Source organism: Streptomyces sp. NPDC051976, from assembly GCF_040680795.1.
Lineage (GTDB): Bacteria > Actinomycetota > Actinomycetes > Streptomycetales > Streptomycetaceae > Actinacidiphila.
The window spans coordinates 56256-104636 of sequence record NZ_JBFAXL010000033.1; the positions used below are offsets into that span (position 1 = coordinate 56256).

49 protein-coding genes (1 of these 49 cut by a window edge) are annotated in these 48381 nt (G+C 72.2%); 32 read left to right on the forward strand and 17 right to left on the reverse strand.

From position 1 onward, the window contains the following. Both AB0M29_RS28075 and AB0M29_RS28080 read right to left on the reverse strand, forming a co-directional pair. Nucleotides 1–251: the 5' portion of a YbjQ family protein gene (locus AB0M29_RS28075; RefSeq protein WP_365387450.1), read on the reverse strand. Its footprint begins 124 nt before the window's first position; only the first 251 of its 375 coding nucleotides appear in the window; its start codon is at nucleotides 249–251; its stop codon lies beyond the left edge, outside the window. A gap of 41 nt (nucleotides 252–292) precedes the next feature. Next, complete coding sequence (locus AB0M29_RS28080; protein WP_365387452.1) at nucleotides 293–1687, reverse strand: ABC transporter ATP-binding protein; 1395 nt, start codon at nucleotides 1685–1687, stop codon at nucleotides 293–295. Nucleotides 1688–1843: 156 nt separating this feature from the next. Between AB0M29_RS28080 and AB0M29_RS28085 the strand changes: the two genes are divergently transcribed. Both AB0M29_RS28085 and AB0M29_RS28090 read left to right on the forward strand, forming a co-directional pair. Beyond that, nucleotides 1844–2581: a VTT domain-containing protein gene (locus AB0M29_RS28085; protein WP_365387455.1), complete on the forward strand. Its 738-nt coding sequence runs from the start codon at nucleotides 1844–1846 to the stop codon at nucleotides 2579–2581. A 139-nt stretch (nucleotides 2582–2720) separates the two neighbouring features. After that, nucleotides 2721–4238, forward strand: a complete 1518-nt coding sequence (locus tag AB0M29_RS28090) for a threonine/serine exporter family protein (protein WP_365387457.1) — start codon at nucleotides 2721–2723, stop codon at nucleotides 4236–4238. 111 nt (nucleotides 4239–4349) lie between these two features. Here AB0M29_RS28090 and AB0M29_RS28095 read toward each other — a convergent pair whose 3' ends face one another. Continuing rightward, nucleotides 4350–4844 carry an inorganic diphosphatase gene (locus tag AB0M29_RS28095; RefSeq protein ID WP_365387458.1) on the reverse strand — a complete coding sequence of 165 codons (495 nt, stop codon included), beginning with the start codon at nucleotides 4842–4844 and terminating at the stop codon, nucleotides 4350–4352. Between the two features lie 87 nt (nucleotides 4845–4931). Between AB0M29_RS28095 and dacB the strand changes: the two genes are divergently transcribed. From dacB to folE, 6 genes are all read left to right on the forward strand, one after another. Next, the gene (gene dacB, locus AB0M29_RS28100; protein WP_365387461.1) at nucleotides 4932–6320 is read left to right on the forward strand and encodes a D-alanyl-D-alanine carboxypeptidase/D-alanyl-D-alanine-endopeptidase; all 1389 of its coding nucleotides are present in this window, start codon (nucleotides 4932–4934) and stop codon (nucleotides 6318–6320) included. Nucleotides 6321–6390: 70 nt separating this feature from the next. Beyond that, complete coding sequence (locus AB0M29_RS28105; RefSeq protein ID WP_365387463.1) at nucleotides 6391–7560, forward strand: zinc-dependent metalloprotease; 1170 nt, start codon at nucleotides 6391–6393, stop codon at nucleotides 7558–7560. 149 nt (nucleotides 7561–7709) lie between these two features. Continuing rightward, a complete protein-coding gene (gene tilS / locus AB0M29_RS28110) occupies nucleotides 7710–8705 on the forward strand; it encodes a tRNA lysidine(34) synthetase TilS (RefSeq protein WP_365387466.1) in 996 nt (331 codons plus the stop codon). 57 nt (nucleotides 8706–8762) lie between these two features. After that, complete coding sequence (gene hpt / locus AB0M29_RS28115; protein ID WP_365387552.1) at nucleotides 8763–9302, forward strand: hypoxanthine phosphoribosyltransferase; 540 nt, start codon at nucleotides 8763–8765, stop codon at nucleotides 9300–9302. A 203-nt stretch (nucleotides 9303–9505) separates the two neighbouring features. After that, nucleotides 9506–11554 carry an ATP-dependent zinc metalloprotease FtsH gene (ftsH, locus tag AB0M29_RS28120; protein ID WP_365387468.1) on the forward strand — a complete coding sequence of 683 codons (2049 nt, stop codon included), beginning with the start codon at nucleotides 9506–9508 and terminating at the stop codon, nucleotides 11552–11554. A 132-nt stretch (nucleotides 11555–11686) separates the two neighbouring features. Next, the gene (folE, locus tag AB0M29_RS28125) at nucleotides 11687–12292 is read left to right on the forward strand and encodes a GTP cyclohydrolase I FolE (RefSeq protein WP_365387471.1); all 606 of its coding nucleotides are present in this window, start codon (nucleotides 11687–11689) and stop codon (nucleotides 12290–12292) included. A gap of 3 nt (nucleotides 12293–12295) precedes the next feature. Here the strand turns inward: folE and AB0M29_RS28130 are convergent, their stop codons facing one another. Next, nucleotides 12296–13408, reverse strand: a complete 1113-nt coding sequence (locus AB0M29_RS28130; protein WP_365387473.1) for an alpha/beta hydrolase-fold protein — start codon at nucleotides 13406–13408, stop codon at nucleotides 12296–12298. Between the two features lie 200 nt (nucleotides 13409–13608). Between AB0M29_RS28130 and AB0M29_RS28135 the strand changes: the two genes are divergently transcribed. The 9 genes from AB0M29_RS28135 (at nucleotide 13609) to AB0M29_RS28175 (ending at nucleotide 21042) form a co-directional block, all read left to right on the forward strand. Next, nucleotides 13609–15450, forward strand: coding sequence for a phosphatidylglycerol lysyltransferase domain-containing protein (locus tag AB0M29_RS28135; RefSeq protein WP_365387475.1), 1842 nt, complete (start codon nucleotides 13609–13611; stop codon nucleotides 15448–15450). A gap of 23 nt (nucleotides 15451–15473) precedes the next feature. Then, nucleotides 15474–16334 (forward strand): dihydropteroate synthase, encoded by an 861-nt coding sequence (gene folP / locus AB0M29_RS28140; RefSeq protein WP_365387478.1) that lies wholly within the window; start codon nucleotides 15474–15476, stop codon nucleotides 16332–16334. After that, nucleotides 16331–16816, forward strand: a complete 486-nt coding sequence (locus tag AB0M29_RS28145; RefSeq protein WP_365387479.1) for a nuclear transport factor 2 family protein — start codon at nucleotides 16331–16333, stop codon at nucleotides 16814–16816. Before folP ends, AB0M29_RS28145 begins: the two co-directional genes overlap by 4 nt. A 122-nt stretch (nucleotides 16817–16938) precedes the next feature. Further along, nucleotides 16939–17298, forward strand: a complete 360-nt coding sequence (gene folB / locus AB0M29_RS28150; RefSeq protein WP_365387481.1) for a dihydroneopterin aldolase — start codon at nucleotides 16939–16941, stop codon at nucleotides 17296–17298. Next, entirely contained in the window at nucleotides 17295–17906 is a 612-nt protein-coding gene (folK, locus tag AB0M29_RS28155) for a 2-amino-4-hydroxy-6-hydroxymethyldihydropteridine diphosphokinase (RefSeq protein ID WP_365387484.1), read from the forward strand. The genes folB and folK overlap by 4 nt, the downstream gene beginning before the upstream one ends. Nucleotides 17907–18020: 114 nt before the next feature. Further along, entirely contained in the window at nucleotides 18021–18521 is a 501-nt protein-coding gene (locus tag AB0M29_RS28160; RefSeq protein ID WP_365387487.1) for a DUF3180 domain-containing protein, read from the forward strand. Nucleotides 18522–18737: 216 nt separating this feature from the next. Further along, the gene (locus tag AB0M29_RS28165) at nucleotides 18738–19295 is read left to right on the forward strand and encodes a cysteine dioxygenase (protein WP_365387488.1); all 558 of its coding nucleotides are present in this window, start codon (nucleotides 18738–18740) and stop codon (nucleotides 19293–19295) included. Next, nucleotides 19289–19753, forward strand: coding sequence for a rhodanese-like domain-containing protein (locus AB0M29_RS28170; RefSeq protein WP_365387490.1), 465 nt, complete (start codon nucleotides 19289–19291; stop codon nucleotides 19751–19753). The genes AB0M29_RS28165 and AB0M29_RS28170 overlap by 7 nt, the downstream gene beginning before the upstream one ends. Before the next feature lie 239 nt (nucleotides 19754–19992). Continuing rightward, complete coding sequence (locus tag AB0M29_RS28175) at nucleotides 19993–21042, forward strand: hypothetical protein (RefSeq protein ID WP_365387492.1); 1050 nt, start codon at nucleotides 19993–19995, stop codon at nucleotides 21040–21042. Between the two features lie 57 nt (nucleotides 21043–21099). Here AB0M29_RS28175 and AB0M29_RS28180 read toward each other — a convergent pair whose 3' ends face one another. Continuing rightward, nucleotides 21100–22023 (reverse strand): sigma-70 family RNA polymerase sigma factor, encoded by a 924-nt coding sequence (locus tag AB0M29_RS28180; RefSeq protein WP_365387494.1) that lies wholly within the window; start codon nucleotides 22021–22023, stop codon nucleotides 21100–21102. Nucleotides 22024–22101: 78 nt separating this feature from the next. After that, complete coding sequence (locus tag AB0M29_RS28185) at nucleotides 22102–23244, reverse strand: NADH-quinone oxidoreductase subunit D (RefSeq protein ID WP_365387496.1); 1143 nt, start codon at nucleotides 23242–23244, stop codon at nucleotides 22102–22104. A 68-nt stretch (nucleotides 23245–23312) separates the two neighbouring features. Between AB0M29_RS28185 and AB0M29_RS28190 the strand changes: the two genes are divergently transcribed. From AB0M29_RS28190 to AB0M29_RS28200, 3 genes are all read left to right on the forward strand, one after another. Further along, nucleotides 23313–24023 carry a hypothetical protein gene (locus AB0M29_RS28190; protein WP_365387498.1) on the forward strand — a complete coding sequence of 237 codons (711 nt, stop codon included), beginning with the start codon at nucleotides 23313–23315 and terminating at the stop codon, nucleotides 24021–24023. Between the two features lie 47 nt (nucleotides 24024–24070). Further along, complete coding sequence (locus AB0M29_RS28195; protein ID WP_365387501.1) at nucleotides 24071–24607, forward strand: hypothetical protein; 537 nt, start codon at nucleotides 24071–24073, stop codon at nucleotides 24605–24607. A 95-nt stretch (nucleotides 24608–24702) separates the two neighbouring features. Further along, nucleotides 24703–25710 (forward strand): NAD-dependent epimerase/dehydratase family protein, encoded by a 1008-nt coding sequence (locus tag AB0M29_RS28200; protein WP_365387503.1) that lies wholly within the window; start codon nucleotides 24703–24705, stop codon nucleotides 25708–25710. Between the two features lie 178 nt (nucleotides 25711–25888). Here the strand turns inward: AB0M29_RS28200 and AB0M29_RS28205 are convergent, their stop codons facing one another. Beyond that, on the reverse strand, nucleotides 25889–26833 hold the full coding sequence (locus tag AB0M29_RS28205; protein ID WP_365387553.1) for an SAM-dependent methyltransferase: 945 nt from the start codon (nucleotides 26831–26833) through the stop codon (nucleotides 25889–25891). Between the two features lie 214 nt (nucleotides 26834–27047). Here AB0M29_RS28205 and AB0M29_RS28210 point away from each other — a divergent pair, with 214 nt between their 5' ends. Further along, nucleotides 27048–28061 carry a carbohydrate-binding protein gene (locus tag AB0M29_RS28210; protein ID WP_365387505.1) on the forward strand — a complete coding sequence of 338 codons (1014 nt, stop codon included), beginning with the start codon at nucleotides 27048–27050 and terminating at the stop codon, nucleotides 28059–28061. 16 nt (nucleotides 28062–28077) lie between these two features. Here the strand turns inward: AB0M29_RS28210 and AB0M29_RS28215 are convergent, their stop codons facing one another. From AB0M29_RS28215 to AB0M29_RS28225, 3 genes are all read right to left on the reverse strand, one after another. Beyond that, on the reverse strand, nucleotides 28078–29037 hold the full coding sequence (locus AB0M29_RS28215; protein ID WP_365387507.1) for a 1-phosphofructokinase family hexose kinase: 960 nt from the start codon (nucleotides 29035–29037) through the stop codon (nucleotides 28078–28080). Nucleotides 29038–29158: 121 nt separating this feature from the next. Beyond that, entirely contained in the window at nucleotides 29159–30328 is a 1170-nt protein-coding gene (gene nagA, locus AB0M29_RS28220; RefSeq protein WP_365387508.1) for an N-acetylglucosamine-6-phosphate deacetylase, read from the reverse strand. Beyond that, nucleotides 30328–31260 (reverse strand): ROK family protein, encoded by a 933-nt coding sequence (locus AB0M29_RS28225; protein WP_365387509.1) that lies wholly within the window; start codon nucleotides 31258–31260, stop codon nucleotides 30328–30330. The genes nagA and AB0M29_RS28225 overlap by 1 nt, the downstream gene beginning before the upstream one ends. A 328-nt stretch (nucleotides 31261–31588) precedes the next feature. Here AB0M29_RS28225 and AB0M29_RS28230 point away from each other — a divergent pair, with 328 nt between their 5' ends. The 5 genes from AB0M29_RS28230 to AB0M29_RS28250 are packed head-to-tail and all read left to right on the forward strand — an operon-like array spanning nucleotide 31589 to nucleotide 36586. Beyond that, complete coding sequence (locus AB0M29_RS28230; RefSeq protein WP_365387511.1) at nucleotides 31589–32806, forward strand: extracellular solute-binding protein; 1218 nt, start codon at nucleotides 31589–31591, stop codon at nucleotides 32804–32806. Nucleotides 32807–32838: 32 nt separating this feature from the next. Next, the gene (locus AB0M29_RS28235) at nucleotides 32839–33069 is read left to right on the forward strand and encodes a DUF3263 domain-containing protein (RefSeq protein WP_365387512.1); all 231 of its coding nucleotides are present in this window, start codon (nucleotides 32839–32841) and stop codon (nucleotides 33067–33069) included. A 60-nt stretch (nucleotides 33070–33129) separates the two neighbouring features. Next, entirely contained in the window at nucleotides 33130–33984 is an 855-nt protein-coding gene (gene otsB / locus AB0M29_RS28240) for a trehalose-phosphatase (protein WP_365387513.1), read from the forward strand. A 3-nt stretch (nucleotides 33985–33987) separates the two neighbouring features. Continuing rightward, on the forward strand, nucleotides 33988–35385 hold the full coding sequence (locus AB0M29_RS28245) for a lanthionine synthetase LanC family protein (RefSeq protein WP_365387515.1): 1398 nt from the start codon (nucleotides 33988–33990) through the stop codon (nucleotides 35383–35385). Next, nucleotides 35342–36586: an SMI1/KNR4 family protein gene (locus tag AB0M29_RS28250; RefSeq protein WP_365387517.1), complete on the forward strand. Its 1245-nt coding sequence runs from the start codon at nucleotides 35342–35344 to the stop codon at nucleotides 36584–36586. Before AB0M29_RS28245 ends, AB0M29_RS28250 begins: the two co-directional genes overlap by 44 nt. A 22-nt stretch (nucleotides 36587–36608) precedes the next feature. Here AB0M29_RS28250 and AB0M29_RS28255 read toward each other — a convergent pair whose 3' ends face one another. From AB0M29_RS28255 to AB0M29_RS28265, 3 genes are all read right to left on the reverse strand, one after another. Then, nucleotides 36609–36977: a hypothetical protein gene (locus AB0M29_RS28255; protein WP_365387518.1), complete on the reverse strand. Its 369-nt coding sequence runs from the start codon at nucleotides 36975–36977 to the stop codon at nucleotides 36609–36611. 145 nt (nucleotides 36978–37122) lie between these two features. Continuing rightward, entirely contained in the window at nucleotides 37123–38730 is a 1608-nt protein-coding gene (locus AB0M29_RS28260; RefSeq protein WP_365387520.1) for a ricin-type beta-trefoil lectin domain protein, read from the reverse strand. Between the two features lie 441 nt (nucleotides 38731–39171). Continuing rightward, complete coding sequence (locus tag AB0M29_RS28265) at nucleotides 39172–40065, reverse strand: NADP-dependent oxidoreductase (protein WP_365387521.1); 894 nt, start codon at nucleotides 40063–40065, stop codon at nucleotides 39172–39174. Between the two features lie 70 nt (nucleotides 40066–40135). Between AB0M29_RS28265 and AB0M29_RS28270 the strand changes: the two genes are divergently transcribed. After that, nucleotides 40136–40732 (forward strand): helix-turn-helix domain-containing protein, encoded by a 597-nt coding sequence (locus tag AB0M29_RS28270; protein ID WP_365387523.1) that lies wholly within the window; start codon nucleotides 40136–40138, stop codon nucleotides 40730–40732. 30 nt (nucleotides 40733–40762) lie between these two features. Here AB0M29_RS28270 and AB0M29_RS28275 read toward each other — a convergent pair whose 3' ends face one another. Next, nucleotides 40763–41068, reverse strand: coding sequence for a hypothetical protein (locus AB0M29_RS28275; RefSeq protein WP_365387525.1), 306 nt, complete (start codon nucleotides 41066–41068; stop codon nucleotides 40763–40765). Between the two features lie 340 nt (nucleotides 41069–41408). Here AB0M29_RS28275 and AB0M29_RS28280 point away from each other — a divergent pair, with 340 nt between their 5' ends. After that, the gene (locus AB0M29_RS28280; protein WP_365387527.1) at nucleotides 41409–42686 is read left to right on the forward strand and encodes an MFS transporter; all 1278 of its coding nucleotides are present in this window, start codon (nucleotides 41409–41411) and stop codon (nucleotides 42684–42686) included. Nucleotides 42687–42766: 80 nt separating this feature from the next. On the opposite strand, the gene AB0M29_RS28285 is transcribed toward AB0M29_RS28280, so the two are convergent. Further along, nucleotides 42767–44653, reverse strand: coding sequence for a galactose oxidase early set domain-containing protein (locus AB0M29_RS28285; RefSeq protein WP_365387528.1), 1887 nt, complete (start codon nucleotides 44651–44653; stop codon nucleotides 42767–42769). 257 nt (nucleotides 44654–44910) lie between these two features. On the opposite strand from AB0M29_RS28285, the gene AB0M29_RS28290 reads away from it, so the two are divergent. Continuing rightward, a complete protein-coding gene (locus tag AB0M29_RS28290; protein ID WP_365387530.1) occupies nucleotides 44911–45294 on the forward strand; it encodes a hypothetical protein in 384 nt (127 codons plus the stop codon). Nucleotides 45295–45367: 73 nt separating this feature from the next. Here AB0M29_RS28290 and AB0M29_RS28295 read toward each other — a convergent pair whose 3' ends face one another. Together AB0M29_RS28295 and AB0M29_RS28300 are read right to left on the reverse strand one after the other, a co-directional pair. After that, nucleotides 45368–45625, reverse strand: coding sequence for a DUF397 domain-containing protein (locus AB0M29_RS28295; RefSeq protein WP_365387532.1), 258 nt, complete (start codon nucleotides 45623–45625; stop codon nucleotides 45368–45370). Next, nucleotides 45622–46434, reverse strand: coding sequence for a helix-turn-helix transcriptional regulator (locus tag AB0M29_RS28300; protein WP_365387535.1), 813 nt, complete (start codon nucleotides 46432–46434; stop codon nucleotides 45622–45624). The genes AB0M29_RS28295 and AB0M29_RS28300 overlap by 4 nt, the downstream gene beginning before the upstream one ends. Before the next feature lie 114 nt (nucleotides 46435–46548). Between AB0M29_RS28300 and AB0M29_RS28305 the strand changes: the two genes are divergently transcribed. The 3 genes from AB0M29_RS28305 to AB0M29_RS28315 are packed head-to-tail and all read left to right on the forward strand — an operon-like array spanning nucleotide 46549 to nucleotide 48240. Then, a complete protein-coding gene (locus AB0M29_RS28305; protein WP_365387537.1) occupies nucleotides 46549–46938 on the forward strand; it encodes an ATP-binding protein in 390 nt (129 codons plus the stop codon). Next, nucleotides 46935–47450 carry a hypothetical protein gene (locus tag AB0M29_RS28310; protein WP_365387540.1) on the forward strand — a complete coding sequence of 172 codons (516 nt, stop codon included), beginning with the start codon at nucleotides 46935–46937 and terminating at the stop codon, nucleotides 47448–47450. The genes AB0M29_RS28305 and AB0M29_RS28310 overlap by 4 nt, the downstream gene beginning before the upstream one ends. After that, nucleotides 47443–48240 carry an alpha/beta hydrolase gene (locus AB0M29_RS28315; protein WP_365387542.1) on the forward strand — a complete coding sequence of 266 codons (798 nt, stop codon included), beginning with the start codon at nucleotides 47443–47445 and terminating at the stop codon, nucleotides 48238–48240. The genes AB0M29_RS28310 and AB0M29_RS28315 overlap by 8 nt, the downstream gene beginning before the upstream one ends. Nucleotides 48241–48381: the final 141 nt, after the last annotated feature.

The following is a 48381-nucleotide window of genomic DNA, read 5'->3' on the forward strand; positions in this document are numbered from 1 at the left end:
GCCTGCTCGACCAGGCGCTCCATCGCCTGGTTACGGGTCTGCACGAGTGTCTTCGTCAGACCCTTCAGCTCGCCGCCGACCATCGACTTCAGCCCGGCGCCGATCTGGCTGCCCAGATGCCGGGAGCGGACGGTGAGGCCGAAGACCTCACCGATGACCCGCTCCACCCGGAAACCCGGGGCGTCGTTCGTGGTCACGACGAGGAAGTCCGCGCCCTGCGCCTGCCCGCCGCCGTACTCTTCGATACCCATAACCGCAGCCTGCGCCAGCCCTCCCGCCCGCGCACCCGTGACTACTCCAGTCGCGGCTGCTGGGCGGGGGCCGGGCAGATGCGGCGGCCCTCGTGGTCGAAGACGTAGAGATGGGCGAGGTCGACCAGCAGCGGGACGCGGTCGCCGCGCCGGACCCGGATGTCGGGTCCGGTGCGGACCACCAGGTCGCCGGTCTGGGTCTCCGGCGCCCCCGCCGGGCGCTCCATCACCGACACCGGCGCCTGGCCCGGGGCGTGCGTGGGCCGCGGCGGCACCTCGGGCCCGGAGTCGCGCTCCATCACCGACGCCTGGATGCGGCGGGCCGCCTTCTGCGCGAGCTTGCCGATCCCGCCGGAGCCGTTCGCCGCCCGGCGGGCCGCCGAACGCGTCGCCGACGGCTTGGGCCGCGGCGCCTCCAGCTCCGGCACCACGGCGGGCCGCGAGCCGGTGTTGAGGTGCACCAGCGACTCGTGCCCCTGGTACTCCACGTGCTCGACGATCCCGCTGAGCACCACCTCGCCGGCGTGCGCCTGGCTCGGCTGGGCGATCCGCACGGCCTCGGACCGCAGGCCGACGATGATCCGCCTGCCCTGCTGGATCCGGAGCATCTGGTGGTCCAGGCTCAGCGGCTCCGGCAGGCCCAGCCGCTGCCGCCCGAAGTCGATCCACATCCCGCCGCCGAGCGGCGCCAGCACGGTCGCCTGCAGCAGATTGATCCTCGGGGTGCCGACGAAGGCCGCCACGAAGACGTTCTCGGGCAGGTGGTACGCCTCACGCGGGCTGCTGAGCTGCTGCAGCACACCGCTGCGCATGATCGCCACGCGGTCGCCGAGCGACATCGCCTCGGCCTGGTCGTGCGTGACGTACACCGTGGTCACGCCCATGCCGTGGGTCAGCCGGGCGATCTCCGCGCGCAGGTGCGCCCGCAGCTTGGCGTCGAGGTTCGACAGCGGCTCGTCCATCAGGAAGACCGACGGGTGCCGGGAGATCGCCCGGCCCATCGCCACCCGCTGCCGCTCGCCGCCGGAGAGCTGGCCGGGGTAGCGGTCCAGGATCTCCTCGATGCCGAGGATCCTGGCGGTCTCGTCGACCCGCGGGCCGTGCTCCTCGCCGGGCATCTCGAAGCGCAGCGGGAAGCCGATGTTCTCCCTGCTGGTCATGCTCGGGTACAGCGCGAAGTTCTGGAACACCATCGCCATCCGGCGGTCGCCGGGCGCGAGGTCGTTGGAGTACTCGCCGTCGAGCAGCAGTTCGCCGGTGGTGATGTCCTCCAGGCCCGCGATCATCCGCAGAACGGTCGACTTGCCGCAGCCGGACGGCCCGAGCAGCACCAGGAACTCCCCTGGCGCGATGTCGAGCGAGAACCGGTCCACGGCCGGTGACGGCTGTTTGGGGTAGTACTTCGAAACTTCGTGCAGGGTGATAGCGCGAGTCATAACGGGAGCCGCCAGGTGGTCGGACGCGGTGACGGGGCACGTGGGGGGAGACTTGCGAAACTTGCGGTGGTGCGCGGGTGACACTGCGGAGAAGGTAGTCCACCGACCGCAGGTTGCGGAACGTTTGTATCAACACTGGATTGATACTTTTGGTCCGTGACGAATCTCGCGCTGGGCCCGAGCTGGCTCGACCCCGACCACCTCATCAACACCTACGGCCTGTGGGGCGTGCTGCTGATCGTGTTCGCGGAGTCGGGTCTGCTCATCGGATTCTTCCTGCCCGGCGACTCCCTGCTGTTCACGACGGGTCTGCTGGTCGCGACCGGCACCCTGCACCAGCCGCTGGCACTGGTGGCCGCGCTGATCGCCGTCGCCGCGGTGGCGGGCCAGCAGGTCGGCTATCTGTTCGGGCGGAAGGTCGGGCCCTCGCTCTTCCGGCGCCCGGAATCGCGCCTGTTCAAGATGGAGAACATCGAGAAGGCGCACGCATTCTTCGAACATCACGGCCCGAAGGCCATCGTGATGGCCTGCTTCGTCCCGATCGTTCGAACGTTCACCCCGATCGTCGCAGGCGTCAGCCGGATGAACTACCGCACCTTTGTCACCTTCAACCTCATCGGTGGCACGCTCTGGGGCGCGGGCGTCACGCTTCTCGGTTACTGGCTCGGGCAGATCGATTTCGTCCACAAGAACATCGAGGCGATGCTCGTCCTCGTGGTGCTCCTCTCGGTCGTGCCGATCGGCATCGAGTACCTGCGCTCGCGCGGCAAGGCCAAGAAGGCCGCCGCCTCGGGCGAGGACGGCGTCCCCGGGCCGCCGACCGGCTCCTCCGAGGGTTCGGCGGTGCCCGCCGCGGGGCGCTCCGCCGGGCGGCACCGCGCGCAGAAGCGCTGACCACGGGCACATTCGGGCACACTGCTGGCAGCATCGCGAGATGAGGGGGACCAGGGAAGACCGCGGAAAGGGAGTGAGACCGGTGTCCGACGACGTGCCGTCCGTACCTCCCGGGCCTCCCGTACCTCCCGTACCTCCCGTGCGGTCGGGCCAGGCCGCGCAGCCCGCACAGCCCGTGCGCACCGCCACCGAACAGCTCCGCTCCGAGTTCACCCCGCCCACCGGCATCCCGCTGCCCCCGACGGCCCTGCTGCCCCCGGACGACGGGCGCTGGCAGGACCGGATGCGGGTCATGGTCCGGATCCCCGTCGCCGAGCGGCCCACCCCCGAACTCCCCGCCGACCGGCCGGAGTCCGGCCCGTCGGTCTCCGTGCCGCGCGTCCTCGACCTCACCCTGCGGATCGGCGAGCTGCTGCTGTCCGGCGGTGAGGGCGCCGAGGACGTCGAGGCGGCCATGCTGGGCGTGGCCTTCGCGTACGGTCTCGCCCGCGTCGAGCCGAACGTCACCTTCACGCTGCTGGGCATCTCGTACCAGCCGTCGCTGACCGACATGCCGGTCACCATGAGCCGTACCGTGCGCCGCCGCGGCACCGACTACACCCGGCTGGCGGCGGTCTACCAGCTCGTCGACGAGATCACCGCGCACAAGGCGACGCTGGAGGAGGCGTACCGCCACCTCGCCGACATCCGCCGCAACCGGCATCCGTACGGCGGCTGGTTCCTCACCGGCGCCGCGGGGCTGCTCGCGGGCGCGGCCAGCGTGCTGGTCGGCGGCACCCCGATCATCTTCGTGGCCGCGGCGCTGGCCGCGATGCTCGGCGACCGGCTGGCGTGGCTGCTGGCCGGGCGCGGCATCCCGGAGTTCTACCAGTTCGCGGCGGCCGCGATGCCCGCCGCCGCGATGGGTGTCGTGGTCGACCGCTACGCCGAGTGGATCCCCGGGGCCAACAACGTCCAGGCGTCCGCCGTCATCACCGGTGGGCTCTTCGCGCTGCTGCCCGGCCGCGCCCTCGTCGCCGCCGTCCAGGACGGCCTGACCGGCTTCTACATCACCGCGTCCGCCCGGCTGCTGGAGGTGATGTACCTGGTCGTCGGCATCGTCATCGGCGTCACCCTGATCCTCTACGCGGGCGTCTCGCTGGGCACGAACCTCAACCCCGACCAGGCGCTGCGGGCGTACGACCACCCGTGGGTGCAGCTGCTGTCCGCGATGGTGCTGACGCTGGCCTTCGCGGTGCTGCTGCAGTGCGAGCGCGGTGTGCTGCTGCTCACCACGGTCAACGGCGGCATCGCCTGGACCGTCTACGGCGTCCTGCACCAGCAGGCGGGGGGCAACCAGGTCGCCGCCACCGCCGCCGCGGCCGGGCTCGTCGGCCTCTTCGGCCAGCTCATGGCCCGCTACCGGTACGTGTCCGTGCTGCCGTACGTCACCGCGGCGATCGGGCCGCTGCTGCCGGGCTCCGCGACCTACTTCGGGCTGCTCGCGCTCACCCAGAAGCACACCGACCAGGGGTTCGTGCTGCTCACCCGGGCCGCGGCGCTCGCCCTGGCCATCGCGATCGGGGTGAACCTCGGCGGTGAGATCGCCCGGCTCGCCCTGAAGACGCCGGGTCCGGCGGGGCCGCGCGGCGCGGCGAAGCGGACCCGCGGGTTCTGAGCCGGCCCGCGGCGGTCCCGCACGGCGGAACGCCCGGCAGGCCGGCGATCCGGCCTGCCGGGCGTTCCGGCGGGAAAGGGTGACCGGGCCGGGGCCCGGCCGGTGCTGCGGTCAGTGACCGCCGCCGCTGGCCTTGAGGCGGCGGAAGGACTCCTCGATCTCCGCCTCGGCCTCCATCCGGCCGACCCAGTTGGCGCCCTCGACGGACTTGCCGGGCTCCAGGTCCTTGTAGACCTCGAAGAAGTGCTGGATCTCCAGCCGGTCGAACTCGCTGACGTGGTGGATGTCACGCAGGTGCTCCACCCGCGGGTCGGACGCGGGCACGCACAGCACCTTGTCGTCGCCGCCCGCCTCGTCGGTCATGCGGAACATGCCGATCGCGCGGCAGGTGATGAGACAGCCGGGGAAGGTCGGCTCGTCCAGGATGACCAGCGCGTCCAGCGGGTCGCCGTCCTCGCCGAGGGTGTTCTCGACGAAGCCGTAGTCGGCCGGGTAGCTGGTCGAGGTGAAGAGCCGGCGGTCCAGGCGGATACGACCGGTCTCGTGGTCCACCTCGTACTTGTTCCGCGAACCCTTCGGGATCTCGATCGTGACGTCGAACTCCAAGGCCCTACTCCTCCATGATCAGCGCATACTGCGGGTGATTAAGTGTCTCCCACGCAGGTGTGTGGTCGCGAAAGGGGCTGGTCGGGGGTGCCGCACGGCAAGACGTGGCAGGTCGTGGCGGTATCGGCCGCGATAGGTCTGGCGGTGTCGGTCGGGGCGGTGGCCGCGGCCGGTCCGTGGGAGTCGGGTCAGCGTACGGCCGAACGCCGCTTGGCCGCCGACCGTGACCAGCACGCGGACGGCCACGCCGCCCACCGCTCGCCGGGCGCCGCCGCGGGGCGTCCCACGGTCACCCCGCCCGCCCCGTCCGCGCCGCCGGTGCTGGCCGCCGCGGGCGCCGGCACCCCGCCCGCCGCCAACGCGCTGGCCGCGCGGCTCGACCCGCTGATGGCCGCGCAGGGCCTCGGGCCGGTGCGGACCGGTGTGGTCATCGACGCGGCCACCGGCCAGGTCCTCTACGACCACCAGTCCGGCCGGGCGTCCACCCCGGCGTCCACCACCAAGCTCGCCACCGCGGCCGCCGCGCTCGCCACCCTCGGCCCCGACCACCGGCTGGCCACCACGGTGGTGGCCACCGGGGCGCACCGGATCGTGCTGGTCGGCGGCGGCGACCCGACGCTGGTCCCCGAACAGCTCGCCGCCGACACGGCGGCCGCGCTCAAGGCCCGCGGCACCACCTCGGTACGGCTCGGCTACGACACGTCGTACTTCAGCGGCCCGGTCATGCATCCCATCGGCACCAACACCAACCTCTCGCCGGTCACCGCGCTCATGGTCCGCGAGGGGCGGCTCGACGACAGCGCGTCGGGTCCGGCGGACCGCGCGGACGACCCGGCGAGGTCGGCGGCGGAAGCTTTCGCCTCGCTGCTGCGGGGGCACGGGATCACGGTCACCGGTCAGCCGACGCCGGGCCGCGGCGCCGGGGGTACGCAGCTGGCGGTCCATCAGTCCGGCACGCTGTCCGCGCTGGTGGAGCGGATGCTGACCAACAGCGACAACGACATCGCCGAGGCGCTGGCCCGGCAGGTGGCGCACGCGGCGGGGCAGCCGGCGAGCTTCGCCGGGGGCGCGAAGGCGGTCGGGGCGGCGCTGCGGCGGCTGGGGGTGCCGCTGGGCGGGGCGGTCTTCACCGACGGCAGCGGGCTGGCGCACGCGGACGCGCTGTCCGCGGTGACGCTGGCCCGGATCCTCGCCCTCGCGGCGGACCCGCACCACCCCGAGCTGCGCGCGATCCTCACCGGTCTCCCGGTCGCCGCCTTCACCGGCACCCTCAGCAGCCGCTTCCAGGCGAGCCCCGGCGCGGGCCTCGTCCACGCCAAGACCGGCACCCTCACCGGCACCAACACCATCGCCGGCACCACGGTCACCCCCTCCGGCCGCCTCCTCACCTTCGCCTTCATGACCGAAGGCACCACCAACCCCCCCACCGCCCAGTCCGCCCTCGACCACCTCGCCACTGCCCTCACCCAGCCGTAGGGCCTGTCCGCCAGGCGGGAACCTCGTGGGTGGGGCACCCAAAGTGGGGGCGGCAACGTACCGTGAAGGCATGACGAGCATCGGTGGAAGCGAGATGGTCGACTGGAACCTCGCCGTGGCGACCGCGGCGCGGCTGACCCGGCCGGGGCCGGAGGTCAGCCGGGACGAGGCGCGGGCGATCGTCGCGGAGCTGCGCCAGCACGCGCGCGACTCCGAGGCGCACGTCCAGGAGTTCACGAGGATGTACGGCGAGGGCGGCGCCCCCGCCCACAGCACACCGGTGCTGATCGTGGACCGCCCGGGCTGGGTGAAGGCCAACGTGGCCGGCTTCCGCGAGGTGCTGCGCCCGCTGCTCGGCAAGATGCAGGCCCGCCGCCCCAGCGGCCCCGGCGGCGTGATGCTCGGCACCGTCGGCGGCAAGGTCACCGGCGTCGAGGTCGGCATGCTGCTGAGCTTCCTGTCCTCCCGCGTGCTCGGCCAGTACGAGACCTTCGCGCCGCCCACCCGCGAGCTGCCCGCCGGGCCCGTCTCGCCCGGCCCCGGCGAGTCCCGCGCCGGACGCCTGCTGCTCGTCGCCCCGAACATCGTCCACGTCGAGCGCGAACTCGACGTGGACCCGCACGACTTCCGCCTGTGGGTCTGCCTGCACGAGGAGACGCACCGCACCCAGTTCTCCGCGGTGCCCTGGCTGCGCGACCACATCGAGGGCGAGATCCAGGCGTTCCTCGGCGAGACCGACCTCGACGCCTCGACCGTGATCGAGCGGGTCCGGGAGGCCGTGCAGTCCTTCACCGGCGCCGGCGCGGGCAAGGAGGAGAGCGCCCAGGACGAGCCGGAGGACGGCCGCAGCCTGGTCGACCTGGTGCAGACCCCCTCCCAGCGGGAGATCCTCGCCCGGCTGACCGCCGTGATGTCGCTGCTCGAAGGCCACGCCGACTTCGTGATGGACGGCGTCGGCCCCGAGGTGGTGGCCACCGTCGCCGAGATCCGGGAGAAGTTCAGCCAGCGCAGGGCCAGCGGCGCCAGCCGCCTCGACCAGGCACTGCGCCGCCTGCTGGGCCTGGACGCCAAGCTCCGCCAGTACCGCGACGGCGAGCGCTTCGTCCGCGCGGTCGTCGACGAGGTCGGCATGGACGGCTTCAACCGGGTGTGGACGTCGCCCAACACGCTGCCGACCAAGGCGGAGATCGCCAAACCCGCGGACTGGGTCGCTCGGGTGCACAGCCGTAGCGAATCCTGAGAGCCGTCCCCCGCCCGGTTCACCCGTCCGAGGGACCGTAGACGCTGGGTAGCGCGTGCGATGCTCGGGTAACGCCCGGGTTTCTGTCACCATCTGCATACCCAGCGTCACTTCAGCAGCCCCTCATCCTCCCCAGGAGGGAACCGGACATGGGACCCCACCCCACGGTCGCGGCGATACGCCTGGCGGTCCGCCGCGTCCTGCACGACGTCCTCACCGCTTCCGCCGACCCGCACCCGCTGGTGCTCGCCGCGTGCAGCGGCGGCGCCGACTCCATGGCGCTGGCCGCCGCCCTCGCCTTCGAAGCACCCAGAATCGGTGTGCGCGCCGGCGCGGTCACCGTTGACCACGGTCTCCAGGACGGCTCCGCGGGCCGCGCCATGGAGGTCGCCGAGCGGCTGCGTGCGCTCGGGCTCGACCCGGTCGACGCGGTCGGTGTGACCGTCGGGCGGCAGGGCGGCCCGGAGGCCGCCGCCAGGGACGCCCGCTACGCCGCGCTCGACGCCACCGCCGAGGCCCGCGGCGCCTTCGCCGTGCTCCTCGGCCACACCCGCGACGACCAGGCAGAAACGGTGCTCCTCGGGCTCGCCCGCGGCTCCGGCACCCGCTCGCTGGCCGGGATGGCCGCGATCTCCGGCACCAACGGCCGGTACCGCAGGCCGTTCCTGCTGCTGGACCGCGACACCGTGCGCCAGGGCTGCCTGGCGCAGGGCATCACCGTGTGGGAGGACCCGCACAACCACGACCCCGCCTACACCCGCTCCCGGGTGCGGCACGAAGCGCTGCCGGTGCTGGAGAAGTCCCTCGGCAAGGGCGTCGTCGAGGCACTGGCCCGTACCGCCCAGCTCTCCCGGGACGACGCCGACGCCCTCGACCAGTGGGCCGCCGACGCCCAGGCCGACGCGGCCGGCGACGACGGCAGCCTCGACGCGCTGCGGCTGTACGCGCTGCCCGCCGCGGTCCGCCGCCGGGTGCTGCGCCGCGCCGCGATCGCCGTCGGCTCGCCCGCCGGGTTCCTCTTCGCCCGCCATATCGAGGAGGTGGACCGCCTGGTCACGGGCTGGCACGGCCAGAAAGCGCTCAACCTGCCGGGCGGCGTCACCGTCCTCAGGTCGAATGGCAGACTGTTCTTCTCGCCGTCGTAAGGCCACTCACCTGGTCCACACACCTGAGGGACGTACCGCGTAGTGAACGAGAACGACATGGGCGCCGACCTTGAGAAGGTGCTCATCTCCAAGTCAGAGATCGACGCCAAGCTCGTGGAGCTGGCGGCGGAGATCGACCGGGACTACGCGGGACGGGACCTGCTGATCGTCGGTGTCCTCAAGGGCGCCGTGATGGTGATGGCCGACCTGGCCAGGGCGCTGTCCACGAACGTGACGATGGACTGGATGGCGGTGTCCTCCTACGGCGCCGGCACCAAGTCGTCCGGCGTGGTCCGCATCCTCAAGGACCTCGACACCGACATCGCGGGCCGTGACGTACTGATCGTCGAGGACATCATCGACTCCGGTCTGACGCTGTCCTGGCTGATCAGCAACCTGGGCTCGCGCGGCCCGGCCTCCCTGGAGGTCTGCACCCTGCTGCGCAAGCCGGAGGCGGCCAAGGTCGAGATCGACGTGAAATACACCGGTTTCGACATCCCGAACGAGTTCGTCGTCGGTTACGGACTGGACTACGCCGAGAAGTACCGCAACCTCCCGTTCGTGGGCACCCTTGCCCCGCACGTCTACGGCGGCTGACGCTCCGGGGAACCACTGCCGGTTTCTCGCCGTTGGAGCAGGGGAAAGCGGCTCGGTTAACGGTCGGCGGCAACCTCGGGTGACAATGCTGGGGTACCGTCCGAAGGTCGGGTCAATAGTCAATACACCGGATGCATGCGCGGCCAGTCGGCAGGCGGTGCCTCACTGTGGCAGGAGGGACGGGGCCCATACGCCCCGCATGGATGGACGTGAAGCGCTATTTCCGTGGGCCAGTGATGTGGATCGTGCTGGCTGTCCTCGCCGTGGTCGTGTTGATGCAGGTCGTCGGGTCTGGCGGCGGCTACAAGACAGTGGACACCGGCGTGGTACTCAACGCGATCGACACCAACAAGGTCGATAACGCCCAGCTGACGACCGGAGACGACAACTCCATCAAGGTCCAGCTCCGCGACGGCGTCAAGATCGAAGGCAGCAACAAGATCAGGGCGAGCTACATCGGCGACCAGGGTGCCGCCATCGCCACTGATCTGCAGAACATCGAGAACGGCAAGGTGCCCGGCGTCTCGCTGCCCGGCCACTACACGGTCTCCCAGTCCAAGCAGAACGCCTTCGTCGGCATTCTGCTGTCACTGCTGCCCTTCGTACTGATCGTGGTGGTCTTCCTCTTCCTGATGAACCAGATGCAGGGCGGCGGTTCGCGCGTCATGCAGTTCGGGAAGTCCAAGGCCAAGCTGATCACCAAGGACACCCCCAAGACGACGTTCTCCGACGTCGCGGGCTGTGACGAGGCGGTGGAGGAGCTCCAGGAGATCAAGGAGTTCCTGCAGGAGCCCGCCAAGTTCCAGGCCGTCGGCGCCAAGATCCCCAAGGGCGTGCTGCTCTACGGCCGCCCCGGCACCGGCAAGACCCTGCTGGCCCGCGCTGTCGCGGGCGAGGCGGGCGTGCCGTTCTACTCGATCTCCGGTTCCGACTTCGTCGAGATGTTCGTCGGTGTCGGTGCCTCCCGGGTCCGCGACCTGTTCGAGCAGGCCAAGGCGAACGCCCCGGCGATCGTCTTCGTCGACGAGATCGACGCGGTCGGCCGCCACCGCGGCGCCGGCCTCGGCGGCGGTCACGACGAGCGCGAGCAGACCCTGAACCAGCTCCTGGTGGAGATGGACGGCTTCGACGTGAAGGGCGGGGTCATCCTGATCGCCGCCACCAACCGGCCCGACATCCTCGACCCGGCGCTGCTGCGCCCCGGCCGTTTCGACCGGCAGATCGCGGTCGACCCGCCGGACCTCCAGGGCCGCCTGGAGATCCTCAGCGTGCACCAGAAGGGCAAGCCGATCGCGCCGGACGTCGACCTCATGGCCGTCGCCCGCCGCACCCCCGGCTTCACCGGTGCCGACCTGAGCAACGTGCTGAACGAAGCGGCGCTGCTCACCGCGCGCAGCGACAAGAAGCTGATCGACAACAACACGCTCGACGAGGCCATCGACCGCGTCGTGGCCGGTCCGCAGAAGCGCACCCGGATCATGTCGGACAAGGAGAAGAAGATCACCGCGTACCACGAGGGCGGACACGCCCTGGTCGCGGCGGCTTCCCCGAACTCCGACCCGGTCCACAAGGTGACGATCCTGTCCCGCGGCCGGGCGCTGGGCTACACCATGGTGCTGCCCGACGAGGACAAGTACTCCACGACGCGTAACGAGATGCTCGACCAGCTCGCGTACATGATGGGCGGCCGGGCGGCGGAGGAACTGGTCTTCCACGACCCGACCACCGGCGCCTCGAACGACATCGAGAAGGCGACCGCGACCGCCCGTGCCATGGTCACGCAGTACGGCATGACCGAGCGGCTCGGCGCGATCAAGTTCGGCTCGGACAACTCGGAGCCGTTCCTCGGACGTGAGATGGGTCACCAGCGCGACTACTCGGAAGAGGTCGCCGGGCTGGTCGACGAAGAGGTCAAGAAGCTCATCGAGACGGCGCACAACGAGGCCTGGGAGATCCTGGTCGAGAACCGGGACGTCCTGGACAACCTCGTGCTGGCGCTGCTGGAGCGGGAGACGCTGAACAAGGAGGAGATCGCCGAGATCTTCTCCCAGATCGTCAAGCGCCCGCCGCGTCCGGCCTGGACGGGCTCCGCCCGGCGTACGCCGTCCACCCGGCCGCCGGTGCTCTCCCCGAAGGAGCTGGCCCTCACCAACGGTTCGCAGCCCGCCAACGGCAGCGCCACCGTGGTGTCGACCACCAAGCCGGTCGCCGAGCCGGCCGACCTCCCCGAGGACGGCCCGTCGGAGAACTGATCACCGCAGCTCCGGGGGCATCCCGGAATGCAGGCCGCGGCCCCGAGGTTCTAGCCTTGGGGCCGCGGCCGTTCGTTTGTACGGATATACGGACACCGGCCGGGACGTATCCGCAGGAGGAACGAGGCACTGATGACCGACCCCGTGACGTTCGACGGCGGTCCCGTCGGCGAGTTCGACGAGAAGCGCGCCGAGGCGGCCGTGCGGGAGCTGCTCTACGCGGTCGGTGAGGACCCGGACCGCGAGGGCCTGCGCGAGACGCCCGCCCGGGTGGCGCGGGCCTACAAGGAGATCTTCGCCGGGCTCTGGCAGGAGCCGGAGGACGTGCTCACCACCACCTTCGACCTCGGGCACGACGAGATGGTGCTGGTGAAGGACATCGAGGTGATGTCGTCCTGCGAGCACCACCTGGTGCCGTTCGTCGGGGTCGCCCACATCGGCTACATCCCCTCCACCAGCGGCAAGATCACCGGCCTGTCGAAGCTGGCCCGCCTCGTCGACGTCTACGCCCGCCGCCCGCAGGTGCAGGAGCGGCTGACCACGCAGGTCGCCGACGCGCTGATGCGGATACTGGAGCCGCGCGGGGTGATCGTCGTCATCGAGTGCGAGCACATGTGCATGACCATGCGCGGGGTGCGCAAGGCGGGCGCCAAGACCATCACCTCGGCGGTCCGCGGCCAGCTCCGCGACTCCGCGACCCGCTCCGAGGCGATGAGCCTGATCATCGGCCGCGGCTGACCGTCACGCGGCGGTGCTGAGCTTGCCGGTCAGCCACTGGAGGGCCGGGGGGATCTCCCGGGCCCAGGTGGTGAAGTTGTGGCCGCCGCTGGGCAGGATGATCGACGAGAGCTGGACCGGCGGCTTGACCAGCCCGATGAAGCGCATGGTGTTGCGGTAGTTGCGCTCGCCCTTCTTGCTGCTGGTCACCAGCAGGTTCACCGGCGGCTGCGGCAGGTGCTGCAGCCGCCAGATCAGGTCGTTCTGGCGGCGTATGTCGAGGCTGCCGCCGTACAGGTCGCCGGTGGTCGCGTCCTTCGGGGCGCCGTAGTCCGCCGACAGGCCCACGGCGCTGGAGAACGCCTGCGGGTTGCGCATGGCGAGCTTGAGCGCGCAGTAGCCGCCCGTGGAGTCGCCCATCACGCCCCAGCTGCGCGCCCCGGCGCCGATCCGGTAGTGGCTGCTCAGCGCGGCGGGCAGGTCCTTGGTGAAGTACGTGGCGGCCTGCGGGCCGCCCGGCACGTCGGTGCACTCGGTGTCCCGCGGCGGCGCCACGGTCGGCCGCATCATCACCAGGACCGTCGGCTGGGCCTTGCCCGCGCGCACCTGGCCCGCCGCGATCTCCGGGTACTTCGCCTTCTTGTACAGCGCCTCGGCGCTGCCCGGGTAGCCGGTCAGCACCAGCACGGCCGGGAAGACCCGCGACGGCTGCTGGAAGTACTGCGGCGGCAGATAGACGTAGGCCGTGGAGGTGATGCCCGTACCGCCGCCGCCGATGGCCACCTTCTGGATCTGGCCGCCGACCCGCGGCGAGGCGCCGCCCCGCACGTTCACGTGCTGGGTGCCGAGCATTTTCACATCGCCGGACAGGCCGGATGTGTGATTGACCACTATCCCCGGCGCGGTGTCCTCGCCGAAGAGGTCGGCCCATGAGGCGTAGAAGCCGAAGGAGTAGTTGGCCGCCAGGCCCAGCACGCAGATCAGCGAGAACTGGGTGGTCAGCAGGGCTGCCACCCGCCCCAGCACCGAAGGTAGGCTGCGGCGCGCGAGTCGCGGCCAGAACCATACGGTGACGGCGAACAGGGCTACCGCGAGCAGAGCGGCGAGCAGCAGGACCTTCTTACTCGTGAGACCCATGGAGCCGGCGTAACTTTCCGTGTCGCGTTGGTTGCGCCGCCTCGGACGGAACCCCGAGGCTGGGGATCGCGTCCTAGAGGGCGCAAATTATTCGTACTGGAGCAGATTGCGGGATAACTCCCGTGATGTTGGGGCTTGGTGACCCATGTACGTACAGGTAGAGGGCGAAAGCCTGATCCGGGTTCCGCGGGACGGTGTCCGTGTCCGCTGACCGCGCCTGTGCACCGCGCCGCCGCTGGCGGCTGCGTCCGTCCGCCGTACCCGTGATCATCGGCACCGCCGCCTTCGTGATCGGGGTCCTCGATGTGGTGGGGGCGGTCTTCCCCGCCTTCCGCGAGGGGCGGATGCACCGCCTCGCCGCGGTCTTCCCCGGCACCGTCAGCTCGCTGGCCGCGGCCACCGCCGTGGTCACCGGCATCCTGCTGCTGATGCTCGCCCACGCGCTCAAACGCGGGAAGTCACGCGCCTGGTGGGCCACCGTCCTGCTGATGCCGGTGGGCTCCGCCACCCAGCTCATCTACCGTCACTCGATCTTCGGCGCGGTGCTGTCGCTGGCGCTGATGGGCGTGCTGATCGCGTACCGCAGCGAGTTCACCGCGCTGTCCGACCCGCGCACCCGCTGGCGGGCCGCGCTGAACTTCGTGGTGCTCAGCGCGGTCGCCTTCGGCCTCGGCATGGTCATCACCAGCGCGCACCCCAAGTCCGAGCGCGGCAACCCGGGCCTCATCGAGCGGGTGCAGCACGTGCTGTACGGCCTGTTCGGCTTCCAGGGCCCGGTCAGGTACACCAGCGACCGGGTCGGCGACGTGGTCGCTTACTCGCTCGGCGGCCTCGGCCTGCTCATCGCGATCTCCACCGTCTATCTGGCGCTGCGGCCCGGCCGCCCGGTCGCCGAGCTGAGCGAGGAGGACGAGGAGCGGCTGCGCGCGCTGCTGGTCAAGCACGGCGCCCGCGACTCCCTCGGGCACTTCGCGCTGCGCCGCGACAAGAGCGCGGTCTTCTCGCCCAGCGGCAAGGCGGCGGTCTGCTACCGGGTGGTGTCCGGCGTGATGCTCGCCAGCGGCGACCCGATAGGCGATGTCGAGGCGTGGCCCGGCGCGATCGAGCAGTACATGGAGCTGGCCCGCGCCCACGCCTGGCTGCCCGCCGTCGTCGGCTGCAGCGAGACCGGCGGCGAGGTGTGGACCCGCGAGACCGGCCTGGACGCGCTGGAGCTGGGCGACGAGGCGATCGTCACCACCAGTGAGTTCACCCTCCAGGGCCGCGCGATGCGCAATGTCCGGCAGATGGTGAAGCGGATCGAGCGGTCGGGGTACGTGTGCCGGGTGCGCCGGGTGCGGGACCTGACCGAGGAGGAGAAGGACCGCGTGCGGCTGGCCGCCGACGCCTGGCGCGGCACCGACACCGAGCGCGGCTTCTCCATGGCGCTGGGCCGCTTCGGCGAGGAGCTGGACGGCGACTGCGTGGTGGTCACCGCCCACAAGGAGCGCGAGCCGGAGGCCCCCCATCCCGAACTGGGCGACCTGCGGGCCGTCCTGCACTTCGTGCCCTGGGGCAGCGACGGGCTCTCCCTGGAACTGATGCGCCGCGACCGGTCCGCCGACCCCGGCCTCAACGAGCTGCTGATCGTGGCCGCCCTCCAGGAGGCGCCCGCGCTGGGCATCACCCGGGTGTCGCTGAACTTCGCCATGTTCCGCTCGGCGCTCGCCCGCGGCGAGCGGATCGGCGCAGGTCCCGTGCTGCGCGGCTGGCGCGGACTGCTGGTGTTCCTGTCGCGCTGGTTCCAGATCGAGTCGCTGTACAAGTTCAACGAGAAGTTCCAGCCCGACTGGGTGCCGCGCTTCCTGGTCTTCCCCAACTCCCGCGACCTGCCCAGGATCGGCTTCGCCATCATGCAGGCCGAGGGCTTCGTCACCCTCTCGCTGCCGCTGCCCGCCACCATCCAGCGGTTCCTGCCCGGCCGCCGCAACCGGCAGCCGCACCGGCACAAGAGCGGGTACGCGACCGGCTCGGACGCAGCCAAGGAGAGTGCGGTCGCGTGACCGGCAGCGCCTACGCTGGGCGCATGGTGACGTTGCAGGGCCGGATCAGGCCCGCCGGACTTCCGGAGTGGGACCGCTGCGCGGTCATGGGCGTGGTGAACGTCACGCCCGACTCGTTCTCCGACGGCGGGCGGTGGTTCGACCCGGAGCTGGCGGTCAAGCACGGCCTCGACCTGGTGGCCCAGGGCGCCGACCTGGTCGACGTGGGCGGCGAGTCCACCCGCCCCGGCGCGACCCGGGTCGACGAGGCCGAGGAGCTGCGCCGGGTGGTGCCGGTGGTGCGGGAGCTGGCCGCCGCCGGGGTGCTGGTCAGCGTCGACACCATGCGCGCCGCCGTCGCCGAGCGGGCCGTCGCGGCGGGCGCCCGGCTGGTCAACGACGTGAGCGGCGGTCTGGCCGACCCCGAGATGATCCCGGTGGCCGCGGCGGCCGGGGTGCCGTTCGTGGTCATGCACTGGCGCGGCCAGAGCATCGACATGAACAACCGTGCGGTCTACGCCGACGTCCTCGCCGAGGTGGTCGGCGAGCTGCGCACCGGCCTGGAGCGGGCGGTGGCGGGCGGTATCGCCCCCGAGCGGATCGTCCTCGACCCCGGCCTGGGCTTCGCCAAGACCGCCGACCACGACCTGACGCTGCTGGCGCACCTGGGCGAGCTGCGCGCGCTGGGCCGCCCGCTGCTGGTGGCCGCCTCCCGCAAGAGGTTCCTCGGCCGTATCCTCGCCGACCCGTCGGGCGACCCACCGCCCGCGCGGGAGCGGGACGCGGCCACCGCGGCCGTCACCGCCATCGCCGCCCGTGAGGGCGCCTGGGCGGTGCGGGTGCACGAGGTGCACGCGAGCGCGGACGCGGTCCGGGTGGCGCGGGCCATCGAGGGCTCCGCGTGACGCCGCGGACCGCGGAGGCCCGCGCGGTGGAGCGGGCCAACCAGGCGTTCTACGACGCGGTGGAGACCTCGGACCTGGACGCGCTGGAGTCACTGGTGCTGGACGGGCCGCTGGCCGAGACGGTCTCGGTGGTGCACCCGGGCTGGCCGGTGCTGCGCGGGCGGCGCGAGGTGATGCGGTCGTACGCGCTGATCATGGCCAACACCGAGTACATCCAGTTCTTCCTCACCGACGTCGAGGTGGGCGTCGACGGCGACACCGCGGTGGTGACCTGCACCGAGAACATCCTGACCGGTGGCCCGGCCGAGGAGGACGGCTCGGCCGGCTCCCTGGTGGGCGGGCTGGTGGTGGCCACCAATGTGTTCCGTCGCACAGCCGACGGCTGGCGGCTGTGGGTGCACCACGGATCGCCCGTGCTGGCGGAGGAGGACGACGAGGACGGCGCCGGCGACGGCGGCCCCGAGGACCCCGACGACGCGTGACGCTCACCTCCCCGTGGCCTCGTTGTCGGTGACGGAGGGTAGATTCGACCACCCCGTCCGTCCGGAGACCTGTCCGGAGACCGTCCCGGACGCCCTTCCGAACGATCACCAGGAGTGATGACGTGGATCGAGTCACGCTGCGCGGCCTGAAGGCCCGCGGTCACCACGGGGTGTTCGCGCACGAGCGCCGGGACGGCCAGGTGTTCGTCGTCGACCTGGTGCTGGGCCTCGACACGGCGCCCGCGGCCGCGGGCGACGACCTTTCCAAGACCGTGCACTACGGTGTGGTCGCCGAAGAGGTCACGGCCGTGGTCTCCGGCGAGCCGGTCGACCTGATCGAGACCCTCGCCCAGCGCATCGCGGACACCTGCCTGGGGCACGACATGGTGCAGGAGGTCGAGGTGACCGTGCACAAGCCCGACGCACCCATCACCGTGCCGTTCGACGACGTGACCGTGACCATCACCCGGAGGCGCCCGTGAGTTCGCTGAACCCCGAGTACCCGGTCGACCCCACCGTGCAGCCGGTGCCCGCCTCGGTGGTGGCCCAGGTCGACGCCGCCGACAGCACCCTGAGCAACCCCAGAACCGCCGTGATCGCCCTCGGCAGCAACATGGGCAACCGGCTGGAGACCCTGCAGGGCGCCGTCGACGCGCTGGAGGACACCCCCGGCGTGCGGGTGAAGGCCGTCTCGCCCGTCTACGAGACCGAGCCGTGGGGCGTCGCGCCCGGCACCCAGGCCAACTACCTCAACGCGGTGGTGCTGGTCCGCACCACCCTGCCGCCCGAGTCGCTGCTGGAGCGCGGCCACGCGATCGAGGAGGCGTTCCTGCGGGTGCGCGCCGAGCGCTGGGGCCCGCGCACCATCGACGTGGACATCGTGGCGTACCAGGACGTCGTCTCGGACGACCCGCTGCTGACACTTCCGCATCCCCGGGCTCACGAGCGTGCCTTCGTGCTCGTACCGTGGTACGACGTGGACCCGGCGGCGGAACTGCCGGGACGCGGTCCGGTCGCCGGACTGCTGGCGGCGCTCGGCCGCGAGGGAGTGTGGCTCCGCGCCGATGTGGAACTCCGGCTGCCCGAGTAATCGTTGGGATCTGCGGCGGTACGGATCGGGGCGTATCGCGACCGCGTGTCCCGTGCCCACGGGGCGGCGGCCGCCGGTTGGCGGGAACGGACAGGACGTGGAGGCGGGCACTCGGTGAGGACGCTGCGGATCAGGACGCTGCTGGGGCTGTTCGCCGTGGCGGCGGTACTCGCGTGGGCCGGGGCCCGCCTCTGGGACTCGCTGGGCACCCTGCCCGGGGTGCCGGTCGCCGCCCCGATCGTGCTCGCGCTGATCGCCGTCGCGCTCTTCGCCACGGCGCTGTCGCTGCGGGCCCGGCTGCGCGCCCAGCGCGAGCGGCGGCCCGGCGCCAAGGGCGTCGACCCGCTGGCCGCGGCCCGCGCGGTCGTCTTCGGCCAGGCCAGCGCGCTGGTCGCGGCCCTGGTCGTGGGGATGTACGGCGGCACCGGCCTGTACCTGGTGATGTACGACCTGGACATGGACCCGCGCCGCCAGCAGGCGATCTACGCGGGCGCCGCCGTACTGGCGGGCGTCGCGGTGGTCGCCGCCGCGCTCTTCCTCGAACGGGTCTGCCGGCTCCCCGAGGACGACGACACCACCCCCACCCCCCACACGGCCCGCCCGCACCACCGCTGAGCGCGCCACGCGGGCGATCCCGGGTTGACCGGGGGGCCGGGGTCGTGGTTCAGTCCGATACGTGAACGGAACTGGCCTGCTGCTGCACCGGAGGGTCCATCTGGACCTCGTCCGGTACGCGGGCTGCGTGTGTACGGCCGCGCGCTGACGCGCGCCTCCGGCCCACCGTTCGCCTTCACGCGTCCCTGACGTGTGCTTCCCCCAGGGTGGTCACCCTTGTCGTCCGCGACCCGTACCCCGATCGCCGTACCCGTATCCCCCTCCGCCGAGCCCGCGAGCGCTGCCGCGCCCACGGCCGCCGAGCTGCTCGACTTCGCCCGTACGGTGGCCGCCGACGCCGCGCTCGTCGGCACGCTGCCGCTCGACCCGGAAGGCCGCACCTGGGTGCGGCTCGACGGCCCCGGCGGGGCCGACGTCTGGGTGATCGGCTGGCCGCCCGGCGCCGAGACCGGCTGGCACGACCACGGCGGCTCGTACGGCGTCTTCGTGACCGCCGCGGGCGAGCTGACCGAGCAGTCGCTGTCGGTGCCGCTGCCCACCGAGGGCTGGCGTTCGCTGGAACTCGCCGAGGGCCTGGACCGGCAGCGGGTGCTGCCGGAGGGCGAGGGGCGGGCCTTCGGCCGCAACCACGTCCACCAGGTCGTCAACGGCTCCGACACCGCGCACGCCGTCTCGGTGCACGCCTACTACCCGCCGCTGCCGCTGATCCGCCGCTACAGCCGCAAGGGCAGCACGCTCCGCCTGGAGCTGGTCGAGAGCCCGGGGGAGTGGTGAGCGCCGCGCGACCGGGCGTGGACGCCCTGCTGGCGGCGGTGCGCACCCGGCTGGACCGGCTCAGTCCCGAGCAGGCCGCCGCGGCCGTACGGGACGGCGGCGCGCTGCTCGTCGACATCCGCTACGCCGCCCTGCGGGACCGCGACGGGACGATCCCCGGCGCGGTCGTCGTGGAGCGCAACGAGCTGGAGTGGCGGCTCGACCCGCACGGCACGCACCGCATCCCCCAGGCCACCGGCCACGACCTCCCGGTGATCGTGCTCTGCAACGAGGGGTACGCGTCCTCGTTCGCCGCCGCCTCGCTCCAGGACCTCGGGCTGCCTCACGCCACCGACCTGGACGGCGGCTTCCAGGGCTGGCGCCGCGCGGGCCTGCCGGTCACGCCGCCCGACGGCGTGCCGACCACCCCCACCCCGCACATCCAGGACGGCGCCCGGGACGCCGTCCGACGGGGCTGAGAACTCCCGGGATCCTCCCGGCACTTGTCTTCCGCACTTCTTCTTCACACGTGGCTCAAGATCGAATTGGCAACGGCGTCCGAATGAGGCACGGAGGGCATTCAGGAACCGCACAATGAGGACACATCGTGCCTTCGTGAATGCCCTCCGTATTCGCCGGAGGATTCCTCGGGAGAAACCGCCCAGATAATCGGAGCCCGCCGCCCCACGATCGCTCCGCGCACGCTAAATTTCTGGCCATGCCCAGTGGACGCCACCGCCATTCCCAGCCGCTGCACCGGATGCTGCCGCCGCTGACCGTCGCAGGCGCCGCCGCGGCGCTCGCCGCGGCCTCCCTGCTCGCCGGTGATACGGGCGTGCTCCGGGTGATATCCGTCGCCACCGCGCTCACCGCGTGCGGCGGCGCGGCCCTGGCACGTACCTGGGACCGCTCCGCGGGCCGTACGGTCGCCGAACTCAACGCCGCCCGGGTCCGCGACGAGTGGCGTACCGACGAGCGCGCAGCCGAGCTGGAGATGGACCTGGAGGAGTCGCGCGAGATACGCGGGCGGCTGGAGAAGAAGCTGCGCGGAAAGCGCGCCGAACTCGCCAGGCTCCGTACCGAGCACGCCGATCTGCTGCGCCGCTATGCCACCGCCGAGAGCGAGCGGGCCCGCGTGCTGGAGAGCCGCCGGCAGCTCGAACTGGAGGCGGCGCCCCGGCCGCTGGCGATCGGCGCCTCCTCGCCGATCGGCCCGGCCGCGTTCCTCAAGGCCGAGCAGGCGCTGCGTGACCTCAGCCGCAACGCCGCCCGCCAGCAGGCCCAGCGCACCGTCGAGGACGCCCGCCGCCGCGAGGCGGCGGCCCCCGAGGAGGAGCCGCAGGGACGGCACGCCGCCGAGGTCGAGGGCGGGACCCACACGCGTACGGCCCCCTCGGGGCTGCCGGTCCGCGAGCACCGCCTGGTCCCGGCCGTCGCCGCCGCCGTCCTCCCGTACGCCAAGCCGCGCCGCACCTCCGGCCCGCAGGGCACCGGCCACCGCGCCATCGGCGGCTTCGACTTCTTCGGCACCCAGAACCCCGACAAGGCCGAACCCGCCGCGGACCACCCCGAGTCGGCCCGTACCCCCGAACTGCCCGCTCCCGAACTCCCCGCCGTCGACGACCTCGCGGACGTGGTGGGCGACGAGGCGTACGCCGAGCACGAGCAGGCCGCCGCGGACGACTCCGCCGCTCCCGAGGTCATCGACCTGACGGCCCACGACGAGACCGAGCAGCTCGACATGTCGGAGCTGCGCGCCCAGGCGTAGCGCCCGGCGTCGCAAGGCCGTAGCGGTCTCTCAGGCGCCGGGCTCTCAGAAGCCGGGCTACCGGTCCAGCTCCGCCACCTCCAGCCCGCTGAGGCGGGCCGGGTCGGAGACGATGTCGATCTCCACGATCAGGCCGTCCTCGCCCACCGTGAAGACCAGTGCGCGGAAGTCGTCGGTGCCCGGGGCCATGACGACGCCGAGGCCGCCGTCGACCAGGGCGGGCCGGGAGGCGCGGGCGAAGGCGCCGAAGGTGATCGCGCCCTTGGCGACGGTGGTGGCGCCGCGGACGATCGTGGCGACGCCCGGCCGACCAGGGGTGTCGGAGCGGGTGATCACCTCGGGGTCGAGTACGGCGACCAGCGCGTCGAAGTCGCCGTCCCGCGCCGCCGCCAGGAACGCCTCGACGGCCGTGCGCTGCAGCGTCATGTCCGGCTCCGACGTCGGCGCGCCGCCCTGCACCCGGCGCCGGGCGCGGCTGGCGAGCTGCCGGGCCGCCGCCGGGGTGCGGTCGACGATGACCGCGATGTCGTCGAACGGCACCGCGAACATGTCGTGCAGTACGAACGCCAGCCGCTCGGCCGGATCCAGCGTCTCCAGCACCACCAGCAGCGCCAGCCCCACGGAGTCGGCCAGCAGCGCCTGCTGCTCCGGGTCGGTCGCCTCGTGCGGCGGCCCGGCCGCGCCGAGCCCCGCGGTCGCCGCCCCGCCGCCCGCGGCCGGCTCCGGCGCGTACAGCTCGAAGGACTCCTCGCCCCGCGACCGGCGCGACCGCAGCATGTCCAGGCACACCCGCCCGACGACCGTGGTCAGCCAGCCGCTGAGGTTGCGTACGTCACTGGTGTCGGAGCGGCTGAGCCGCAGCCACGACTCCTGGACCGCGTCCTCCGCCTCGCTCTGCGACCCGAGCATCCGGTAGGCCACCGCCCGCAGATGCGGGCGGTCCTGCTCGAAGCGGCGTGCCAGCAGTTCCGTCTCGTCCATCAGCCACATTCCTCCGTCGCGTTCCGTCAACGCACTGACGAACCGGACGCCGCCTTTGTGACGACGCCCTGCGAGGCCCTACTTGTCGACGTCGCCCACGACGAAGAACATCGACCCGAGGATGGCCACCATGTCCGAGACGAGCGTGCCCGGCAGCAGCACCGTCAGGGCCTGGATGTTGTTGTACGACGCCGAGCGCAGCTTGAGCCGGTAGGGCGTCTTCTCGCCCTTCGACACCAGGTAGTAGCCGTTGAGGCCCAGCGGGTTCTCGGTCCACGCGTAGGTGTGGCCCTCCGGGGCCTTGAGGACCTTCGGCAGCCGCTGGTTGATCGGCCCCTGCGGCAGCTCGGCCAGCCGGTCCAGGCAGGCGTCGGCGAGGTCCAGGGCGTTGTGGGTCTGCGCGAGCAGCACCTCGAAGCGGGCCAGGCAGTCGCCCTCGGTCCTGGTGATGACCTTCAGGGTGTCCTGCAGCTCGCCGTACGCCAGGTACGGCTCGTCGCGGCGCAGGTCGAAGTCGACGCCGGAGCCGCGGGCGATCGGCCCGCTGACGCCGTAGGCGTGGACGTCGGAGCGGGCCAGTACGCCGACGCCGCGGGTCCTGCCGCGGAAGATCTCGTTGCCGAGCACCAGGTCGTCGAAGCGGTCCATCCGCGACCGCACCTCGGCGACCGCGTGCCGGGCCCGCCCCAGCCAGCCGTTGGGCAGGTCCTCCTTGAGACCGCCGACCCGGTTGAACATGTAGTGCATCCGGCCGCCGGAGATCTCCTCCATCACGTGCTGCAGCTCCTCGCGCTCGGTGAACGCGTAGAAGATCGGCGTGATGCCGCCCAGCTCCAGCGGATACGACCCCAGGAACATCAGGTGGTTCAGCACCCGGTTCAGCTCCGCCAGCAGCGTCCGCGTCCACACCGCGCGCTCCGGCACCTCCATGCCGAGCATCCGCTCGACCGCGAGCACCACACCCAGCTCGTTCGAGAACGCCGACAGCCAGTCGTGCCGGTTCGCCAGCATCACGATCTGCCGGTAGTCCCGCGCCTCGAACAGCTTCTCCGCCCCGCGGTGCATGTACCCGACGATCGGCTCCGCACTACGGATCCGCTCCCCGTCCAGCACCAGCCGCAACCTCAGCACCCCGTGCGTCGAAGGATGCTGCGGCCCGATGTTCAACACCATGTCGGTGCTGTCGGCGGCCCCGCCGACCCCGATCGTGGTCTCCGTCATACCCCCATCCTCTCAGGCGCCCGGAATGCTCCTGCCGCCTGCCGCGGTGTACTGGCTACCGTCGGACCATGGCACTTTCCCGAGCGGACTTACGCCACATACGCCGGACCGGCCGCTGGACCCGGCTCGCCGCCGATCACGCCCTGCGCCGGCTGCTCGCGGGGCGGGCCGCGGCGGGGCCGGGGGCCGGGCTGCAGCCCTCCTGGCTGCCGCGGCGGCTGCTGACCGTCCTCACCGGTGACGTCGACACCGCGGCGGGTGCCGCCGCGGTGTGGATGATGTGGCGGCCGGGCTCCGCGGCCCGCCGTGAGTCCCATGTCGAGCTCTTCGAACGCGTCGGCGGCGAGTGGGTGGCGCTCGGCGGCGGGGGCGGGTCGGCGGAGGGGCTTCCGGCGCGGCGGCTCCCGGCGGGCGAGCCCGGGCAGTTCGGCATGGTCGAGACGCACGGAGGCGGCGGATGCGCCGCCCGTCTCCGTCCGGAGGACGGTCCACCGCCCTGGATCGGCTACGCGGAGCTGCGGGTCGCCGACGAGGTCGACCACCTGCTGATCGGCGACCGCCGGGCCGACGTGCCCGCCGACGGGCTGCTCGTGGCGGTATGGATCCTGCCGTCAGCCGTCGTGGGCCCGGCCGCACGGCCGCCGATCACCTGCGTGGGACGCGGAGGCGAGGTCCTGTCGACGCTGGGGCCGTCCGCCGGGATGGACAGCTACGCGTACGACCTGGTGGTGGCGGCCGGAGCGGGGGCGTCGGACCCTCGGCCCACATCCGGCGGGTGAGGCCGCGTGCTTCCCTGGCGGGGAAGGCGCCGGTGAGACTGTTTGCTGTGAACGCTGACTTAAGTGCTCTCGCCGCCACCGGCAGCGCCGTCCTGACGACGTTGCTGGGCGTCTTCGCCGGCTCGTACGTGAGCGGCCGGACCCAGCGGGTCCAGCGGTCCTGGGACCGGCAGACCGACGCGTGCGCGCAGGTGCTGCGGGAGTCCGCCGCGATCCTCGTCTCCCTGGCGCGGGTCGCGAGGCAGACGGCGAGTGCGCCGGATCCGGCCCCGGGTGTCGACTGGCGCCTGTGGAACGACGCCTTGGCCATGGTGGGTCTGGTCGCGGACCACGACGTCGCCGAGGCAGCCTTCGTCATCGACGAGCGGATCTGGCGTGCTCATCTGGCCCTGACACGAGGGATGACCACACCGGACCAGTGGTTCGCGCTGCGCGACGAGGTGGAGGACCGGCGCCGGCGGTTCGCTGAGATCGCGCGGCGCAGACTCGATGTGCCCGGGCCGGTGCCCCGTCGGCTCCATGGGCGGCCGGACACCCACGACCCGGTGTGGGAGCGTCCCGAGCCGCCGTCGACTGTGGCGTGAGGCGGGCGCGGCCTGCGGTTTCGCGGTCGGCGGATCCGCTGAGAGCGTGGGTGCGGGGCGTACCGCGGGGCGCGGGGGCGGGGGAGAGTGGGGGGATGAAGCTGCTGATGCTGGGTGGGACGGAGTTCGTCGGGCGGGCCGTGGTCGAGGAGGCGCTGCGGCGGGAGTGGGAGGTGACCGTCTTTCACCGGGGTGCGCATGCCGCACCCGAGGGCGTCACCGATCTCATCGGCGACCGGGAGGGCGACCTCGCGGAGCTGGCCGCGGCGCCGGGGGAGTGGGACGTGGTCGTCGACACGTGGTCGGCGGCGCCGTCGGTGGTACGGGCCTCGGCGCGGCTGCTGGCCGAGCGGGCGGGGTCGTACGCGTACGTCTCCAGCCGCTCGGTGTACGCCTACCCCGCCGGGGCGGGCGCGGACGAGGACGCGCCGGTGGTCGAGGCCGCCGCGACGGACGGCGCGGAGGTCGACTACGCGCGGGCCAAGGCCGGCGGTGAGCTGGCCGCGAAGGAGTTCTTCGGCGCGGAGGCGCTGCTGGTGCGGGCCGGGCTGATCCTCGGGCCGTACGAGAACATCGGGCGGCTGCCGTGGTGGCTGCGCCGGACGGCCCGCGGCGGCCCGGTGCTGGCGCCCGGCCCCCGCGACCTGGAGCTGCAGTACATCGACGTACGGGACCTGGCCGTCTGGACCCTGGACGCGATCGCCGCGGGGCTCGGCGGCCCGTACAACCTGGTCAGCCCGCCCGCCCACACCACGATGGGCGAGTTCCTGGACGCCTGCGTCCAGGTCACCGCGCCGACCGCCGCCGCCCCCGCGGAGCTGCGCTGGACCGACCCGGCCGCGATCGAGGCCGCGGGCATCGAGCCCTGGACCCAGCTCCCGGTCTGGCTCCCCCCGGGCGAGCTCCACGACACGATGCACCGCTCCGACGTCACCCGGGCCCTCACCTCCGGCCTCCACTGCCGCCCCGTCCTCGACACGGTCACCGACACCTGGACCTGGCTCCAGTCCCTCCCCGGCGACCCCCCGCAACGCCCCGACCGCGCGAGGGTCGGCCTCGACCGCGAAACGGAGGAGAAGTTCCTGGCCGGGGCCGCCGGTTGACGGGTTCCGGCCTGCCCCGAGCGTCGGCGCTTGCGCCCGACGGACGACCTGCGGCCTGCGGCGCCTGGCGGCCGCGTGCGCGCGGCGCGCCTGCGGCGCCCCCGCCCCGGGCGGCCTCGGCCGGGGCGGCAGCAGTCCGCGTGCCACGCCGGGCTCGGCGGCCCGCGCCGCCGCCCCACTACGCGTCGAGCAGACCTTCACACGCCCCGCCCACCGGCGTCGTCAGCCAGGTGAAGGCGCCCAGGCCCGAGGGGGCGGTGAGTTCGGCGGCTTCGCCGGTGGTGGAGAGGGCGCGGAGGTAGGCGGTGGGGTCGGTGGTGGCGAGGGTGAGCGGGGGGCGGGGGGCGGAGAGGCCGAGGGTGGTGAGGGCGGTGCGCTGGGAGCGGGTGGTGCCGGGGAGGGCGTCGAGGGCGACATGGGCGGTCAGGTCGCAGCGGCCGTCGGGGACCGGAAGGACCTGCTGGCCGTCGCGGTAGCCGGTGAGGGTGCCCGCGAAGGGGCGGGCGGCACGGGTGTGGGCGTAGTCCACGGCCACCGCGAGGCCCGCGGAGAGCGAGCCGGTGGCCGCCGCCCACGCCGCCTCCCGGGGCCGCCCGATCTCGGCCCGCGCCCCCGCCTCGCCCGGCAGCGGCCACCAGCGGGCCAGCCACCGCGCGTCGGCGCCGCCGACCGGCGCGCCCAGCCGTTCCGCGCCGTCCGCCGGGCGGACCAGGACGTACCGGGCGACCCCCGCCTCGTCCGTCTCCGCCACCGCGAGCGGCACATTGTCCAGCCACTCGTTGGCGAAGAGCAGCCCCCGTACCCCCGCCGGAGGCGCACCGCCCCACGCCACCCGCGGGTCGAGGCCGGGCGGTCGCGCCGACCGCTCGACGGCGAAGGCCCGCACCCGGTCCGCCACCCCGGCCGGGAGGGCCGCCAGCACGCCCGCGCACAGCTCGCCGCCGCCCGCGCCCATGTCGGTGAAGGCCAGCTCCTCGGGGTGGCCGAGCGCCGCGTCGACCCGTACCAGCAGCGTGGCGACGGCCCCGGCGAAGAGCGGCGAGGCATGCACCGACGTGCGGAAATGCGCCGCGGGGCGCTCCCGCACGAAGAACCCGGCGGGACCGTAGAGCGCCCGCTCCATCGCCTCGTCCCAGGGCAGCCACTCATCGTCCACGGGGCTAACGGTACGTGTTGGTCAACGTGGGTCTGGTCACAGGGGAACCTTCCTGACCAGGAGATGCGTCGAAGGTCAGAGCGGTGTGTTACTCGGGGCCGGTACTGTTTCCGGATACCACAGGCGCCGCGACGGCGTGCAGCGTGTGCGCGGAGCAGTGCAGTGAGGGAGTGGACAGCGGATGACTGCCGGAAACGACGGCACCCCGGAGAACGACGACCCGTTCGCGTATCTCTACCGGTCGGAGGGCGGCGAGCAGCAGCCGGACCCCGCCGCGGGGCAGCCCCAGCCCGGTATGCCGCGGACGTCGTACCACCAGGTCCAGCGGGTCGGTGAGCGCCGCCCGCAGCCGGGCTACGGCTACCCCCAGCAGCAGCAACAACAGCAGCCCGGCTACGGCTACCCGCAGACCCCGCAGACGCAGGCGATGCCCCAGCAGTACGGCCAGCAGCAGTACGGCCAGGGCCCGGGCCAGCAGCAGTACGGCGCCGGCCAGGACCGCTACCAGCAGCAGCCCCCGGCCCAGCCCCCGTACGGCGGCGGCCACCGCGCGGACGACGGCTACCAGGACGAGGAAGCGCCGAGCCGCAAGGGCCTGCTGATCCTGGCCGTCGCGATCGTCGTCGCCGTGACCGTCGGCATCGCCTACGCGATGACGAACGGCTCGGGCTCGGACAAGAACACGGCCAACGACAAGCCGACCACCGCGCCCGTCACCTCCACCGCGCCGACCCGGACCACCACCCCCTCGGCCGCGCCCACCCCCTTCGACTCCTCGAAGGTCGACGCCGCGAAGCTCACCCTCGGCGGCGGCGCCCAGCAGAGCACCCAGTGGCCCGGCGCCAGCGCCTCCGGCGGCACCTACGTCGACCACATGACCGCGGTCGGCGCCAGCGTCACCTGGACCGTCAACGTCCCCGAGGACGGCACCTACACCTTCTTCACCTACTACGGGAACGCCGGCGACGACGCCACCCTGACCCTCTCGATCAACGGCAAGCCGCGCTCCGACGCCGTCAACCTGAGGAACTACGGCAACTCCACCGACTGGGCGAAGGCGTGGGGCAAGCACACCTACTCGTGGCTCGACCTCAAGAAGGGTTCCAACACCCTGTCGCTGAGCTGCGCCGACGGTAACCAGTGCGGCGTCAATCTCGACCAGTTCGAGCTGAAGCAGGGCCAGGTCAAGAACTAGGGTCCGCGCCCCGCGGTCACGGCCCGTCGGCCGCCACCACTCGCACCTGGGTGAGCAGTTCGGCGTAGACCCCGGTGTCGTACTCACCGGCCGCCGGGGCGGCGACCGTCGCGGCGGACAGGGCGATCGCCCGGGTCAGCCGCTGCGGCCAGGGCAGCGACTCGGCGTGGCCGGAGAGCAGCGCCGCCACCGCGGAGTCGCCCGCGCCGGTCGGGTTGCCCGCCAGGCGGGCCGGGGGAAGGGCCTGCCAGGCCCCCTCGTCGGTGACGGCGAGCATTCCGTCGGCGCCCAGGGACGCGGCCACCGCGCGGGCCCCCCGGCGCCGGGCGTCACGGGCCGCGCGGGCGGGCTCGGAGAAACCGGTCAGCCCCGTCAGCTCGTCGGCGTTGGGCTTGATCAGGTCGGGCCGGGCGGCCAGCCCCCGGCGCAGCGGTTCGCCGCTGGTGTCCAGCAGGACGAACACCCCCGCGCCGCGCGCCTCGCGCACCAGCTCCGCGTACGCCCCGACCGGCACCCCGGGCGGCAGACTGCCGCACAGCGCCACGGCGGCGGGCCGCTCGGCGGAGTCCGCCGCGTCGGCCCCCTTGAGCAGGCCGCGGTAGTGGGCGAGGAAGGCCGCCCACTCGCGGGGCGAGATCGTGGGGCCCGGCTCGTTGAACATCGTGGTGTCGCCGGTCCTGTCGTCCACCACCCCGATCGTGCGGCGGGTGGTGCCCTCGATCGGCAGCAGCGCGTCGGTCAGCCGCGGCTCGTCGAGCGCGGCCAGCCCGGCGCGCAGCTCCTCGCCGACCGGGCCGCCGACGAAGCCGGTGACCACGCTCCGGTGGCCGAGCGCCGCCAGCACGCGTGCGACGTTCAGCCCCTTGCCCCCGGGCCGCTCCGCGGTGTGGGTGACCCGGTGGGTGGTGTGCGGGCGCAGCGACGGGACCCGGTAGGTCACGTCCAGCGCGGCGTTCAGCGTGACGGTGATGATCACCCGATGATGATGGCAAAAGACCGGCGGTCGGCCCAGAGCGGACCGACCGCCGTTACGCAGCCTTTAGCGAGACGCGCCCGCGCATCCCTCCGAAGAGGGGCCCAGGAGAGGGCAGACGCCCTTACTCCGGGCGAATCACCCATTCGCCCTTCCGCATGACACCGACCAGGTCGTACGCCTTGTCGAGGACCACGAGGTCCGCGTCCTTGCCGGGCTCCAGGGTGCCGATCCGGTCGTCGAGGCCGAGCAGCCGCGCCGGGTTGGTGGAGATCGCCCGTACGGTGTCGGCGAGTGACAGTCCGTCGAGTGTCACGGCCCGCTTGAACGCGGTGTCCAGGGTGAGCGTGGAACCGGCGATCGAGCCGCCCTCCACCAGCCGGGCCACCCCGTCCCGCACCTCGACCTGCATCGGCCCCAACTCGTAGAGCCCGTCGCCGAATCCGGCCGCGTCCATCGCGTCGGTGATGAAGGCGACCCGCTCGGCGCCCGCGCTGCGGAAGGCCAGTTCGAGGACGGCCGGGTGCAGATGCGTGCCGTCGTTGATCAGTTCGACGGTGACCCGCTCGTCCTCCAGCAGCGCCGCGATCGGTCCCGGGTCGCGGTGCTGCAGCGGCGGCATCGCGTTGAACAGGTGGGTGGCGACCGTCGCGCCCGCCTCGACGGCCTCCAGCGTCTGCTCGTACGACGCGTCGGTGTGGCCGATCGCGGCGATCACGCCGAGGTCGGCGAGCAGCCGCACCGAGTCGATGCCGCCGTCGAGTTCGGCCGCCAGCGTCACCATCTTCACCGCGCCGCGGCCCGCCTCGACCAGTCTGCGCACATCGGCCGGGTCGGGGTGGCGCAGCAGGCCCTCGTTGTGGGCGCCCTTGCGGCAGGGCGAGATGAACGGGCCCTCGTAGTGGATCCCGGCGAGGTCGCCCTGCTCGACCAGTTCGGACAGCAGTCCGGCCTGCTTGGCCAGCATGTCCAGCTGGTTGGTGACGGTGGACGCCACCACTGTGGTCGTGCCGTGTTCGCGGTGGGTGCGCACGGCGGTGAGGATGTCCTCGACCGTGCCGGAGGTGAAGGACGCGCCGCCCCCGCCGTGGTTGTGGATGTCCACGAAGCCGGGGACGACCGTGTACCCGGCGAGGTCGACGGTGGCGGCCTCCGCCGCCCCCGCCGTCTCGCTCGCCGCGATCCGGGTGCCCTCGACCGTGAGCCGGGCGCCGTCCACGACACCTGACGGCAGGACCACACGGGCACCTGCCAGCACCGTGCGCTGTGTAGTCGATACGGGTACGGGGGCCATCAGGCGGATACCTCCACGGAGAGTAGGTCCCAGGCGAGCAGGCCCGCGCCCAGGCATCCTGCGGTGTCACCCAGCGCGGCGGGGACGATGAGGGGGAGCTTCTGGAAGGTGATGCGTGCCTCGACGGCCGCCCGCAGCGGACCGAAGAGGAGGTCCCCGGCCTCGGCGAGACCGCCGCCGATGATCAGCACCCGGGGGTCGAGCAGGGTGAGGCCGGTGACGAGTCCGGCGGCGAGCGCGTCGATGGCGTCGCCCCACACGGCCAGTGCCCGCGGGTCGCCCTCGGACACCGCCCGGGCGCAGTCCGCGGCGTCCGCGTCCGGGTCGCCGCTGGCCGCCGCCCACGCCCGGGAGACGGCCCCGGCCGAGGCCAGCGTCTCCAGGCAACCGCGCTGGCCGCAGCCGCAGTCGGGGCCGTCCGGGCGGACGACGATATGGCCGATCTCGCCCGCGTAGCCGTGCGCCCCGGCCTCGATCCGGCCGTCGATGCCGATGGCGCCCGCGATGCCGGTGCCCAGCGGGAGGAAGAGGAAGCGGTCGGCGCCCTTGCCCGCGCCGATCCGGCCCTCGGCGAGGCCGCCGGTGCGGACGTCGTGGCCCAGCGCCACCGGCACGCCGTCCAGCCGCTGCGACAGCAGCGCCCGCAGCGGGACGTCCTTCCACCCGAGGTTGGCGGCGTAGACCGCGATCCCCCCGGCGTCGTCGACGATTCCGGGCACGGCGACGCCCGCGGCCGCGGCGTGCTCTCCGTACGCGCGCACGCCGTGGTCGCGCAGGTCCGCGGCGAAGTCGAGGATCGCTGCGACCACCGCGTCAGGTCCGCGTTCCCTGCCGGTCGGACGGCGCGCCTCGTACAGCAGCGTGCCGTCCGCCCCGACCAGGGCGGCCTTCATCCCGGTACCGCCTACATCGAGGGCGATGACATGTCTCACGGGGACAGTCTCGCGGCTCACCCCCATAAAGGTCTAGTCCACTCTGCCCTGAAAGATCACACGCCCCCCTGAAGGCACCCGCTCGGCCGCACCCGCGGAGGGTCCCGGGGGCCCAAACGGGCAGGCAGCCGCGGGGGCTTCGGGCGAGGGCCGGTGGAGGCCGCCAACCGAACCCGTTGCTGAAGCGATATCGGCGATGGTGTAGACCTTGGGTGACCGGGTGGGGAAGACTCGGCGCTTCCGTAAGTTTGTTCACAAAGGCGGTAGAACCGTGCAGCGGCGAAGACTTCTCAGCCTCACGGCGGCCGGACTCACAACCGTTCTTTCGGTGGCGACCCTCAGTGCGTGTGGTGGCAGTTCCCCGCTCAGCGGTGACACCACGATCCACATGATCGCGGCCGACTACGGCGACCCGAAGACGGGCACCAGCTCGAAGGCGTACTGGGACCAGATATCCCAGGCGTTCGAGGCGCAGAACCCCAAGATCAAGGTCGACGTCGAGGTCGTCGACTGGCTGCACGTCGACGACAAGATCGCCGCCCTGGCCAAGGCGGGCAAGGCGCCCGACCTCGCGCAGGCGGGCTCGTACTCCGACTACGCCGCCGCCGGCCAGCTGTACAGCGCCGACGAGCTGTTCCCGATCAGCATGCAGGCCAACTTCCTGTCGACCGCGGTCAGCGCGGGTTCCGTCAACCGCGTGCAGTACGGCATCCCTTGGGTCTCCAGCTCGCGGCTGTTCTTCTACAACAAGAAGCTCTTCAGGGAAGCGGGCATCAAGCACGCGCCCCAGACCTGGGCCGAGGTCAAGGCCGACGCGATCAAGCTGAAGAACGACGGCGTGAGCACGCCGTACGGGCTCCCGCTGGGCACCGAGGAGGCGCAGGCGGAGTCGCTGATCTGGATGCTCGGCGCGTCCGGCGGCTACACCGACACCGTCGGCAGCTACACCTTCGACTCCGCCGCCAACATCAGCGCCTTCACCTGGCTGAAGAGCAATCTCGTCGCCCCCGGCCTCATCGGCTCCGGCGACCCCGCCAAGACCAACCGGCAGAACGTCTTCGACCAGTTCCTCGCCGGCAAGGCCGGAATGATCAACGGCCACCCGACGCTGCTCACCCAGGCCAAGGCCAAGGGGATCGACGTGGGCGTGGCGCCGCTGCCCGGCCTGGTCGGCCCGAGCCGGGACACGCTGGGCGTCGCCGACTGGGTGATGGCGTTCAAGCAGAACGGCCACCGGGACGCGGACGGCAAGTTCCTGCAGTTCGTCTACAGCGACCAGAACTCGCTGAAGTTCCTCAACGAGTACGGTCTGCTGCCGGTGACGACGAGCGTCCTGCAGACGATGCTGAAGGATCCGAAGGAGAAGGACTTCGCGCCCTTCCTCAACGCGATGCCCGAAGCGGTCTTCTACCCGGTCAACAAGATCTCCTGGGGCCCGGTCAGCGACCAGGTGAAGAAGAGCATCGGCAAGGCGGTGCACGGTGACCCGAAGCAGGTGCTGTCGGATCTGCAGCGCTTCGCGATGACGACCAACGAGGGCAAGTAGCCGCCGGCGCGGCGACACGGAGGTGGACGGCGGTGGAGGACTCCCTCTCCGACCGGGACAAGGCCGTCCTGGAGATCGCGGCCCGCAGCTTCACGGGCCCCGGCCCGCGCGAGCGGGCCATACGCGAACGCCTCGGCATGTCCCCCACCGCCTACTTCCAGCTCCTCAACGCCCTCCTCGACGACCCCCGCGCCGCCGCCCACGACCCGATCACCGTCAACCGCCTCCGTGCGGCGCGGGCGGAACGCAAGGAGCGGCGGTAGCCGGCCCCATGCGACCGTACGCCGGGCGTGCGCCCGGGTGGGGCGGGTAGGGTCGGCTGCATGGCTTCCGCCGACATCCTGACGCCCAGTACGCCCGAGGGGAAGGAAGGTCTCGCGGCGCTGCTCGCGCGGCCGGAACGCGCCGTGGTCGCTCTTGACTTCGACGGCACCCTCGCCGACATCGTGCCCGATCCCGAGCAGGCCAGGGCCCATCCGGGTGCCGTGCCCGCGCTGGTACGGCTGGCCCCGCGCCTGGCGGCGGTGGCGGTGGTCACCGGCCGCCCGGCGGGCGTCGCCGTACGGTACGGCGGCTTCGCCGGGGTTCCCGGGCTGGAGAATCTGGTGGTGCTCGGCCACTACGGCGCCGAGCGCTGGGACGCGCACACCGGCACCGTGCACACCCCGGGCGACCACCCGGGCGTGACCGCGCTGCGCGCCGAACTCCCCGGCTTCCTCGACGGTATCGGCTCCTGGCGCGGCACCTGGATCGAGGACAAGGGGCGGGCCATAGCGGTCCACACCCGCCGCACCGAGGACCCGGACGCCGCGTTCGAGGCGCTGCGCGCACCCCTCGCCGAGCTGGCCGAGCGGCACGGCCTGATGGTCGAACCGGGCCGCTTCGTCCTCGAACTGCGCCCGCCCGGCATGGACAAGGGCGTCGCGCTCGCCGCGTACCTGCACGAGGTCGACGCGGCCTCCGTCCTCTACGCGGGCGACGACCTCGGCGACCTGGCCGCCTTCGCCGCCGTCCACTCCCTGCGCGAGGAGGGCCTGCCCGGCGTCCTGCTGTGCAGCACCGCTACCGAGACCCCGCCCCAGCTCCAGTCCCAGTCCGACCTCACGGCCCCCGGCCCCGGGGGCGTCGTCTCCGTACTCGCCGCCCTGGCCGACGCCTTGGACAAGGGCCCGGCCTGAGCGATGGCGACACCCGACGCGACACCGGACACCTACCGGGAGCTGGGTGAGGCCGCCTGGTCGTGGGTGCTGCGGCAGATACGCGAGGACGACGGCCCATGGCTGCCGGAGTCGGTACCGGACCCGGGCCCGGACTCGGAGCCCGCGGCGACCGCCCCCGAGGCCCGCGATTCCCTCTACTCGGGGATCGCGGGCCTCGCCCCGGTGCTCGCCGAGATCCGGCAGTACCGCGAGCTGAGCGCGAGCGAGGAGAGGCTGGCGGCCGGGATCGTGACCCGGCTGTCGGCCGTGGCGGCGCGCACCACCGAACCCTCGCTGTACGACGGCCTGGCGGGCCACGCCATGGCACTGCGGCTGCTCGCCCCGGGCAGCGAAGCCCTCGCCCTGCGGCGGCTGGCCGAACTGGCGACCCCCGACGGGTGGAAGACCACCACCGACTTCGAGCCGGGCTCTGACGCCCCGCTCAACGACATCATCGTGGGCGCCGCGGGCATCGTCATGACCGCGGTCTGGGCGGGCGGCGAGCACGCCGGGGCGATCGCCACGACGGGCGGCGAGGCCCTGCTGCGGGCGGCCGACCGCACGGACGCGGGCCTGGACTGGGAGATGACCCCGAGCAGCACCTCGCGACTGCCGAACTACTCCCACGGCACCGCCGGGGTGGCCGCCGCCCTGGCCGTGGCGGGCGCCGCCCTCGACCGGCAGGACTTCGTGGACGCGGCCGTGGCGGGCGCCCGCCATGTGCTGTCGGTCGGCTCGCTGGCGGACGGCGGCTTCATCGTGCCGCACACCATCCCCGAGTCGTCGCGGGAGGTGGAGCCGGTGACGTACACCTGGTGCCACGGCCCGGCGGGCACCTCGCATCTGTTCGCGGCGCTGTCGCTCGCCGGAGTGACCGAGGTCGCGGGCCACGACGTGGGCGAGCTGCGGCAGCGCTGCCTGACCTCGATCCTCACCTCCGGCGTCCCGCGGCGGCTGCGCCCCGGCTTCTGGGACAACGACGGCCGCTGCTGCGGCACCGCGGGCGTGGGGGACGTCCTCCTCGACGCGGCCCAGGACAGCGCGGACCCGGCGCGGGCGGAGACGCTGGTACGTGCGGCGCGCGTGATGGGGGACGCCCTGGTCGAACGCGCCGTCAGGGACGACGCGGGCGCGCGCTGGCGCTTCACCGAACACCGCGTGGACCCACCGCTGTTGCCCCCGGGCACACCGTGGATGCAGGGCGCGGCGGGCATCGCCGCCTATCTGCTGCGGCTGGGCCGCTTCCTCGACACCGGCCCCCAAGCGCCGGTCGTCGACCGGCCCGACCAGTGGTGGGCCGCGCCCGGGTGTCGTACCCCTGTGATGGGGTGGGGACATGGACAACACACGGGGACGCGAGGAATGGGCGCCGTTTCTTGAGCGGTGGAGCGGCGAGTGGGTCGACGGGCATGACCCGCAGTCGGACGCGCCGCTCGCCGAGGAGGTCGCGAAGGACCGCTGGCTGGGGTTCGCGCCCGCGGCCGAGGCGGACATAGCGGCCGCGGAAGCGCGGCTCGGCCGCCGACTGCCGCCCTCGCTACGGGAGTTCCTCCAGGTCACCGACGGCTGGCGGGACGCGGGCTGCTTCATCTACCGGCTGGCGGGCACCGCCGACCTCCAGTGGCTGAAGGACACCGACGACAAGACCTGGATCGAGGTCTACGACGACCTGGCCGGGCTGACGGACGGCGAGGACCCGGAAGAGGACGACGACGAGCCGGAGGAAGACGAGGACGAGGACGAGGAGGATTTCGAGGTGCAGGAGGCGCTGCTGCTGCGGCGCACGCTGCGGCTGTCCCTCGAAGGCGACGCCTGTGTCCTGCTCCTCGACCCGGACGACGTCGACGAGGACGGCGAGTGGGCGGCCTACCGCCTCGCCTCCTGGTCGGGCGAGGGCCCGGAGCGCCACGACTCCTTCTACGACCTGATGTACGCGGAGTACGTCTCCTTCCACGGCCTGCGCAAGCCCCCGGGCGCCACCCGCGACCACTGGGACCAGCAGGTGGAGCAGGCCCGGCAGGCCACGCTGGGCGGCGAGGTCGACGCGCCGCTCGAAGTCCTCGCCCGCGCCCGTGAGTTCGGCAGCGAGCGGGCCGAGGTGCTGACCATGCAGCTCAAGGCGATGCTCGGCGACTGGCAGCACGAGATCACCAACCTCGTCTGGCACCGCGCGGGGGACGACGACCTCCTGCGCGGCCCGCTCTTCGCCGCCGAACTGCTCCCGCTCCTCATCCGCCAGGACCAGCTCGCCGCCCGCTACGACCTGCGCCCGCTGGAGCGCCTCAAGGAGGTGGCGCCCCCGGACGTCCAAGCGGTCGTGGCGACGTACGAAGCCGCCGTCGCCGCCCCGGACTTCCGCCCCACCTTCGGGAACCCAGAGTTCGACGCGGCGGTCCACGCGATACTCGCCCGCGGCGCCACCGACGCCGCCGCCTACCAGGCCCTCCGCGACGCCCTCCCCCTCTGGCGCCCCCTCACCGAGGACCACATAGCCCCCGTCTCCCTCCTCGCCCACCCCACCCTCGCCGAACTCCTCACCCCAGAAAGGGGCCGCGAGCTGCTGGAGGCAGCCCGCGGCTGACCGGGCCCAAGGGCGGGCGGCGTCAGGGGCGGTCGAGGACGATGGAGTTGATCTCGTCCATGTCGTAGTTGATGCGCTGGTCCTGGGGGAGCGGGTAGCGGCAGTCGACGCCGTTGTAGCCGAGGCAGAGGTGGGCGGAGGCGCCGCCGGTCTGGTTGTTGAGGACGAAGTGGTCGCCGAACTGGCCGCTGAGGTTGTGGGCGCCGTAGCTGTAGAAGACGTCCGTCGGGTGGCCGTTGCGGTAGTCGGCGTTCTGGCCGTAGATGCAGACCGCCCCGCTGGGGCAGCCGTACTGGGGCTGGTCGCTGGCGTGGGCCGAGCCGGTGCCGATCGCGGTGGCGGCTGCGGTGGCGAGCGCGAGGGCGGCGGCGCCCCGGACGATCCTGCGCATGATGCTGTCCCTCCGTGTGCGGACGGCCCGAGTGTCCGTCCCTGGTTGCACCGTAGGAGGGGGCGGGGCCGGGGCGCTCCTGACGGATGACAGGGCAACGGTCCGCCTCCCTGGGGGAGGCGGACCGCACGCGAGGACGGGGAAGCTAGGGCAGCGTCCAGTGCTGGGCGTTGGTGCCGTTGCAGTCCCAGATCTGGACCTGGGTGCCCGCGGTGGTGGAGCTGTTGGGGTCGTCCAGGCACTTGCCCGAGTTGGGGTTGAGCAGGGCGCCGTTGGACTGGGGCTGCCAGACCTGGGCGACGGTGCCGTTGCAGTCGTAGAGCTGGACGAGGGTGCCGTCGGCGGTTCCGGCGGCGTTCACGTCGAGGCACTTGCCCAGCGCCTGGAGGGTGTTGCCGGAGACGGTCCAGGACTGGGCGCCGCTGCCGTTGCAGCCCCAGATCTGGACGGGGTTGAAGTTGGCGGTGCTGGAGGAGCGGTCGTCCAGGCAGAGGGAGGAGGAGACGCCGGAGGTGACCGGGCCGGTGTGGGTGGTGCCGCCGCCGGTGCCGTTGAAGGCGCTGAGGCCGTTCGGGGTGCCGAGGCCGGTGGGGCCGTCATAGCCGGACGTGCCGTTGCACAGGTACGACGGGCTGCACGAGCCGTCGGAACCCGAGGTCACGTCGTAGAGCGAGGAGGCGTGCGCGTACGGCACCGCGGCGGCCGCGCCCGAGGGCGCTCCGGCCAGCGCGTAGACCGAGGCGATGATGGGCGACGAGGCGCTGGTGCCGCCGACGACCATCCAGCCGCCCTGCCCGTACGTGTCGTAGACGGCCACACCCGTGCCGGGGTCGGCGACCGCCGCCACGTCCGCGACCGTACGCCTGCTGCCGCAGCCCGTGTCCTTCTGCCACGACGGCTTGGCCTCCCACGACGAGCAGCCCGCGCCGGAGCCGGACCACACCGTCTCCGACCAGCCGCGCGAGGTGCCGGAGTTGGTCCGCAGCGTGGTGCCGCCGGCGGCCACCACGTACTGCGAGGTGGCCGGGAAGCTCACGCCGTAGCCGCCGTCGCCCGAGCTGGCGACGTCCACCACGCCCGCGTGGTTGAAGTCGGCGTCCATCCCCGCGTCACCGGAGCTGTCGCCGGTGCCCCAGCTGTTGGAGATGAAGTGGGCGCCGAGCGAGACCGCGGTGTTCTGCGCGGCGGCCAGGTCGCCCGCCTCGACCACCAGGATGTGGCACTTGGGGCAGACCGCCGAGATCATGTCGATGTCCAGCGACGCCTCGGTGCCCCAACCCGGGTCACCCGGCGGGTAGTTGCCCTGCTGGCCGCTCTGGTTGACCTTGCGGAAGCAGCCGTTGGCCGTCGTGCACGCGGGGAGCCCGTACTGCGAACGGTACGTGCCCAGGTCCGCTTCCAGGTTGGGGTTGTCGTTGAGCTCGGTGACGGCCACCGTCGCCCCGCCGCCGTTGGACGCCGCGGCCGAGGCCAGGTTGTACGCGCGCTGCAGGTCCGAAGGGCCGTAACCCGACGGCGTGGCGTTGGGCGCCATCGCGTTCGCCCGCACGGCGTGCACGTCGGTACGCACCTCGGCGTAACAGACCGGCGTCCCCGGGTGCGCGGGCTTTGCGCACGCGTGCGCCGCGGTCACGGTGCCGGTGCCGGTGCCGCCGGTGGACGCCGCCGTTAACGCCTGCGCCGCGGCGGGCGACGCCACGGCGAGTCCCGCCGCCGCGGTCAGGGCTGCCGCCCAGTGGAGGATTCTCTTCACGTTTTCACCTGCTCGTGTGGGGGGTACTGCAGGGGAACGCCCTTGCGCCGTACGGCTCCTGACGACTTGACAACGTTGCCAAACCCCGCAGGCGCGCTACCGCTTGAGAGCACTCCCCGAATGTAGAGTCCCGTCATGCCCACGTCAATCCTCGCGGAAGGCCTCGCCCCGCAGGGGCGCGGGGAAGCGCGCTGCGCTTGCGGAGGTCGTGCCCCGATAGGGGCGCGGGGAACTGCGCGACCAGCCGTCGCGTGGCTGCAGGTCACCACCGGCCCCAATGGGGCAGACGCGTGGTCTTCGGGCCACCGGCCCGGTGGGGGCGGGCCGCGCAGTTCCCCGCGCCCCTGACGGGGCACTACGGTGCCTGGCCCACCGCAAGCGCGGCGCGCTTCCCCGCGCCCCTGCGGGGCTAGGTCCTCCGCAAGCGCAGCGCAGCGCGCCTCAGGGGAGGAGGACGCGGCGGCCGCGGGTGTGGCCGGATTGGCTGTCGGTGTGGGCTGCCGCGGCCGCGGCGAGGGGGTAGGAGGTGTCGACCGGGATGTGGAGCCGTCCACGGGAGATGAGGTCGGCGGCGAGGGCGAGCGCCGCCCGGACACTGCCGGCCACGCCGGAGAAGCGGACGCCGAGGTCCGGCCCGCCGAGATCGGCGATGGTGATGACCCTGCCCGGGTCCCCGGTCAGCTCGACGAGTTCGCGGATCACGCCGGAACCGGCCAGGTCGAGGGCGGCATCGACAGGGCCGAGCCGCCGCACCCGCTCGACCCAGCCCTCGCCGTAGGTCGTGGCGAGGGCGCCGAGGCCGCGCAGGTAGTCCTGGTTCGCGGCCCCGGCCGTGCCGATCACGGTGATGCCGCGGTCGCGGGCGATCTGCAGGACCGCGGAGCCGACGCCTCCGGACGCGCCGCTGACCAGCAGCGTCTGCCCAGTCTTGACACCGACCTCGTCGATGATGCGCAGCGCGGTTTCCACCACGGACGGGTACCCGGCGGCCTCCTCGAACGTCACGCGGTCAGGCATGCGGGCCCAGGCGGAAAGCACGGCGAACTCGGCGTAAGTGCTGGAGCCTTCGCCGAACACGTGGTCGCCGACCTCGACATCGTCGATGCCCTCGCCGACCTCGTCCACCACTCCCGCGGCGTCGAGCCCGACGCCGGAGGGCAACTCGATCGGATGGGCCCCCAGCTTCTGGCCTTCACGGATCCTCCAGTCGACGGGGTTCACGCCCGCCGCCCGCACGGCGACGCGTATCTGGCCGGGGCCCGCGTGGGGCTCCGGCGCGTCCACGAGGCGCAGCACGCTCGGGCCGCCGAACTCGGCGAAGCTCACTTTCTTCATGTGGGGGACCGTAGCACTAACGGTTAGCTTTTTGAAACGGATCCAGATTCGTATTTGATAGTGTCAGCGCATGACCGTGCCGCCCGGACCCGGACGCCGTGAGCGCAAGAAGGCCGCGACCCGCCAGAAGATCGCCGACACGGCCCTGCGGCTCTTTTTGGAGCGCGGGTACGAGGCGGTGGGGATCCGTGACGTGGCCGCTGAGGCAGACGTGGCCGTCACCACGCTCTTCTCCCACTTCGCCTCGAAGGAGGCCCTGGTGTTCGAGTTGGACGACGACTTCGAGCAACGCCTCACGCGGGCGGTCGCCGACCGGGCACCGGGCGAGCCGCTCCTCCCCGCGCTGCGCCGCGAGGTCCAGTCCCTGGTCCGGCACTGCGCCGCGGACGGCGCCACCCCGATCTGGCGCCTGATCGACGAGACTCCTGCCCTCCGGCAGTACGAGGAGTCGATGAGGCTGCGTCACGCGGAGTCCCTGGCGACGGCGATCGCCGCCGATCCCGAACTGGCCCGCAGTGCGACGGTGAGCCGGACCATCGCGAGGTTCGTGATCGACGCCTACTCGCTGGCCCGCGAGGCGCCCATCCCGGACACCGCGCTGGACGAGATCTTCCCGATGATCGAGGCGGCCTGGGCCGCCACCTGCCCCTCCCCGCGCCCCGCCTGACGGAGCCCGCTACGCCGCCGGACGGGGTGTTCAGGTGCGGCCGGGAGCGCCCGGCCCTCCTGGCTCCGTGCCTTCCCCGTCGCCGGGGTGGCCGTGGCGGGGGAACGCCGTGTAGAGGCCGCGGCCGTGGAGGTCCAGGAGGTCGCGGTAGCGATCACCTTCGTCGAACTCGTCGTAGTCGAGAATCGCCTGCCCGGTGTGGATGAGGTCGGCGGCGCAGCCAAGGCACCAGGAGAGGCCGGTGTCGCGGTCGCGTACGTCGGCCGGGTGCACGCGGCAGAAGAAGCAGGGCCGACGGTGTTTGCCACGAGGCGATTCCTGCTCGTGAGGCGTCATGGGGTCACCCCCGGCGTGGTGCGGTGGTCAGCGGGGAGCACACAGTGAGTGTCCCAGTGCGCACCGTGACAGCGCGAGGGTGCGGCACCAAAAAACGCAGGGCCTTCACAGGTTCCCCGTCGTGAGGCCCGCGCCAACGGCTGGCTCGGCGAGGTCGAGGGACTTCAGGTCGGCTTCGACCTCTCGATGGCCAAGCTCAATAGCCTTCGGAAAACGATTGCGGTCCGTCTCAACTCCTGGGTACGGTCCGCGCATGTCAATTACGCCCCGTGTCTCTTAGCTCGGACACCAGCTTCGACGTCACCCTTGTGTCCTTGAGCTGTTACGGAGCGTAACTCCATTGAATACTCTTCGCGGTCCCGGCCTGTTCCGGAACCGGGACTTCTCGCTGCTGCTGAGCGGCCAGTTGGTCTCTGCTATCGGTGACCAGGCTCATTTCATGGCCCTGCCGCTGATCGTGCTGGCTCTCACCGGGTCGGCCACCCAAGCCGGGTTCGTGCTCGGCCTCGGCACTCTTTCCTTCTTGGCGTTCGGGCTGGTTGCCGGCGCCCTCGTCGACCGGTGGGACCGTAAGGCCACCATGATCTGGTGTGAGCTCGGCCGGGCCGTGCTCACCGCCGGCGTCGCCGCTGGGTTGTGGCTGGACAGGCTCGCCATGCCCCAGCTGTATGCGACAGCGGTGCTTGCCGGGCTCCTGACCACGCTGTTCCAAGTGGCGAACACAGCGGCGCTGCCCAATGTGGTTGGCCCGCGACAGCTGTCCGCCGCGCTCGGCTACTCGCAGTCCGCCGCCAGCGCGGTGGGCATCTTCGGGGCCTCACTCGCCGGTGCGCTCTACGCCGTTGGCCGGACCGTGCCCTTCGCCGTCAACGCGGCTTCCTTCGCAGTGTCCGCGGCGTCGCTGCGTCTGATGCGTGCTCGATTCCAAGCGGACCGGCAGGACGTGCGGACGACGTCCCGGCTCTCCACCGAGATCCGGGAGGGGCTTGGCTGGCTCTGGCGCCGGCCCGTCATCCGATTCCTCACTCTGGTCTCGGCCGCTGACAAGGTGCGTTACGGCGCCGGATATCTGTTGATCATCACCCTCGCCCGGCAGGTGGGTGCCTCGCCGCTGTGGATCGGTGTCATCTTCAGCGGCGCGGCGGTCGGTGCCATGGCGGGAGCGCTTGTCTCGGACAGGGCGACGCGCCGCTTTCCGCTGGGCCGGATCGCTGTGGTGATGTTGTGGTTGGAGGCATTGATGTTCCCGCTGTACGCGCTCGCCCCCAACCCGTTGGTGCTGGCGGCGGTCGCGGCCGCTGAGTCGCTGGTGGCTCCGATCTATGCGGTGGCCATGACTACCCACCAGTTGTCCATCACCCCCGATGAGCTGCGGGGCCGGGCCACGAGCGCGGTCTCCACGCTCACCACGGGAGCGCTGTCGATCGGCACGCTCGCAGGCGGCGCCCTGATCACCACGCTGGGTGCCAAGCCGCTGGTCTGGCTCTGCGGAGCATGGCTGCTCATCCTGGCCCTCCTCACCACGGCCAACCGGGCCGTGCGGCAGGCACCGCCTGCGGGTGCGCTTCCACAGCAACAGGCCACCAGCGCGACCGAGACCGCCGACACGCCTGGCTAGTACCCAGGCTGCGGCCACACCGAAAGGGCGGTGACCGACGCGAGGTCGGTCACCGCCCGGGGCGAAAGGCGGGGCGGGGGTCAGGAGTTGGGGGTCAGCTGGACCCACTTCGCCGTGCTCGGGACGCCCTTCGCGTTGAGAAGGAAGAGCATGTAGTAGCCGGGCGGGGCGGCGTTGGCCGAGGGCGGGGCGGTGAGGGTGAGGGTGTTGCCCGCGCGGCGGCTGATCGTGAGGTCGAGTTGGCGCTGGCTGGTGTCGACCGCGTGGGTGGAGGTGATGGGGGCCACCAGGACGGCGCGGCTGACCTGGCCCGGAGTGGTCGTGGTGACGGGGAGGTCGGCGCCGTAGGAGACCGGCCCGCGCGGCACGCGGCTGAGGACGGGCCGCGGCCCCTGGTGCAGATAGGCGGGCTCGTAGATCTCGATGGTGCCGTTCATGTCCGACGTGATGTCGGGGTTGTTGGCGATCTGCTGCAACTCGTCGCCGGTGACCATGATCCGCCCGTCCGGGAGGATCACCGCGTTGGAGTGGTACCCGCGCGGCAGTCGCTGCTCGGGGCCGAGCGTCCACTTGCCCGCCGCGTCACGCAGTTCGGTCTGGCGGTACTTGAGGTCGGCGTTGGGGTTGTAGGCGCCGTTGCCGTAGTCGCGGATGTCGTAGGAACCGTTGACGGTGAAGAGCTTGCCGTCGGGCAGGATCAGCGTGTCGTCCTGGGTGCGGCCGAAGGCCCGCGGGGTGTCCAGCGTCCACTTGCCGCCCGAGAAGCGGTACGTGTTGGGGTCGTTGCGGTTGCCGCCGAGGATCAGCACGGAGTCGGGGCCCGCGGTGCCGTTCGGCAGCGCGACGGCCGAACCGTAGTTGCGCAGGCCGCCGTCGGGGCGGTTGGGCAGCGACGTACGGGACTGGTCGGCCGGGTCGAAGAGCCACTGCTGGTCCGCGTCACGCCCGAAGCCGTAGATCTTCCCGTCGTTGAGCGAGAAGAGCTGCGGGTAGTCCATCCGGAAGGGCGCGTCCGTCTTCCACCGGTCGACGGCGACGTTGTCGGGCGCCCGCCGCGGGTTGTACGAGACCGGGGTGTTCGTCGCCGGGAACTGCTCGATGACCGGCGTCGGCGTGCCCCAACCCAGCTCGGACTGGCCGGACATGATGACCTGGCGGCCGTCGGCGCCGGTCACCACGGTCGGGTACCAGCGGCCCACCGACATGTCCTGCTGCTGGTGCCACGTCTCGGTCCACGGGTCGAAGACCAGCGCGAGCTTGGCGCCCGTGCCGCCGTTGCCGCCGAGGTTGCCGCCGAAGACGCCCACCATGCCGTTGGGCAGGTACGAGTGCCCGGCGCAGAAGAAGGGCGCGGGCCGCGGCTGGTGCGTGCCGTCCGGCATGTCGACGACCGGCGGCGGCACGGCCTTGAACGCGTCGGGCCCCTCGCCCCGGGCCGGGTCCCACACATACGCCCGGCCCGCGTTCCTGCTGCCGATGATGTCGGTCGGCGCGGGCTCCTTCTGCGGGTTGTCCTGCACCCGCTCGAACGAGAACAGCAGCACCTTGCCCGTCGGCAGCAGCGCGATGTGGTCGCCGTAGTCCGGGCTGGAGAAGTAGTCGGTGAACTTCCCGAACGTCGCCGGGTCGAACTTCGCGTTGTCCGCGGCCTGCGTCTCGGTGAGCATCTTCAGCCGCAGCGTCCGCGTGGTCTGCGGGTAGTCGCTGTCGACGGCGGCCAGCCCGATACGGTCCCTGGCCATGTCCTCGGCGGCCGCCTGGCCGAACGTCTTCACCTCGTCGGGGCGCACCTGGGCCCGCACCTGCGCGTCCGTGATCCGCAGCCCGTGCCCTCCGGAGAAGGGGTCGGACGCGGCCGAGGCGGAGGACAGCGGTGCGGTCAGGGCGGTCGTCGTGGCCAGGGCGAGCCCGGCGGTCAGAGCCGCCAGCGCCCCGGTTCGGCGGTTGAGTGACCTCTTGCGTGACATCGAACTCCTCACAACCGGCCGCGCGGGCGGTCCGGGCATCTGGCGTACGGGTACGTCGGCGGCCGGGGAGACTTCCCTGACCTACGATTACGGACAGCTACCAAATACACGGAATGTGCACGGAGTGTGTGCGGACGCATCAGCGAATCTCGCACTGTCACTCGATAGTGGTCACTCTGAGTGTCGACGGCCTATCCGCCCGGGGGCGTGCTGCAATGACCGAAATCCGTCGAAAGAAGCTGAAAGGAGTGCATGCAGTGAGCAGCAGGACCCTCAAGCGAGCCGCCGCGGCCGTGGGCGTGGGCGTGCTCGTCGCCCTGGCGGGCGGCACCGGGACGGCCATGGCGGGCACGGTCCAACCGCAGGCGGTGCCCGGCAGCGTGATCAAGGGGGGCGCCGACGGCACCCCGAGGACGCTCATGTGTCCCCCCGAGGAGAACGTCCTGAGCGGCGGCTACGTCCTCTCGGCCCCGGCGGGCCACACCCTCGGCACCACCCCCGCGGACCTCCTGGAGACCCGCCCCACCGCCGACGCCACCGGCTGGACCATCGCCGTGCACAAGTCCCTGGAGAACGGCGCCCCGGCGGACCTACGGCTCTACGTCGTCTGCACCCAGGGTGAGAACACGCCTGGCGGCTGAGCCCCCACGCACCTCGCCCGCGCTCCGGAGCGCGTCCCCGTCTGCGTCGCGGAGGACGCGCTCCGGTCGTCGTTCAGAGGGTCGCGTACGTCGCCGTCGCCGCGTACGCGAGGAACGCGGTCCACGCGGCGCCGGTGAAGGTCAGTGCGGGACCTTCGGGGTCCTTCGAGTCCCGTACGTGGACGGCCTCGGGGCATGCCGCGACCTCGACGCACTGGCCGCCTTCGTTGCCGCTGTAGCTGGACTTCCGCCAGTCCAGGGCGACTTCGACGCAGGCGCCGCCCTCGGTGCCGCTGTAGCTGCTCTTGAACCAGGTGAGTTCGGCGGTCATAGCTCTCCCGCAATCGTCTCGATCAACTTCGCGGACTCCCTCACGCTGAGGGCCTGCGATCGGATCATTGCATAGCGCTGGTTGAGCGTGCTGACCTCGTCGCGGTCATCCACGAGGATGCTGCGGGCCTGGACTTCTAGGTAAGCGAGAAGCTGCCGTTCAGGGGTCTCCAGCAACGTCATCGGACCGTCGTATCCCGCATGTGCGCCGTAGTCCAAGGGCAGGACCTGAATCGTCACGTTGCGCAGTGCGTCGGCCTCCAGCAGCTGAGTCAGCTGAGCCTTTTGCACGCCCTCACCGCCGACGGGGCGCCTGAGCACTGACTCATCCATGAGGAACGAGAGTTGCGCGAGCGGAGTGCGAGTCAGCAGCGTCTGGCGCGCGATTCGGGCGAGAACCCTCCGTTCGATCTCATCCGTGTCGAGCGCAGGGCAGCGTGTGTTGAGCAGGGCGCGGGCGTACTCCTCGCTCTGGAGCAGACCGTTGATCGCCACGGTGTCGTACGTGTAGAGGCTGATCGCCATCCGCTCCAGGTCGGCGTACCCCTCGAACCACGAGGGGAAGTCGCCGCGTTCCAGATGCTCAGCCGCCCGGCTGATCACGTCCCCCGCGTCCAGCAACGCAGTTGCCTTCTCCACGAACATCGGCGGCGGCATCCGGTCGCCCCGTTCGATCTTGATGATCAGCGACTTGGAGTAGCCGACATGGGCGGCGAGTTCGTCCGTCGAGATGTCGCGCGCTTCGCGCAAGGACCGTACGACGGAGCCGAACATCCGCATGCTCGCCGAGCCCTCACTCTTCGTGGACACGGCACCACCTCCAGAATGCACACGTCTTACACAAGGTCTGGTCCGCTGCGCCCACCTGACACGGGATCAGGTCGTCCCTGGTCAGGCTAACCACACCACGTCACCGTTGGGGCCATGACGTTGGAATCTCCACCCGGAACGGCGATGCGGCTCAGTGCCGAACCCGCCCGCCTCGGCGCTGTGCGCGAGGCTGTATGTGATCAGTTGCGCGCGTGGGGGCGCGGGGACCTCGCCGAGGCGGCGGCACTGTGTGTGACGGAGATACTGGCCAACGTCCATCGCCATACGGGCTCGCCCGACTGCGAGTTGACGTTGTCGCGGCTGCCGGGGGAGGGGGTGCGGGCGGCGGTCAGTGACGGGTCGCGGGCGTTGCCGGTGCTGGGGCCGTTACCGGACTGGACGGCCGAGCGGGGGCGCGGGCTGCATCTGATCGCGGCGGCGGCGTACCGCTGGGGCGCGACGCTCACGCCGGAGGGCAAGCAGGTCTGGGTGGAGTGGCGGTGACGGCGTCGCTGCCGCCGCTCACGCCCGGCCTGATCAACGGCATCGCGTCGTGGTCGTGGCTGGACGACACCGGGTTCGGGCCGGTGGCGTTCCTGCTCCTCGTGCACCCGGAGCCCGCCGCCGGGGAGGCGCTGGCGCGGGCGATGCGGCTGTCGGGTCCTGCCCGCCGGCTGCCGGACATCGGCGACCGCGTGTCGGTCGCGGGCATCGCGCGGGCGACCGTACGGCTCGACGGCGCCGAGCATCTGATGCAGCTCCCCGTCGGGGACCGGTGGGCCGACTTCGTCCGGGCGGGCGGGCCCGTCGCCGTACTCGTCGGCCTCACACCGCTGGCGCGGCGGGCCGGGCGGGCTGACGTGGAGACGTATCTCGCCGGGGCGACGATGGCCGGGCGGCTGCGGCTGGGGATCAGCCATCGCGACGGCCCGGGGCCGGTCCGGCCGACAGGCCGGACGTCGGCGGGGTGTAGGTGCGGTGTCGGCGGGCGGCGACATGCTTGCGGGCATGACTGAACTTCACGCCGTATCCGAGGACGGTCGGCCCGTCACCGCTCTCGATGACGGTTCCGGGCCGACCCTGCTGGTGGTTCCGCCGGGCGGCGGGGACTCGACGCCCTGGGACGCCGTCACCGCTCTGCTGGCCGCGGACTACCGCGTGGTCAGGGTCAACCGGCGGATCTACGTTCCCGGGGCGGAGATCGCGCTCCCGCACTCGATGGCCACCGAGGCCGCCGACGTGCTCGCCGTCGCGGCGCTCCTGGAGTCCCCCATTCTGCTCGTGGGGCACTCCTCCGGCGCCGTGGCCGCACTGGAGGCGGCGCTGCGGGCGCCGTCCGCCTTCGCCGGGCTGTTCCTCTACGAACCCCCCTTGTCGACGCGGGAGTTGATCTCCGGGGAGGCGGGAGTGCGGGCCCGTGCCGCGCTCGACGCGGGTGATCCGGTCGAGGCGATGCGGATCCATATGCGGGACATCGTGCGGATGCCTAGCGACGCGGTCGAGGCGATGTTCGCCCACGAGGGTGTGCGGGCGCTGTTCGCGCTCCACGCGGCGGGGCAGATCGCTGACAACGAGGCCATCGACGCGCTCGGTGTCGGCATCGAGCGCTATGCCGTCCTCGACGCCCCGGCCACGCTCGTCCAGGGTGACTCCAGCCCCGACCACCTCCGGCTGCGCCTGGCCGACCTCGCCGACACCCTCCCCAACGCGGACGTCGTCACCCTCCCCAGCCAGGGCCACACCGCCCACCTCACCGCCCCCGCCCTCCTGGCCGCCGCCATCCGCGACGCGGCCGAGCCCCGTTAGGGGCGCGGGGAAGCGCGCTGCGCTTGCGGAAGAGGTCGTGCCCCGAAGGGGCGCGGGGAACTGCGCGACCAGCCCGCGACGGGCTGCAGGTCACCACCGGCCCCAATGGGGCAGACGCGTTGTCTTCGGACCACCGGCCGG

What these genes read in the sequence shown, in the direction of transcription:
- AB0M29_RS28180 (WP_365387494.1), bottom strand. Translation starts at nt 22,023, where the DNA reads ATGGACGAGACGGAACTGCTGGCACGCCGCTTCGAGCAGGACCGCCCG.
- nagA (WP_365387508.1), bottom strand. Translation starts at nt 30,328, where the DNA reads ATGGCCCCCGTACCCGTATCGACTACACAGCGCACGGTGCTGGCAGGT.
- AB0M29_RS28255 (WP_365387518.1), bottom strand. Translation starts at nt 36,977, where the DNA reads ATGCGCAGGATCGTCCGGGGCGCCGCCGCCCTCGCGCTCGCCACCGCA.
- AB0M29_RS28305 (WP_365387537.1), top strand. Translation starts at nt 46,549, where the DNA reads ATGACGTTGGAATCTCCACCCGGAACGGCGATGCGGCTCAGTGCCGAA.
- folP (WP_365387478.1), top strand. Translation starts at nt 15,474, where the DNA reads ATGGTGACGTTGCAGGGCCGGATCAGGCCCGCCGGACTTCCGGAGTGG.
- AB0M29_RS28250 (WP_365387517.1), top strand. Translation starts at nt 35,342, where the DNA reads ATGGACAACACACGGGGACGCGAGGAATGGGCGCCGTTTCTTGAGCGG.
- AB0M29_RS28080 (WP_365387452.1), bottom strand. Translation starts at nt 1,687, where the DNA reads ATGACTCGCGCTATCACCCTGCACGAAGTTTCGAAGTACTACCCCAAA.
- AB0M29_RS28275 (WP_365387525.1), bottom strand. Translation starts at nt 41,068, where the DNA reads ATGACGCCTCACGAGCAGGAATCGCCTCGTGGCAAACACCGTCGGCCC.
- AB0M29_RS28285 (WP_365387528.1), bottom strand. Translation starts at nt 44,653, where the DNA reads ATGTCACGCAAGAGGTCACTCAACCGCCGAACCGGGGCGCTGGCGGCT.
- AB0M29_RS28185 (WP_365387496.1), bottom strand. Translation starts at nt 23,244, where the DNA reads ATGACGGAGACCACGATCGGGGTCGGCGGGGCCGCCGACAGCACCGAC.
- hpt (WP_365387552.1), top strand. Translation starts at nt 8,763, where the DNA reads ATGGGCGCCGACCTTGAGAAGGTGCTCATCTCCAAGTCAGAGATCGAC.
- AB0M29_RS28175 (WP_365387492.1), top strand. Translation starts at nt 19,993, where the DNA reads ATGCCCAGTGGACGCCACCGCCATTCCCAGCCGCTGCACCGGATGCTG.
- folE (WP_365387471.1), top strand. Translation starts at nt 11,687, where the DNA reads ATGACCGACCCCGTGACGTTCGACGGCGGTCCCGTCGGCGAGTTCGAC.
- AB0M29_RS28105 (WP_365387463.1), top strand. Translation starts at nt 6,391, where the DNA reads ATGACGAGCATCGGTGGAAGCGAGATGGTCGACTGGAACCTCGCCGTG.
- AB0M29_RS28315 (WP_365387542.1), top strand. Translation starts at nt 47,443, where the DNA reads ATGACTGAACTTCACGCCGTATCCGAGGACGGTCGGCCCGTCACCGCT.
- AB0M29_RS28130 (WP_365387473.1), bottom strand. Translation starts at nt 13,408, where the DNA reads ATGGGTCTCACGAGTAAGAAGGTCCTGCTGCTCGCCGCTCTGCTCGCG.
- AB0M29_RS28210 (WP_365387505.1), top strand. Translation starts at nt 27,048, where the DNA reads ATGACTGCCGGAAACGACGGCACCCCGGAGAACGACGACCCGTTCGCG.
- AB0M29_RS28265 (WP_365387521.1), bottom strand. Translation starts at nt 40,065, where the DNA reads ATGAAGAAAGTGAGCTTCGCCGAGTTCGGCGGCCCGAGCGTGCTGCGC.
- AB0M29_RS28205 (WP_365387553.1), bottom strand. Translation starts at nt 26,833, where the DNA reads ATGGAGCGGGCGCTCTACGGTCCCGCCGGGTTCTTCGTGCGGGAGCGC.
- ftsH (WP_365387468.1), top strand. Translation starts at nt 9,506, where the DNA reads ATGGACGTGAAGCGCTATTTCCGTGGGCCAGTGATGTGGATCGTGCTG.
- AB0M29_RS28295 (WP_365387532.1), bottom strand. Translation starts at nt 45,625, where the DNA reads ATGACCGCCGAACTCACCTGGTTCAAGAGCAGCTACAGCGGCACCGAG.
- otsB (WP_365387513.1), top strand. Translation starts at nt 33,130, where the DNA reads ATGGCTTCCGCCGACATCCTGACGCCCAGTACGCCCGAGGGGAAGGAA.
- AB0M29_RS28245 (WP_365387515.1), top strand. Translation starts at nt 33,988, where the DNA reads ATGGCGACACCCGACGCGACACCGGACACCTACCGGGAGCTGGGTGAG.
- tilS (WP_365387466.1), top strand. Translation starts at nt 7,710, where the DNA reads ATGGGACCCCACCCCACGGTCGCGGCGATACGCCTGGCGGTCCGCCGC.
- AB0M29_RS28270 (WP_365387523.1), top strand. Translation starts at nt 40,136, where the DNA reads ATGACCGTGCCGCCCGGACCCGGACGCCGTGAGCGCAAGAAGGCCGCG.
- AB0M29_RS28200 (WP_365387503.1), top strand. Translation starts at nt 24,703, where the DNA reads ATGAAGCTGCTGATGCTGGGTGGGACGGAGTTCGTCGGGCGGGCCGTG.
- AB0M29_RS28190 (WP_365387498.1), top strand. Translation starts at nt 23,313, where the DNA reads ATGGCACTTTCCCGAGCGGACTTACGCCACATACGCCGGACCGGCCGC.